Here is a 55,511-nt window from a genome sequence, read left to right as displayed (position 1 = left end):
GAGATCAGGAAGAAGCGCACGGCATCGCGGCCGCGGCGGATGGTCTCTTCGTCGAGCAGATCGGGCGCCGCTTCCTGGCCCGGCAGCGCGCCGCCCGACCATTCGATCAGATCGCGCACCGTCACGTAGCTGCCCGCGCGCTTCGAGATCTTCACTTCCTGGCCGTCGCGCATCACCGTGACCATCTTGTGCAGCACGTAGTCGGGATAGCCCTTCGGGATGCCGATGCCGAGCCCTTGCAGACCGGCGCGCACACGCGCGATCGTGCCGTGGTGATCCGAGCCCTGGATGTTGATGACCTTCGTGAAGCCGCGCTGCCATTTCGTCTCGTGATACGCGACGTCGGGCACGAAGTACGTGTACGTGCCGTCGGACTTGCGCATCACGCGGTCCTTGTCGTCGCCGTCGTCGGTGGTGCGCAGCCACAGCGCGCCGTCCTGCTCGTAGGTCTTGCCGGCGTCGATCAGCTCCTTCACCGTGTTCTCGACGCGGCCTTCCTTGTACAGCGACGATTCGAGGTAGTACTGGTCGAACTTTACGCCGAACGCCTGCAGGTCCATGTCCTGCTCGTGACGCAGATAGGCAACGGCGAAACGGCGGATCGCTTCGAGGTCCTCGACGTCGCCCGCGCCCTTGACGGGCTCGCCGTCGCTCGCCGATACGGTTTCGCCGTTCAGGTAGTCGCGCGCGATGTCGGCGATGTATTCGCCGTTGTACGCGCTTTCGGGCCAGCCCGCGTCGCCGGGCTTCAGGCCTCGGGCGCGCGCCTGCGTCGAGATCGCCAGGTTGCCGATCTGCACGCCCGCGTCGTTGTAGTAGAACTCGCGATGCACGGCATAGCCCTGCGACGCGAGCACGTTCGACATTGCGTCGCCGAGCGCGGCCTGGCGGCCGTGTCCGACGTGCAGCGGGCCCGTCGGGTTGGCCGACACGAACTCGACCAGCACGCGCTTGCCCGCGTCGCGCGTCGAGCGGCCGAACGTTTCGCGCTGCTCGAAGATCGCGGCGATCACGGCCTGCTTCGAAGCGGCCGACAGACGCAAGTTGATGAAGCCAGGACCGGCCACTTCGGCGCTGTCGACGAGGCCCTTGGCCTGCGGATGCGCGAGCAGCGCATCGACGATCAGTTGCGCGAGCTGGCGCGGGTTGCTGCGCAGCGGCTTGGCGATCTGCATCGCGACGTTGCACGCGACATCGCCGTGCGCGGCGACTTTCGGTCGTTCAAGCGTGATGGCCGGCGCGACGAACGCGGCTTCGGATTCACCTTGAGTGGCCTGGGCGACCTGCTTGACGACGTCGGTCAGCAGGGTTTCGAGAGTTTGTTTGTGTGCAGGCAGCATGCTTGTTGCGAGTCCAGTGAGGCAGTCCGATGAAGCGGGCAGCGCCGTATACGGCGCGGAACCAGGCCGTCGACGGCGTGGGAAGCGCTTGAGCGCCGGATGCGCGTCGCGAGCGTGACGCCGCGGCGGCGCGAAAAGGCGGTGATCGCTGCGCGGCGCGCGCCGTGCAGATAGCCGGACATGCGCGGCGGCGAAGCGGCACAGCATATGCAGCGTGCCCGGACGCACCGCGGCGAGCTTTTTCCGTCAAGCCGGATTTTAGCAGGTGCTAATATGTCCAATGAGATGCCCAGCAGGGGCCGTGGCCACCGGCAACACCCGAGCAAGCAGCCGGCGCGCCAACGGAACCCGTGGGGCCGACCGCTACGAGCATCATGCGGCCGGCCGTGGGAGAAGCCAACATAACGAAAAGGGAACAGTCATGCTGATTACTTTCAAGTGCCGCTCCGCCCCCGATGTGGTGATGTTGGAGAATCTCGCCCAATATCTGCTGGGAATCATCGGCAAGCGGCTCGGCCCACGCGGTGTAATCAACCACGACGAACTCGGCGTCGCGATCTCGAAGCTCGAAGCGGCGATCGTGACCGACAAGCAGGAACTCGCCGAGCATGAAGGCCACTTCCACGAAGGGGAGGAAGGCCACGACACGCACGAGATTCCGATCGGACTCGCACAACGCGCGTTCCCGTTCCTCGACATGCTGCGCGCTGCGCAGAAGGACAATACGGACATCGTCTGGGGGCTCTGAGCGGCTTTCGGTTGTGCCCGTGAGGCCGTGCGGAGGCGGCGTCGAGTGGTCCTGCTCGCTGTAGTGCGCGCTGTCGTGAACGTGGCGGCGCATACATGGAATCGATTCCGGCCGAGCGTGCATCTGCTGCATCCGGCCATGAAAAAGCCCATCTCGCGATGGGCTTTTTTGTCACGACGCCGCGCTCGCGCGTTACTGGCTTGCGCCTTCCGGCGCGGTCGCGGGAGCGGACGCGCCCTTCTTCATCTTGTTCTTTTTCGGCTTCTTCACGTGAGTGACGGTAGGCGGCGAATAGGAACTCACCGAGCTCGATCCGCCCGGGGCCTGAGGCTGGGCGCCGGCGAGCGGCGCGACGGCGGCGAGCGATAACGCGGTCAACATCAGCGTCAGCTTCTTCATACGATTTCTCTCCGTTGACTGTTGCAAGTCGTTGAGCCGACGCGTTTTTGCGGTCGCGTCTGGCGGGCAGGCAGGATGAAGCGTTTTCAGTCTACAAAGCCGAAAATATTCGCTGGGCCTTTCAACTGGAAATATTCAGCCTCTGGCCAGCGATATAGTCCTGCCGCCCGCGCGTACCCCTTTTACAACAATGGCGCGAGCGCGCGCTCCGCGTCTGCCTTCGACAGCGACATGCGTCGCGCGTAGTCCTCGAGTTGATCCTGGCCGATCTTGCCGACCGAGAAATAGGTGCTGTCGGGATGCGCGAGATAGAAGCCAGAGACGCTCGCGGCAGGCAGCATCGCAAGCGATTCGGTGACGCTCATGCCGATTTCGCCGGCTTGCAGCGCGGCGAACATGTCGCGCTTGACGAGGTGATCCGGGCATGCCGGATAGCCGGGCGCGGGACGGATGCCGCGATACTTCTCGCCGATCAGGTCGTCGTTCGACAGACTCTCATCTTGCGCATAGCCCCACAGGTCGCGGCGCACGCGCGCATGCATCGCTTCGGCGAACGCTTCCGCGAAGCGGTCGGCGAGCGCCTTCAGCATGATCGCGCTGTAGTCGTCGTGATCCTGCTCGAACTGCTTTTCCTTCACGTCGACGCCCAGGCCCGCCGTGACCGCGAACATGCCGATATAGTCGGCGACGCCCGAATCCTTCGGCGCGATGAAGTCGGCGAGCGAGCGGTTCGGCCGCATCACGCCGTCCACCACGGGGCGCACGCTTTGCTGGCGCAGGTTGCGCCACGTCAGCGCGACTTCGCTGCGCGATTCGTCCGTGTAGATTTCGATGTCGTCGTCGTTGACCGTGTTCGCCGGCAGCAGCGCGATCACGCCGTTCGCCGTGAGCCAGCGGCCCTGAATCAGGCGCGCGAGCATCGACTTCGCATCCGAGAAAACGCGCCGCGCCGATTCGCCGACGATCTCGTCGTTCAGGATCGCTGGGTACGGACCGGCGAGATCCCACGTCTGGAAGAACGGGCCCCAGTCGATGTAGTTCGCGAGCTCGTTCAGGTCGAAGTTCTTGAACACGCGCCGGCCGATGAACCTCGGCTTCACAGGCTGATATGCGTTCCAGTCGATCTTCGCCCTGTTCGCGCGGGCTTCTGCGAGCGTGACGAGCGGCTGGGCCTTTTTGTTTGCGTGCTGCTTGCGAATGCGGTCGTAGTCGGCCTTCAGCTCGTCGAGATATTTCGTGGCGCCTTCGTCGGACAGCAGGTTCGACGCCACCGACACCGAACGCGACGCATCCGGCACGTACACGACAGGGCCTTCGTAATTAGGTGCGATCTTCACGGCGGTATGCACGCGCGAAGTCGTCGCGCCGCCGATCAGCAGCGGAATCTTCTTCACGCGGAAGTAGTCGTCGCGCTGCATTTCCGATGCGACGTAGGCCATCTCTTCGAGCGACGGCGTGATCAGGCCCGACAGCCCGATGATGTCCGCGCCTTCGACTTTCGCCTTCGCGAGAATCTCGTTGCACGGGACCATCACGCCCATGTTGACCACTTCGAAGTTGTTGCACTGAAGCACGACGGAGACGATGTTCTTGCCGATATCGTGCACGTCGCCCTTCACGGTCGCGACGACGATCTTGCCTTTCGCGCGCACGTCGCCGCCCGCTTCGGCGAGCTGGCGCTTTTCTTCCTCGATGAACGGAATCAGGTGCGCGACCGCCTGCTTCATCACGCGCGCCGACTTCACGACTTGCGGCAGGAACATCTTGCCCTGGCCGAACAGGTCGCCGACGATGTTCATGCCGTCCATCAGCGGGCCTTCGATCACGTTGATCGGGCGGCCGCCGCCTTGCATGATCTTGACGCGCGCCTCTTCCGTGTCTTCGACGATGAAGTTCGTGATGCCGTGCACGAGCGCATGCGCGAGACGCTGCTCGACGCCCTGGTTGCGCCACTCGAGGTTCTCTTCTTTCTTCGCTGCGCCCGTCTTGAACTTGTCGGCGATTTCGAGCATGCGGTCGGTCGCGTCTTCGCGGCGGTTCAGCACCACGTCTTCGACACGCTCGCGCAATTCGGCGTCGAGGTCCGCGTACACGCCCAGCTGACCCGCGTTGACGATGCCCATGTCCATGCCCGCCTGAATCGCGTGGTAGAGGAACACGGTGTGGATCGCCTCGCGCACCGGATCGTTGCCGCGGAACGAGAACGACACGTTCGACACGCCGCCGCTCACCTTCGCATACGGCAGGTTCTGCTTGATCCAGCGCGTCGCTTCGATGAAGTCGACGGCGTAGTTGTTGTGCTCTTCGATGCCCGTCGCGATGGCGAAGATGTTCGGATCGAAGATGATGTCTTCCGGCGGGAAGCCCACTTCGTTGACGAGAATGTCGTACGAGCGCTTGCAGATTTCAGTCTTGCGCTTGAACGTGTCGGCCTGGCCCTGTTCGTCGAACGCCATCACGACGGCAGCCGCGCCGTAGCGGCGAATCAGCTTCGCCTGGCGGCGGAAGCTGTCTTCGCCTTCCTTCATCGAGATCGAGTTGACGATCGCCTTGCCCTGCACGCACTTCAGGCCCGCTTCGATCACCTCCCACTTCGACGAGTCGATCATGATCGGCACGCGCGCGATGTCCGGCTCCGACGCGATCAGATTCATGAAGCGCACCATCGCCGCTTTCGAATCGAGCATCGCTTCGTCCATGTTGACGTCGATGACCTGCGCGCCGTTTTCGACCTGCTGGCGCGCGACGGCCAGCGCTTCGTCGAACTGGCCGTTCAGGATCATCCGCGCGAATGCCTTCGAGCCCGTCACGTTGGTGCGTTCGCCGACGTTGATGAAGAGCGTCCCCGAAGTGACGTTGAACGGCTCGAGGCCGGAGAGACGCATCGTGTGATCGGTCATGGTCTGTGCGTGTTTCGTCGTTGCTTCAATGGGTTCTGCGGGCGGCCGTCCGTGCAGCGTTAATGTGCTTCAGGCGACGTCGCGATACTGGCTCGGCCACTTGCGCGGCTTCACTTCGTTCAGCGCCTTCGCGATCGCGGCGATATGTTCCGGCGTCGTGCCGCAGCAGCCGCCCGCGATGTTCACGAGACCCGCCTGCGCGAATTCCTTCAGGAGGCCCGACGTATCGGCGGGCAGTTCGTCGAAGCCCGTGTCGCTCATCGGATTCGGCAGGCCGGCATTCGGATAGCACGATACGTAGGTGTCGCAAAGCTTCGCCAGCTCCGCGATGTACGGACGCATCAGCGCGGCGCCCAGCGCGCAGTTCAGGCCGAACGTGAGCGGCTTCGCGTGACGCAGCGAATTCCAGAACGCTTCGACCGTTTGCCCCGACAGAATGCGGCCCGATGCGTCCGTCACCGTGCCCGAGATCATGATGGGCAGGCGCTCGCCGGTGTCGTCGAACAGCTCGTCGAGCGCGAAAAGCGCGGCCTTTGCGTTCAGCGTATCGAAGATCGTTTCGACGAGGAACAGGTCCGCGCCGCCTTCCATTAGCGCTTTCGCCTGCTCGTAGTACGCGGCGCGCAGTTCGTCGAAACTGACGTTGCGCGCGCCCGGATCGTTGACGTCGGGCGAGATGCTCGCCGTCTTCGGCGTCGGCCCGATCGCGCCGGCGACGAAGCGCGGCTTGTCGGGTGTCGAATACTTGTCGCACGCGGCGCGCGCGAGCTTCGCCGATTCGCGGTTCATCTCGACGGCGAGTTCTTCCATTCCGTAATCGGCCTGCGCGACGGTCGTTGCGCCGAACGTGTTCGTCTCGATGATGTCGGCGCCCGCCGCGAGATATTGCTCGTGAATCTCGCTGATGATCTGCGGCTGCGTGATCGACAGCAACTCGTTGTTGCCTTTGATGTCCCGCGCATAGTCCTTGAAGCGCTCGCCGCGATAGGCGGCTTCGTCGAGCTTGTAGCGCTGGATCATCGTGCCCATCGCGCCGTCCAGAATCAGGATGCGCGATTCGAGCAACGCGGGCAGGGCCGCGCCGCGCGTGTAGGCGGCGCCGGCGTTGGCGACTGATGGGGCTGACTTGGCGGGCTGGTTCATGGTCTGATCGCGCTCGTGCCGGCTGGCTCTGCCGACTTTTTCAGGAAACTCAATATTGTAGCCGGATGGCCGCGAACTCGCCGCGCGACGCGGCTTTGCGGTCCGTGCCTGCGCGCAGGGCCCGCCGGTTGCTGGTAATGGAGCGCGGGCAGTATATCTTTCGCCGTTTGCGCGAGGTGTACGCCTTGCGTGGCGCGGCGCGCCGCGAAACGGGCGGACCCGCCGATAAAAACGGCAAATCCATGAAAACGAAAAACCCCGCCGGGCAAGCCGGGCGGGGTCGATTAGGGACGTGTCGCCTGGAGTTGGCGTCAGCGGCGCCGATGGGTCAGTGAAGAATGACCGGCTGATTCATCAGGCTGTCGAATTGACCGAGAAACTCGTCCACTTCGTCTAGCGTCGGTTCGTCTTCGATGAGCTTTTGCACATGCTCGCGAAAACTGGCTGCCATCACGCCGTCGATATAAATCTCGCGCTGCGTGTTCTTGTCGACGATCTCATACCCACCGGACCTCATCGCGATATGCCCGTCCTGCGGCGGGAACTCGACGACACAATAGTTGGGGCTGTTGTAGATCATTTGCATGGCGACACTCCTTATTTCCGATGGCTCCGGGCCAGTGTTGCACCGTAGATGGAGCCCATGGTTTGGAATTCAAGGGGTGGGTCCGGCCTGACGCGTTGAAGATCCCGGACCTGTTTATTAGACCAGTTTCTGCAGAAACGATTCAAGCAAAGCCGTAAAACGTTGCGATTGCTCGACGGGTGCGAGGTGAGCCGCGTCTAGCAGTTCGAATCTCGCTCCCCGGATGGCATCCGCTATTGCCTGTGTAGCAGCAGGTGGCGTGCCTGCATCGTGGCGTCCAGCCACTGTGAGAGTGGGAAGGGCAATCTCCTTCAGTCTACTGCTCACGTCGAAATCGCGCAGTGCAAGGCACGCATGCGCATAACCCTCAGACGAAGTGTTCTCGAACACCTCGCAAATCTGTTCGACGACTTCGGGATGCGCATCGCGGAAGCCGGGCGTCAGCCAGCGTTCCATCGTCGCTTGCGCGAGCGCGCCGACACCTTCGTTGCGCACCATCGCCGCGCGCTGTTCCCAAAGAGCGCGGCTGTCGGATGGCGTGGCGGCGTGCGTGTCGGTGAGCGTCAGTGTCTCCACGCGATGCGGGTTATCGAGTGCGAACTGCTGCGCGATCATGCCGCCCATCGACATTCCGACAAGATGCGTCTTCTTTACGCCAAGCGCATCCAGCAGCGCGCGCAAATCCTGCGACAGATCCGCAACGCCGCCCTGCCTGTCTGATACGGCCGTTTGACCGTGACCGCGCACGTCGTAGCGCAAGACCGTGTACTCGTCACGGAAAAAACCGGCGAGCTGATCCCATATCGACAGATCGCCGCCTAGCTGATGGATGAACGTGAGCCAGGGGCCTCCGCCTTCATTGCTCAGGATGTAGCGCGTATCGATGCCATTCACATTGATTTGCATGCGGACTCCATAAGTGATGTCGCAATGAAAGAACGAGTGAATCAATCGTTCATGCGATCCGGGTCTTTCGATTCGCATCATGGGATGCGCATGAACCGTTCGCGCGATGAGCGCTGCTCGTCGTGCGATTCACGCACGCGACAGAAGTTTCTGAGGACGAGTACGGCCTCGATTGTTAAGTATCCCGCAGCGCCAAGGGCCTTCTTGCATCAGGGCTTTTCGGGCCCCGCGCCGGGATCGGTGACGGAGGGTTGGGCGCTGTCCGGCGAGGTGTCGTCGGAAGAAGACGACGAGGTGTCGTTGACATCCGGCGGCGCGAGCTTGCCGCGCCACACGAGTTCGATCTGCGTGCCGTTCGGTTCCGTCTGCACGAGGCGCGCCGGTAGCCAGCCGAGCGACGGCGCAAGCCACACGTCGATGCGACGGCGGTCGTTTTCGCGGCGCGGCAGCCGCATGAAATGCCGCGCATCGATCGATCCTTGCCCGGTGCGCACGGTTTCGTCGCCTATCGTCTCGATAGGCCAGATCTCGCCGCTATCGTTGTCCGTCACGTAGAACTGCCGCGTGACGCCCGGCTGATAGGCGTCCGGATCGCCGCGCACCAGACTGGCGAGCTGCATCACCATGCTGAAGCGGTCCTGCGCGCCGTCGGGCAGCGCCAATGTATCAGGCGTGCGCGTGAAGCCGATCTGCTTCGTGTCGTGATTGAACGTCGTCACGTCTTCGCCGCGACGGCCGCGCTTTTCGACGTACTGATCAGGGGCGAGACCGAACGCGTCGACGTGCCCGTGGCTCGAATAGCTGAACGTGCCGACAAACGGCAGAGGCACCGAAACGACCATATCGTACGAGTGGCCATCGCTCGTCCAGTGAATCGTGCCGGGCTGATTGCGAACGCCGTTGTAGAACGTGTCGTATTGCAGATCGCCCGATGGCGGCACGGAAAACTTCACGCCTGGCGTCGCTTGTGGCGCGTTGCCCTGGCCGATGCCGGGTCCTGAGTTTGCGGCGGGCCGGGCTGCCGCAGAGGACGCAACCGCTGAATCCGAAGCGGCCGAAGTGTCGACAGGCGCGCTAGCGGCTTCATTCGTCGCCGGCGCTTCCGACGGTCGCGGACGCGTCGCCGTCAGCGCGTGCTCACGCGGCTTCTGCGCACCATGTTTGGGCGCTGCGGGCTTCGCGACGGCGGGCGGCGGAGAGCCGGCCGCCTGTGTTTCGATGCGCTCCGGCTTGAGCAGCGCGACCTGCACGGGAACGTGCTCCGGCGCAACCGGCTTGAAAGTCTCGTGATGTCGTTCGAACCATAGCGCGGCGATCAGGTGCGCGCCGGCGACAGCCGCCAGCACGCCGGCCCACCGCAGCCGCGACGAGCGGCGCTGCGCTGCGGAGAGTTGCACATGCGAAACGGTGCGGACAGCGAACGGAGACGACATCGGAAGTAGTAGGTTGAACGCGGAACGCGGTTAAAGACGTTTCGACCGGGCGCCGCCGGCACGCGTTCATCGTGTGGTTAATCGTGCTGTTCGTCGTGCGGGTTATCGTATTGCCGAAGGCCTATCGGGGCGTCGGGCTATACCCGAGTTCGTAGGACAGCTTCTGCGCGCACTCGCGCAAAGCGGTATCGACTGCGCCGCCCCACGCGATGTCGAACGCGCCTTCGTGACCCAGCGCGATCAGTCCGAGCGCGAGATCGCCGTTCGAATCGAACACGGGCGTGCAGAACGCGTGTATGGTCGGCAGCAACATGCCTTCGACGCGCGCCGCGCCATGCGCGCGCACGTCTTCGAGCACGCGCTCGACGTCCTCCGGCGTGGACGGTGTGTTGGCCGAGGCCCAACGCTGCGTCTGTGCGAGCTCGCGTTCGATCATCGCGGCCGTCTTGCCGCGCGGCAGGTACGCGGCGAACAGCAGCCCCGTTGCGGAACTGAGCATCGGCATCACATCGCCGAGTTTCAGCGATGCCTTCGCGGGATAACTCGATTCCATCCAGTGCACGACAGTCGGCCCCTGGTTGCCCCACACGGCGATGCCCACCGTCATGTCGAGCCGGTCGCGCAGTTCGGCGAGGGCGACGCGCGCGAGCTTTACGCCGTCGACGCGCGCGAGCCGCGCGAGCCCCAGTTGCAACGCGAAGCCGCCGAGTTCGTAACGGCCCGTCAGCGGGTCCTGCGCGACGACGCCCAGGCGCTGGAAACTCACCAGATAGCGGTGCGCTTTCGCCGGGCTCATCGCCGCGCGCTGCGCGAGATCGCGCAGCATCATCGCGCGCGGCTCGTGCGTGAGCACCTCGAGCAGACGAAAGCCCACTTCGATCGACTGGATGCCCGAGCGCAGCTTTTCCTCGCCGGCTTCGTGCTGATCGACGGCATCGTCGTCGGCGGATTCGAGCGGTTCGGCGGATTCGAGCGGTTCGGCGGATTCGGAATCCTGGCGGATCGAACTGGAGCGGGCGGTCGGTGACATAGGCAACGGGTCGGACAGTGAACGTGAAAACGGCAGCGAACAAACGACGCAAACCGGGCGCGCCGTGATGTGCAATCGCCAGCATGAGGCGTCCGCTTGGGCCGCGCCGATTCACCATCGTAGAATACATTCCTCCTATCGTCATCCACACGCTTTCTCGCCATGAAACTTGCCACGCTGAAGGACGGCACGCGCGACGGTCAACTGATCGTCGTTTCCCGCGACCTGCATACGGCCGCCATCGCCGACACCATCGCGCCAACGATGCAGCGCGTCCTCGACGACTGGACCTTCTACGCGCCGCAACTGCGCGACCTGTACGACGAGCTGAACCAGGGCCGCGCGCGCAACACGTTTTCATTCGACGCGAAGGAATGCATGGCCCCGTTGCCGCGCGCGTTCCAGTGGGCCGACGGCTCCGCGTATGTGAACCACGTCGAGCTTGTGCGCCGCGCGCGCGGCGCCGAGATGCCGCCCGAGTTCTGGACCGATCCGTTGATGTACCAGGGCGGCAGCGACGACTTCATCGGCGCGAAGGACGACATCGTGTGCGCGTCGGAATCGTCCGGCATCGACTTCGAGGCGGAAGTGGCCGTCATCACGGGCGATGTGCCGATGGGCACGAAGCCCGAGCAGGCGTTGAAGAGCATCCGGCTCGTGACGCTCGTCAACGACGTGTCGCTGCGCAACCTGATTCCCGCCGAACTGGCGAAGGGCTTCGGCTTCTTCCAGAGCAAGCCGGCGACATCGTTCGCGCCCGTCGCCGTGACGCTCGACGAACTCGGCGAAGCCTGGCGCGAAGGCCGCGTGCATCGTCCGATGATCGTTCACTGGAACGGCAGGAAGGTCGGCCAGCCGGATGCGGGCACCGACATGGTCTTCAATTTCGGGCAGCTGATCGCGCATGCGGCGAAGACGCGTAACTTGCGCGCGGGCGCGATCGTCGGCTCGGGCACGGTCTCGAACAAGGACTCGAAGCGCGGCTACTGCTGCATCGCCGAGAAGCGCTGCCTCGAAACGATCGAGCACGGCGCGGCGCAGACCGAGTTCATGAAGTTCGGCGACACGGTCAAGATCGAGATGTTCGACGAAGCGGGCAAGTCGATTTTCGGTTCGATCGATCAGGCCGTTGCGCCGCTCGAAGGCGCGTAGTGAGAGGGGCATCGTGCATGACGTTTCATCAACGCGTCATGCATGCGCAATGCTGGCGGCGCATCGCGTCGAGCGAACCGAAAGGGTTTCGCCCGATGCCGATGGCGCCGCGCGCGCCGCTACACTGACGCTCGCGCGAGGCCATCGAGTCTCGCGGTCGCTGATCTTCCGATAGCGGGACAGCACAAGCCACGCAGCATCGCAGAACGCACAAAAAATGGAGACACGGCATGCCGCGATACGGGACGTTTGCATCTTCAACTTTGCAGGAGCGCGTTTCTAACCCCCGCGCCGCAGGCCGGCGCACGATGCTCGCCGCCACACTTTCTCTTTTGCCGGGGCTCGCCCTCGCGCAAGTGAAGATCGGCCTCGTGCTGTCGCTGACGGGACCGGCCGCATCGCTCGGCATTCCCGCGCGCGATACCTCGACGCTTTTTCCGAAAGAGGTCGCCGGGCAGAAGGTCGAGTACATCGTGCTCGACGATGCGTCCGATACCACGCAAGCCGTGCAGGACACGAAGAAGCTGATCTCCGAAAATCATGTCGATGCCATCATCGGCTCGTCGATCACGCCGAACTCGCTCGCGATGATCGACGTGATCGCCGAAGGTGAAACGCCCGCGATTTCATTGGCGTCGTCGGCGAAGATCATCGAGCCCGTCGATGCGAAACGGCACTGGATGTTCAAGACACCGCAAACGGACGCGATGATGGCGTCCGCGATTACCGAGCACGCGAGCCAGCATGGCGTGAAGACGCTCGCGTACATCGGCCAGGCGGATGCGCTCGGCGAGACGTTCTATGCGGAAGTCGCGAAGTTCGCCCAGATCCATCACATCAGCGTGGTCGCCAACGAGCGCTTCAACCGCACCGATCCGAGCGTCACCGGCCAGATCCTCAAGATCATGGCGGCGAACCCGGATGCCGTCGTCGTGGGCGCGGCGGGCACGCCGGCCGCGCTGCCGCCGAAGACGCTGATCTCGCGCGGCTACAAGGGCAAGATCTATCACAACCACGGCGTCGGCAATAACGACTTCCTGCGCGTGTGCGGCGCCGATTGCAACGGCACGTTCCTGCCCGCGAGTCCCGTGCTGGTCGCATCGCAGCTTCCCGCGGACTATGCTTCGAAGCGTCTCGCGCTCGATTACAACGCGCGCTTCGAGAAGCTGCGCGGGCCGGGCAGCGTATCGGCGTTCGGCTCGTATGCGTGGGACGCGAGCATGCTGCTGAACAATGCGATTCCCGTCGCGCTGAAAGCGGCCGCGCCCGGCACGGTCGAGTTTCGCCGCGCGTTGCGCGATGCGCTCGAAGCGACGCGCGGTCTCGCCGACACGAACGGCGTCGTCAACATGAGCACGACGGATCACCTCGGTCTCGATCAGCGCGCGCGCGTGATGGTCGAGATTCGCAGCGCGAAGTGGGTGTATCAGCCGCGCTAAAGCGCGGTGTGTTTGCGTGGCGCAGCGTCGGCTGCGCCGCGTGCGTGAAGTGTGTTCCGACGCCGACGCGTCGCTCTTACGGATGCTTGCCATGTCTCACGAATCGGAATCGCAATCGGTCGAACCCGCCTTTTACGCGCACTACAGGTCGCTGCGCGTGCGGCGTCATGCGCACGGCATCCTCGAAATCGTGATGAGTGGCGAGGGCGCGAACAAGAGCAATCTCGCGACGGCTGACGCGAACATGCATCGCGAGCTCGCCGACATCTGGCGTGACGTCGACCGCGATCCGGAGACGCGCGTCGCGGTGATTCGCGGCGAGGGCAAGGGCTTTTCGGCGGGCGGGGATCTGAGCCTCGTCGAGGACATGGCGAATGACTTCGACGTGCGCACGCGCGTCTGGCGCGAAGCGCGCGACCTCGTCTACAACGTGATCAACTGCAGCAAGCCGATCGTGTCGGCGATGCACGGACCGGCAGTCGGCGCGGGGCTCGTCGCGGGACTGCTCGCCGATATTTCGATCGCGACGAAATCCGCGCGCATCATCGACGGGCACACGCGTCTGGGTGTCGCGGCGGGCGATCACGCGGCGATCGTGTGGCCGCTTCTGTGCGGGATGGCGAAGGCGAAGTACTACCTGATGCTGTGCGAGCCGGTGAGCGGCGAGGAGGCCGAGCGGATCGGACTCGTATCGCTCGCCGTCGACGACAACGATCTGCTGCCGAAAACATTCGAAGTCGCGCGCAAACTCGCGCATGGTTCGCAGACGGCAATCCGCTGGACCAAGTACGCGTTGAACAACTGGCTGCGCTCCGCTGGGCCGGCGTTCGACACGTCGCTGGCACTGGAATTCATGGGCTTCGCGGGACCGGACGTGCAGGAGGGCGTGGCATCGCTGCGCGAGCGGCGCACGCCGGATTTTTCGGGCAAGGAGCCGTTCTGACAACGGCGCGGCGGCGCGTTGTCGAGGCGCCGGTGATGCTGGTGCGGGTGCGTTCCTTGCGGCCGCGAATCGGTGAATGCGGCTGCGGTGAACGCAAAACCGTCACCGGTAGAAGCGCACGATAAGCGCACCCAACCAGGACACAATCGGCAAGCAATTCGCGAGGCCAGCCGCAAACGGCGCGCGGTATGATCGAACAGCGCGTCTACGCAGCACGCTGGAACCGAAATCAGGAAATCAAGGAGAACCGCAATGACCGACACACCCGGCTCGACACCACCGTTTCCCGGCTTCCCCGGTTTTCCGCCCGCCGAAATGCTCGACCGCATGTGGGGCATGATGCGTCTCACACCGTTCGGCGCGGCGTTTCCGGGCACGCATCCGGGCGCGGCACAGGGGATCGTGCCGTCGCTGTCGATGATGTCCGACATGATGGCGCCGCTCACGAACGTCGAGGAACTCGACAAGCGCATCACCGACATGCGCGCCGTCGAGCAATGGCTCAAGCTCAACCTGAACATGCTGCAATCGGCGATTCAGGCGCTCGAAGTGCAGCGCGCGACGCTCACGACGCTGCGCGCGTTCGGCGCGTTTGCGCAGCAGGCGATGACGCAGCCCGCGGCCGAAGCGTCGCCGAGGCAACCGGAGCCGCAGCCTGCCGCAAGCGCGCAGGAAGCAGGCGAGTCGACGCCGCCGCCCGCATTCGACGCGTCGGGCTGGTGGAATCTGCTGCAGGCGCAGTTCAACCAGATCGCGCAGTTCGCGATGGCGCAGCCCGCTGCGACGACGGCGACGGGCGCAGCGGAAGCGGGCGCGGGACTCGAACCGAGCGATCTCGACCCGGACGAGGCGCCCGAGTCAGAAGCGAACGACGCAGCGCAAGCGAAATCCGGCGACGCCGCGCAGCGTCCGGCCGCGAAACGCCCTGCTGCGAAGCGCACGACGGGCGGATCGGCTGCGAAGAAAACTTCGTCCGCGTCCGAATGAGGTACTGGCGGTCGCGTCGCGGCGAAGCGACACGACCGCTTTAAAAAACGGGCGCTACGCGCTAGCACATTCAGTTCAATTCGTGTGGGTGGCGTGCGCTCGCGTTGCTTTACGTCAATTCAAAGCGTGTCCTGACGGCACGAAACCAAGGCCGTGCAGCCCCGCGTGCTATCATCGTGTAAGCTTTTTCTGGCCTGCGGAAGCGCGCGAGCAACGTCGCATCAATGACAGATTCGCCGCCCATGCCGGTGCCGATACGGTGCCGGAGCGTCCATCGCGGACCCCATACTGCCGTCCAGGCCGCAAGCTGGCACGACCTCAGGCACAGGTTTTCCCTCACCCACGGTTGGCCGCGCATTCGAGGCATGAAATTCGCGTGCGCATCACGAGCCGCAGTAGTTCTTTTGCCAAAGCCTGCATCCTGGCAGCCGATTACCGCGTAAAATTGAATGCTGCGCTGATGGCGGCGAAAGTTCCCGACGCTTCAGAATTTTCCGTTCATCCGCAGCAAAAGTAGCAACAGATAACAGACGTCGCCTTGCGCAGAACAGGGGTGGGATCATGAACACCATGCTTTATCCGGAACTTTACAAATCGCTCGAGTCTGTTCGATGGGACATGGAGAAGGACATTCCCTGGGACAAGTTCGACCCGTCGCTGCTCACCGACGAGCAGGCGGCGACCATCAAGATGAACGCGATCACCGAATGGTCGGCGCTGCCCGCCACGGAAATGTTCCTGCGCGACAATCACCACGATAGCGACTTCTCCGCATTCATGAGCGTGTGGTTCTTCGAAGAGCAGAAGCACTCGCTGGTGCTGATGGAATATCTGCGCCGCTTCAAGCCCGAGCTCGTGCCGACGGAAGAAGAACTGCACGCGGTCCGCTTCGAGTTCGACCCGGCGCCGCCGCTCGAAACGCTGATGCTGCACTTCTGCGGCGAAATCCGCCTGAACCACTGGTATCGCCGCGCGGCTGAATGGCATACCGAGCCCGTCATCAAGCACATCTACGAAACCATTTCGCGCGACGAAGCCCGTCATGGCGGCGCGTATCTGCGCTACATGAAAAAGGCGCTGACGAATTTTGGCGACGTCGCGCGCGCGGCGTTCGCGAAGATCGGCGTGCTGATGGCTTCCGCGCGTCGCACGGAAAAGCCGCTGCACCCCACGAACCTGCACGTGAACCAGGCGCTGTTTCCCCGCGACACGGTGCAGTCGCGTCTGCCCGATCCTGAGTGGCTCGAGCGCTGGCTCGACGAGCAGATCCGTTTCGACGACGGCTGGGAAAAGAAGGTGGTCGAACGCATTCTGCACAACCTGTCGATCCTGTTCGAGCGCTCGTTCGGCACGGCTCAGGAACTGAACCGCTATCGCAAGGAAGTGGTGACGCGCCTGCAGGCTGAACAGCCGGCGGCTGCGCATCAGCAACCGGCCTGACAGGGGCGGCGCGCCTGCGTCGCTGAACGCACGGCGCGCGGCACTCGAACGCCACGGCCCGGCAGGTGAAAACCCGCCGGGCCGTTTTCTTTCTGGCTTTGAATCCATGCGTTGCCGCCGTGCAGTTCTTCTGCGGCTATACCAACGCGGTTCAAATACACTCGATGCAAATTCGCTCAACGACTTCTCACATGGCCGCTACTTTCGAACGCAAGCTCACGACGCGTGATGCCCTCGCGCAACTTCGCCCTTCGCTGCCTGGCCCCGTGGTCTTCACGAACGGCGTGTTCGATATCCTGCATCGCGGGCACGTCACCTATCTCGCGGACGCGAAGGCGCTGGGCGCGACGCTGATCGTCGGTGTGAACAGCGATGCGTCGGTGCGGATGCTCGGCAAAGGCGACGACCGCCCGATCAACAACGAAGCCGACCGGATGGCGCTGCTGGCCGCGCTGGAAAGCGTCGACTGGGTGGTGCGTTTTGAGGAGCAGACGCCCGTCGCGCTGATCGAAGCGCTGCGTCCCGACGTGCTTGTCAAAGGTGGCGACTACGACATGGACAAGCTGCCGGAATCCGCGCTCGTGCGCGGCTGGGGCGGCAAGGCGCTGGCGATTCCGTTCGAACACGACCGTTCGACGACGGCGCTGCTGAAGAAGGTGCGCACGCCGGGTTGAGCGCGGTGTGGTGCGGCGACGGTCGGGCACGCGTTTTCGACCAGGCCGCTCTTACTGGTTCAGCGCGGAAGCGGCGACGGGCGTAATGGGCGCGGGGCCGCCGACGACGGCGAGGTCTGTCGCGTCGGCGGCCGACACCGGATACACGCGCAACTGATCGGGACGCACCTGCCGGCCCAGATGATTCGGTTCGCGTGGTCCTGCCGCGGGCGATGGGCCGAACAGCCCGCGCATCGTGACGAACGCGAGGATGTTGGCGAGCAAGAGCAGGGCGATTAGCCAGCGCAGCATCGTTGAGGTCTCCACCATTGTCTGTCCTGTGTTCGGTGCTCAGGCCGGGCGGGCGTCCGGTGGCGAATGCGCCGAAGCCTCCGCCGCGATCAACGCGAGTCCCGCGAGGACGAGCGAATCGTGACGCGTATGCGGCACGCTCAGCGCCTGCGCGAGCTCACCGGCGGCGCCGCCGCTGACGACGAGCCGCACGGGTGCTTTCCATTCGTCCTGCAGATCGCGCCACATCCGCTCGACGAAGCCGATCTGCGCCAATGCGCATCCCGACGACAGCGAGCGCGGCGTATCGACCGCGAACCACGCGGCGCGATTCGCATGTTCACTCAGGCTTGCGACGTCACCATCGTCGGCGAGCAAGCCGCGCGCGGCGATTGCGTCGAGTGTCGGCAACTGCGCCGTATGCTCGCCGAGCGAGCGCATCATCAACGACCAGCCCGGCGCAATCAATCCGCCGACGAACACGCCATCGGCGTTCAATGCTTCCAGCGTCGTCGCCGTGCCGAACGTCCCAATCAGCAGCGGTTCGCCCGGAAATGCCGCGCGAGCGCCGATCATGCCCGCCCAGCGATCGCTGCCGAGCTGCGACGGTGTCGTGTAGCGGTTCGTGACGCCGCACTGCTGCGCAGCCGAGCGGATCGTCGTGCGCGGCAGAGCGGGCCAGCATCGGTCGATGAATGCGTCGATGCGGCGTGCGACGGCGTCGCCAGCGACATTCGATAACCATGCAGAACCGGGCGCGGGCAGCGTCGACCAGTCCGGCTCATGCCTCGACTGCAAGGGATCGCCGGTTCCCTTGACCAGCTGGCCACCGTGCGCGAACGCGCCCGAGTGGGTCTGTGTACCATCGGCCTGAACGAGCGCCCACTTGACCCGGCTATTGCCGGCGTCGATCAGCAGATACGGTGCGCCACTCATGCGGCGCCGCTGCCTTCGTCCGCGAGACGCAGCGACACGTCGCCCGTCGCGATCGCCTGCCGACCGGACGGCGTATCGAGCAGCAACTGCCCGAGATCGTCGACGCCTGCCGCGACGCCGCGTCCGGTTTCGACGCCCTGCTCGAACAGCACGACATCGCGTCCCGCATAGGCGTGGCAGCCGTTCCAGCGTTGCCGGAACGGCGCGAAGCCTTCCGCGCCGAAGCGCCGCAAAGCCGGCTCGAGCGCATTGAGCTCGGCGGCGAGGGTATCGGTGAGATTCGCGTTCGGCAGCGCGCGAGAGAGGGCCGTGGGCGCTGCGCCGCGTGCCTGCGCGGGCACGTCCGCGTTGAGCGCGCCGACCTTCGCGGCCAGTTCGTCGGCGCCCCTCACGTTCGTACCGATACCGATCACGACGGCGCTCGCGTCCGGCGTGCTCCACGCTGTTTCGATCAGGATGCCGGCGAGCTTGTCGCCTTCGAGCAGCACGTCGTTCGGCCACTTCAGCGCGATCTGGCCAGGGCCCGCGACGGGCAGCGAACGCAAGCCGTCGACGAGCGCCACGCCCACGGCGAGGCTCAGCCCCGCCAGTCCTTCGAGCGGTCGCGGCAACACGCACGCGACCGAGAACAGCAGCGCGTTGCCGGGTTCCGCATACCAGGTGCGGCCGCGCCGGCCGCGTCCCGCCGTCTGCAGATAGGCGACCCGCACGACAGGCCGCGAGCGCGCGCCCGGTTCGCGTGGCAGCGCCTTCATGCGCGCCATCAGGTCGGCGTTGGTCGAGCCCGTCTCTTCGACGATCTCGATGGGCCAGTCGTGCGCGGCCGGTCCGAACAATGCAACGGCCCGCTGCCGGTCGATTCGCCAGTCGCCCGAGGCGCTGGATGAGTTAGGGGTATTCATGAGCCGTATTTTAGCCACTCAGTCTGTCATCGTGATCGGGTCGTGACCCATTCGGCTTTCCACGGGCTGCCCCGCCGGAACTCGCGCCGGAACGAGGCATACCACCAGGGCCCAATATCGATGGCTTCGCTACAATGCCCGTTAATCCGATAACGATATTCCAGCGATCCTTGAACTACGACACTCCTCCCGGACTCGAAGTCGCGGCAGGCAGCCAGGGCAAGATCGTCCGCCTGTCCGGCCAGTGGACCGCGCTCGCGCTGGCGCGTGACCGCGTGCACGAACGGGCGCTGCCGCGTCTGCGGGAATTGATCGCCAGCCGCGCGCATGTCGCGCAATGGGATCTGTCGCAGGTCGAACGGATGGATCATGTCGGTGGCCAGGCGCTGTGGCGCGTGTGGGGTTATAAGTTGCCCGCCGATCTCGTCGCGCTCAACGATACGCAGCGCGACATCTTCGAGCGCATCGCGCTGCTCGACACCGCGCGCGAGAACCCCGAGCCCGTGCGTCGCTTCGATCCGTTCACGCAGCTCGGCCTCGGCATCTTCGCGTTCTTCGAGCATCTGTACGGCGGCGTCGCGATGTTCGGGCGCGTGATAATCGATCTGCTGTCGATCGCGCGCAATCCGAAGCTTGCGCCATGGAAGGAGTTTTCGGCGAACGTCTATAGCGCGGGCACGCAGGCGCTGCCGATTACCGCGCTCGTCGCGTTCCTGATCGGTATCGTGCTCAGCTACCTGTCCGCGCAGCAGCTGCGGCTCTTCGGCGCGAACCAGTACATCGTGAACATTCTGGGGATGTCGGTGCTGCGCGAACTCGGCCCCGTGCTGTCGGCGATCCTGGTGGCGGGCCGCTCCGGCTCGGCGATCACCGCGCAGATCGGCGTGATGCGCGTGACGGAAGAACTCGACGCGATGCGCGTGATGGGCATTCCGCACGGCCTGCGTCTGATCCTGCCGCGCGTGCTCGCGCTGTCGCTCGCGATGCCGCTGCTCGTGATGTGGACCAACATCGTTTCGCTGACGGGCGGCGCGCTGGCCGCGAAGCTCGTGCTGCAGATCGACATGTCGTACTTCGCGCGCGCGCTGCCGGGCGTCGTGCCCGTCGCGAACCTGTGGATCGGGCTCGGCAAGGGCGTGGTGTTCGGCATGCTGATTGCGATCGTTGGCTGTCACTTCGGCTTTCGCATCAAGGCCAATTCGCAGAGTCTCGGCGAGGGCACGACGACATCCGTTGTCACGTCGATCACGGTCGTCATCCTCGCCGACGCCGTGTTCGCGATTCTCTTTCAGAACGTGGGGCTGTCATGATCGCGCCGCTCACCTCCGCCGTACGGGACCAGCCGCTGCCGCAGATCGCGGAAACCGTGATCGAGGTGCGCAATCTCACCAAGCGCTACGGCCGAAACATCGTCCATCAGCATCTGGACTTCGACGTGCGGCGCGGCGAGATCGTGTCGATCGTCGGCGGCTCGGGCTCGGGCAAGACGACGCTGATGCGCCAGATTCTCGGCCTCGAAAGGCCGACCTCGGGCACGATCAAAGTGTTCGGCGAGGACATCGTCCAGCTCGACGACGAAGAAGCGGCGCTGATGCGCGTGCGCTCCGGCATGCTGTTCCAGCATGGCGCGCTGTTCTCGTCGCTGTCGGTGTTCGACAACATCGCGCAGCCGCTGCGCGAGCTCGGCAAGGTGCCCGAAGACCTGTTGCGCGACATCGTGATGCTCAAGCTCGAAATGGTCGGGCTGCCGTGCAAGCATGCGTCGAAGATGCCGGCGGCGCTGTCGGGCGGGATGGTGAAGCGCGTGGGCATCGCGCGCGCCATCGCGCTCGAACCGGAGCTGCTGTTCCTCGACGAGCCGACGGCGGGTCTCGATCCGCAGGCATCCGACGAGTTCGTCGAGCTGATCAGCGCGTTGCATCGCGCGCTCGGCCTGACTGTGGTGATGGTGACGCACGATCTCGATACGATGGTCGCGCTGTCGACGCGCGTCGCCGTGATCGCGGACCGCAAGGTCGTTGTGGCGGCGCCCGTCGAGGAAGTCGCGGGCGTCGATCATCCGTTCATCCGCGAATATTTTCTCGGGCTGCGCGGGCGGCTCGCGTTGCAGGGATTGTCGCCGGAGCGGCGCGCGAAGCTGCCGCACGAGGCGCTGGAGCCCGCGGCGGAAGCGCTTCCGCTGCGCACCGCGCTGTGAGTCCGGCAACCACATGCGACCGTGAGAGCGCCCGCGTAGCCGGCCGCCAACACGCTGCGAACCAGGGAACCTGACAATGGAAAACAAATCACACGCCTTCTGGGCCGGGCTCTTCACAGTTGTGATGGCGATTACGATCGGCGTGGCGGCGTTTTTCTTCAACGTCGACAGATCGGTGCGCATACCTTTCGATCTGATTGCGCGGACCAATGTCACAGGTTTGTACCCAGATGCTGCGGTACGATATCGCGGCCTCGACGTCGGCAAGGTGCAGTCGATCAAATTCGATCGCGCACATCCGGGGCAGATCCTGATCCGCATCCTCGTCGACAAGAACGCGCCGATCACGCATTCGACGTTCGGCAGTCTCGGCCTGCAGGGCGTCACGGGCCTTGCGTTCATCCAGCTCGACGACACGGGAGGCGACACGACGCCGCTCGCGTCGTCGCCGAAGAACGTCGCGCAGATGCCGATGCGTCCTGGCCTGCTCGACCAGTTGCAGTCGCGCGGCGACGTGCTGCTGCGTGAGCTCGAAAAGACCGTGCGCGACGTCGACGAACTGCTCTCGCCGGAAATGCGTGCCCAACTGATGGCGACGGCGGCGAGCCTGCAGCATGCAGCCGATGGCGTCGCGACGCTCACGGCGCAAATGGGGCCGGCAGCGGGCAAGCTGCCGGGCACGTTGAACCAGCTGGACCAGACGCTCGTATCGACGAACCGGATGATCACGAGCCTCAATCGTGCGGACGGTCCGCTCAACGTCACGCTGAACAAGGTCGGCACGGCCGCGCAGCAGGCGGGCGATGCGCTCACGGCGATGAACGCGACGTTGCAGGACGTGTCGGCGCGCGTCGGTTACGACACGCTGCCGCGCGTCAACTCGCTGGCGGAAGACGTGCGCACGGCCGTGCGCTCCGTCGACCGCGCCGCCGATACCTTCAGCAGCACGCCGAACAGCGTGCTGTTCGGCGCGCCGCCTGCCGCGCCCGGCCCGGGTGAGGCGGGCTTCGTGTGGCCGGCGGCGCGCGCGGCAAAATGAATTTCAAAGGAATAAGCAATGTCACGTTCGAATCACCGACTCTTCATCACGCGCGGCGCGCTCGCCGCAGTGCTGCTCGCACTCGGCGTGCTGGCCGGCTGCGCGGGCAATCCGGCTGCGCTCGCCGATATCCGCTACGACCTCGGCCCGGCGCCGCTGCCGGGGAGCACGGGCACGATGCCGGCGATCAAGGTGCTCGATGTCACGGCGCCCGCCACGCTCGACACCGACAAGCTCGTCTATCGCCTCTCGTATGCGGACTCGCAGCAGACGGCCTCCTACGCGACCAGCCACTGGACGATGCCGCCCGCGCAACTGCTGACGCAGCGGCTGCGCAATGCGCTGTCGTCGCGCGGCACGGTGCTCACGGGCGGTGACGGCGGGCACGCTCCCGTGCTGAAGGTGGATCTCGACGAGTTCGAACAGGACTTCGACGGCCAGTCGGAAAGCCACGGCTCCGTCACCGCGCGCACGACGCTGTTCGTCGACGGCAAGGTGGTCGGGCAGCGCACGTTCCTTGCGCGCGCGCCGGCGAGCTCGGCCGACGCGGCGGGCGGCGCGCGCGCGCTCGCAGCCGCCAGCGACGATCTCGTCGCGCAGATTTCCGCGTGGCTCGGCGTGCAGGCGCTCGTCGCGCAGCAATGACGGACAGGCGCGCGGTCATGGGAGCGCCGGATGGCTGACAAGCCGTGGCAGCACCGGCCGTCGGCGTTTGCGAGGCAGGCGCTCGCGCTTTATGCGGCACTCATCGTCTATGGATCGTGGTATCCGTTCATGGGCTGGCGCTCGCTCGGCATCGGTCCGTTCGACTATCTGTTCGATCCCTTTCCGCAGTATCTGACGGCCTTCGATGTCGTGACGAACGTGCTCGGCTACATGCCGTTCGGTGCGCTTGTCGTGCTCGCTGTCTATCCGCGCTGGCGCGGCGCGCTGGCCGTGGCGATCGCGTTCGGGCTCGGCACGCTGCTGTCGGGCGTGATGGAGGCGGTGCAGACCTGGCTGCCGACACGCGTCGCGTCGAACCTCGATCTCGCCGCGAATGCGCTCGGCGCGCTGCTCGGCGCGACGCTGATGTCGCCGCTGACGGGCGCGCTGCTCGATCGCGGGATGCTGCGCCGAATCCGTTTTCTGTGGTTCGAGCGCGATCGCACGGCCGTGATTGGACTCGCGGGCCTGTGGCCGTTCGCGACGATGTATCCGTCGCCGCTGCTGTTCGGCCTCGGCGCGTGGCCGCGCGATCTTTGGCTGCGCTTCGATTCGACGATGCAGGACGCGCTGCTCGCATGGACGCCTGCAGCCTGGCACGTGCAGGCGTGGCCCGCGTTCGTCGCATCGTGGCTGCCCGACGATGGGTGGGAAGCCATCATCACCGCGCTCAATCTGCTGGCGGCGGGCGCGCTCGCGTCGCTGCCGATGCGCGAGCGGGCACCGCGCGCGCGGCTCCTGATCGCGTTCGTCGTGGCTACGCTCGTCGTCAAGGCGGGCGCGACGTTCCTGCAATCGCAATCGGGTCTCGCGTTCAACTGGGCGACGCCAGGCGCGCTGATCGGCCTCGCAAGCGGTTTCGTCGCGATGCTGCTGGCGCTGAAGCTGCCGCGCGGCTCGCGTGCCGCGCTCGCGGTGATGGCGCTCGCCGTTTCGCTGGTGTTCGTCAATCTGCTGCCCATCAATCCGTATTTCGATGTCGTGCTCGCCGACTGGCGGCAAGGGCGCTATCTGCACTTCAACGGACTCGCGCGCTGGCTCGCGTGGATGTGGCCGTATGCGGTGCTCGTGTGGGTCGGGCTGTCGGCGGAACACGCACTTCTGTCGAGAAGGCGAGGTTCGCGCGCATGACTCGCGCATCGCGGATCGCCGTGTCACGCGTATGGACATCGCCGTGCGATCTGCGGCGTTCGAGCCCCGTCGCTATAATCGACAGCACCTCGTCTCCTGCTGCCCGGCGCGCTGTCCGATCCGCGTGCGGCGCGCCGTCAACGGATTTCACTCACCTGTCATCATGGATTCTTTCTTCAAGTATCACGTCTTTTTCTGTCTGAACCAGCGCGAGCCGGGCGCGTCGCGTCCGTGCTGCGCGAACTGCAATGCGCAGGAAATGCAGGAGTACGCGAAGAAACGCGTGAAGCAACTCGGCCTCGCCGGTCCCGGCCAGGTGCGGATCAACAAGTCCGGCTGTCTCGATCGCTGCGAGGAAGGGCCGACCATCGTCGTGTATCCAGAAGGCGTCTGGTACACGTACGTCGATCAATCCGATATCGACGAGATCGTCGATTCGCACCTCGTGAACGGCAAGATCGTCGAGCGTCTGCTGATCGACCGTTGATGCACATCGCGAACCGATAGCGACAACCGCGACACCACAAGATGAATGCACAAACGAAGAAGTATCTGATCGACGGCCCGGTGGGCAAGATCGAAGTCGCGCTCGATGCACCCGACGCAACTCGCGATGCGAACGCCGCGCCGCGCGGCATTGCGCTCGTCGCGCATCCGCATCCGCTGTTCGGCGGCTCGATGGACAACAAGGTTGCGCAGACGCTCGCGCGCACGCTGGTCCAACTGAACTACGTCACGTACCGCACGAATTTTCGCGGCGTAGGTGAAACGCAAGGCACGCACGACGCCGGCATCGGCGAACGCGACGATCTGCTCGCCGTGCTCGACCATATGCGCGCGCAGCCTGGCCTCGCCGATCTACCGCTGGTGCTCGCGGGATTTTCGTTCGGCACGTTCGTGCTGTCGCACGTCGCCGCGCGGCTGCGCGAAGAGGGCAAGGAAATCGAGCGGATGGTGTTCGTCGGCACGGCGGCGAGCCGCTGGGACGTCGCGCCCGTGCCGGAAAACACGATCGTCATCCACGGCGAAACCGACGATACCGTGCCCATCCAGTCCGTTTTCGACTGGGCGCGTCCGCAAGAACTGCCCGTCATCGTGATTCCGGGCGCCGAGCATTTCCTGCATCGCAAGCTGCATATCCTCAAGCGCATCATCGTCGACGCGTGGCGCTGATTCGCGCGCGCTCACGCATCGGAAACAAGGGCGGCCGCGTGCCGCCCTTTGTCGTCATAAAACCCGCGCAATTGCGGGAAAAAACTCGCTGAGGCACCACAAACTCCAGGCAAATTGTCAGGCAGCCGCTTGTATAATGAGCGCTCTTTTTTTGGGCGCAGCGTTGCCCGTCTGGTGGATCGAATCGCCTGTCCGTAAGGTTTCGACGGCGGATTCGGCGCGAGATGCGAGGCGCGCTGCGCGAACCGATAGTCTGACGAGCAGTCAAATCGACGCCGCACCGCTTGCGCGCGGCGGCGCCTGCGAATCCGGCATCACGCGAACATCCGAACTGCGCTTCCCTTGCGCACCCAGAACATACTTCTGTCCGAACCGATCCTATGCGCTTTTCGAACCCCGGCCATTCCAGCTCCGCTTCTTTCATTCCGCAAACCGTCGCCAGCAAGCTGGCCTTGGGGCTCGTTCTGCCCGCTGCGCTCGTCGCGAGCAGCGCGTTCGCGCAGGTGCCGCCGCCGGGCGTGAACGCGCGCTCGTGGGTGCTCGTCGATGCAACCAGCAACCAGGTGCTCGCGTCGGGCAATCCGGATGAGCGCGTCGAGCCGGCATCGCTGACCAAGCTGATGACGGCGTATCTGGTGTTCGAGGCGCTGGCCACGAAGAAGATCACGATGGACCAGACGATCAATCCGAGCGAAGCGGTGCGCCGCGTGAAGACGGATGAATCGCGCATGTTCATCGAGGCGAACAAGCCCGTCACCGTGCACGACCTCGTCTACGGGATGATCGTGCAGTCGGGTAACGACGCGGCGATCGCGCTAGCGGAACTGGTCGGCGGCAGCGAATCGCAGTTCGTCAACTTGATGAACGCGGAAGCGCAAAAGCTCGGCATGACGCACACGCACTTCTCGGACGTGAACGGCATGCCCGATGCGCAGCACTACACGACGGCGGGCGACCTCGCGATCCTGTCCGCGCGACTGATCCGCGACTACCCGGATTACTACAACATCTTCTCGGTCAAGGAATTCACGTATAACAAGATCAAGCAGCCGAACCGCAACCGTCTGCTGTGGATCGACCCGACCGTCGACGGCCTGAAGACGGGCCACACGCAGGCGGCTGGCTACTGCCTGATCGCGACCGCGAAGCGTCCGCTGGCGGGCGTGCCCGATGCGTCGCGCCGTCTCGTCACGGTGATGATGGGCGAGCAGAAGGAGCACGACCGCGTGCAGGACAGCCTGAAGATGCTGAACTATGGCTACTCCGCGTACGACGCGGTGCGTCTGTACAAGGCCAGCCAGGTCATCGAGACGCCGCGCGTCTACAAGGGCTCGCAGGATACGGTGAAGCTCGGCGTGAAGTCCGATCAGTACATCACGCTGCCGAAGGGCTTGGGCGACAAGGTCAAGCCGCAGGTCGAGCATGCCGATCCGCTGATCGCGCCGATCACGGAAGGCCAGCAGGTGGGCAGCGTGAAATTCGTCGCCGACGGCAAGACGCTCGCGCAGGTTCCGCTGGTCGCGCTGCAGGCTGTGCCGCAGGCGGGCATTGTCGGCCGCGTGTGGGATTCGATGATGCTGATGTTCAACAAGAAGAAGTAAGCCGGCAACAAGAACAAGATCTGCGGCTTGCTTTTTCTCCGCGCGCAATCATATGTGGTGATTGCGTGCGGTGAGTGAAGGAGTCGAGGATGAGTCCCGTGAACGAATCATTGATAGATTTTCCCTGCGATTTCCCCATCAAGGTAATGGGCAAGTCGCACCCGGATTTCCAGACGACGATCGTCGAGGTGATCCGCCAGTTCGACGGCGGTTTCGACGCGACGCGTATCGAAGTGCGGCCGTCGAGCGGCGGCAACTACACCGGCCTGACGGTGACGGTGCGCGCGCTGAACCGCGAGCATCTTGACGACATCTACCGGGCGCTGACCGGGCACCCGATGGTAAAGGTCGTGCTGTAAAGCGTCTTGATGCACGGGCGGTGGCGCGCTAGCGCTCCGTCTGTGCCGCTGCTGGAAGCTGGACGTGCAATGCGTCCGGTGCGCTCTGCGTCACTTTATTCCCCTGCATCCCCTGCATCCCCTGCGTCGCCGAGCGCATCGCGTTTTCGGTGCATGCCTTTTCGAAAAGCTTCCTGAAGCGCGCCACTTCGTCGAACACCCAGTCGCGGAACGCCTTGACGCGCGCCGTTTGCAGCAACTGCGGCGTGCAGATGAAGAAGTATTGCCACGGGCTCGGGCCGTCGATATCGAAAAGCCGCACGAGCCGCCCCGCCGCGACTTCGTGCATCGCCAGCGAGCGGCGCGTCAGCGCGACGCCCTGGCCGTCGATGGCCGCCTGCAGCAGATTCGACGAATCCTGATACAGCACGCCGCGCTTCGGCTCGGACCAGTCGGTGAGCCCGGCCGCGTCGAACCACGGACGCCAGAGTTCGTCGTCGGAGCGCAGCAGCGTCACGTTGGCGAGATCGGCGGGCGTTTTCGGCAGATTGCCGCCGTTGAAGGTCGGCGAGCAGGCGGGGAAAAACACTTCCTCGAGCAGCAGCTCAGTGTGCAGCCCCGGATAGTTGCCGTAGCCGAAGCGGATCGCGGCATCGACGTCGTCGCGGGCGAAATCCGTCAGCGCGTTGGTCGACAGCAGTTCGAGATCCCACTGCGGATTCGCCTCGATGAAGCTGCCGATGCGCGGCGTCACCCAGCGCGCCGCGAACGACGACAGCATCGACACGACGAGCCGGCGGTCGCGGTCGCCGGCGCGAATCTCGCGCGTGGCTTCCGCAAGCGATATCAGCGCCGTGCGCACCTGCGCGGCATAACGGCGGCCGACATCGGTGAGCCGCACGCGCTTGCCGTCACGAACGAAGAGCTTCACGCCCAGCTCTTCTTCGAGCGCGCGGATCTGATGGCTCACGGCGCCGTGCGTGACGAACAGTTCGTCCGCCGCGCGCGAAAAGCTCTCGTGACGGGCGGCGGCCTCGAAGGCCTTGATCGCGTTCAGCGCCGGCAGTTGACGAAGATCCATCGCAATTTTTCTCACAAAGCCGTGAAAAATGATCGTTTGGCGTAAACCCTTGCCACGCCTACGATTGTAGCCATGAAGCGATTTTTGGCGAGGCCATCATGCGAGAAATTTCCTCTAGCATCACGTTTGAAATCGTAGCCGGCGAAACTGTTCCGATGAAGGTCACGCGCAGCACGCGGCTGGCCGTCTCGGGCGGCGCGGTGTGGGTGACGCGCAGCGACGATGTCGAAGATTACTGGCTCGAACCGGGCAAGACGCTGCGTCTGCGGCGCGGCGAGCGGCTGTGGCTGTCGGTCGAGCGGGGCACGCAGGCGCGCGTGGCCTTCCTCGTGCCGACGCGTGCCGACGAGAAGGCGCTCAACTGGTTTGCCCGCGTCAGCGAACGTTTCGGCGCGTGGCTTCGCTCGGGATGGCGCACCGTCTGATCGCACGGCTCTTCGATCCTGCTTATTGTCCTCCGGGCCGGCGAGGCGCGCAGGTTTTCGGTAAACTCCCGGAATCATGTGTGCCACGCCGGTTTCATCGTCCCCCGTATCTTCGAGTTCCAGTCAGCCTGACGCCGCTGCGCGAGCCTGGCCCGCGCAGTCGGTGACGGTGCGCTGGCGCGGTTCCGAGGACTATCAGGCCAGCTTCGACGCGATGCGCGCATTCACCGACGCTCGCACGCCCGAAACGTCAGACGAAATCTGGCTCGTCGAACATTCTCCCGTTTTCACGCTCGGCCAGGCCGGCGATCCCGCGCATCTGCTCGCTGCCGACAGCGGCATTCCGCTCGTCAAGGTCGATCGCGGCGGGCAGATCACGTATCACGGTCCCGGCCAGGTGGTCGCGTATCTGCTGCTGGACTTGCGTCGCCGCAAGCTGATGGTGCGCGAACTGGTGACGCGGATCGAGCAGGCCGTGATCGACACCCTCGCGGCGTATAATCTCGCCGGAGAACGCAAGGCAGGCGCGCCGGGTATCTACGTCGCGCCAGAGCAGCCGGATGCAGGGCTGCACGTCGGCGCGAAGATCGCCGCGCTGGGCCTGAAGATCCGCAACGGTTGCAGCTATCACGGTGTGAGTCTCAACGTGAAGATGGACCTGCAGCCGTTTCTCGCCATCAATCCGTGCGGTTACGCGGGGCTGGAAACAGTCGACATGGCGACGCTCGGCGTCGCCGCCGGCTGGGACGACGTAGCCCGGACCCTGGCAGCAAGCCTCATCGCCAACATCGACGGCCGTCCCGCAGCCGTCGGCCAACCGCAGGCGGGCGCCATCGCCGCCTGACTGGAACGAACGAATGACTGACGTTACCGCGAATCCCGCAGCTTCGAACGCCGCTCCGGCGCCTTACGACGCTACCGCGAAGCAGAAGGCGCAAGCCAAGACTGCGCGCATTCCGATCAAGATCGTTCCGATCGAAAAACTCAAGAAGCCCGACTGGATCCGCGTGAAGGCGGCGACGGGCAATTCGCGTTTCTACGAGATCAAGCAGATTCTGCGCGAGCACAATCTGCACACGGTGTGCGAGGAAGCGAGTTGTCCGAACATCGGCGAATGCTTCGGCAAGGGCACTGCGACGTTCATGATCATGGGCGACAAGTGCACGCGTCGCTGCCCGTTCTGCGACGTCGGCCACGGCCGTCCCGATCCGCTCGATCCCGAAGAGCCGGGCAACCTCGCGCGCACGATCGCCGCGCTGAAGCTGAAGTACGTGGTGATCACGAGCGTGGATCGCGACGATCTGCGTGACGGCGGCGCGGAGCACTTCGTCGAATGCATCCAGAAGACGCGCGAGCTGTCGCCGGAAACGCGCATCGAAATCCTGACGCCGGACTTCCGCGGCCGTCTCGATCGCGCGATCGGCATCCTGAACGCCGCGCCGCCCGATGTGATGAACCACAACCTCGAAACGGTGCCGCGCCTGTACAAGGAAGCGCGTCCGGGTTCGGACTACGCGCATTCGCTGAAGCTGCTGAAGGACTTCAAGGCGCTGCATCCGGACGTCGCAACCAAGTCGGGCCTGATGGTCGGTCTCGGCGAGACGGAAGAAGAAATCCTCCAGGTGATGCGCGATCTGCGCGAGCACAATGTCGACATGCTGACGATCGGCCAGTATCTGCAGCCGTCGGAGCATCACCTGCCCGTGCGCGCCTATGTGCATCCCGACACGTTCAAGATGTACGAGGAAGAAGCGTACAAGATGGGCTTCACGCACGCGGCCGTCGGCGCGATGGTGCGTTCGAGCTATCACGCCGATGTGCAGGCGCATGATGCTGGCGTGGTCTGAGCGCGTGCAGCAGTAGCACCAGGTTGAAGCAGAAAAGCCCGCTTAATAAAGCGGGCTTTTTTTCGTCTGCGATTTGAATAGCGACACAGCCCCACATGCTCCCCGCCGCCTGGGTGGGGTCATTCCGCAAATGGACCCGCGCGCGGCTTTTCGTGGCCCGCTATGCGCGCCGCATCATTGATGTCAAAGATTGTTGCAAATGAATTTGTTCTATTTGCAAGCCTGCGATAACGGCGTAGAAGCGAATTTCGCACACTGGGTTATGAGGTTCTGATATGGCAATTCCGCTTCACCTGTGGCTGAAAGATTCAAACGGAGCCGATATAGCAAAGTTTCAGGCGGTGATGGCAGTATCGAAGTCCTGAGCGTCGCGCACGGCATGAGCACACACGTCGATGGACATACCGGGCGACTGATGGGAGCGCGGGTGCATCGGCCACTCTGCATCGAAAAGGAAATCGATCGGCATCACCGATCCTCTACCGCGCCATCGCACGAAGCGAGCTATTGGGCGAGGCGATATTGCGCTGGTATCGGGTCGATGAAGCAGGCAACGAGGTTGATACTTCAGGATGACAATGACGGGCGTATGCATCTCTTCAATCTCTCCGCGCATGCTGACCTTCAAGGACCAAGCCAAGCAAACGCAAAACCATACTGAGCTCGTGGATCTTCGCTACTCCTCGATTACATGGCCCTACATCGACGGCAATCTGATCTTTAAATACGACTGGAACGAACTGTCGTTTTGACCCATGAAGGGAACGCACAACCATGCCTGTGTTTTGCACATACACACTCAACAGGAAAGAGACTTCGCCGCTTGTCTGCTCGGGCTTCGGTTCGGTAGACGCCTATTCGGGCCATGGAAAAGACACGAACAATCCCGACTTTGTAGCCGATGTGGGCGTGGGCGCGATACCGCCTGGCACTTACTACATCGTGGATAGAAGTTCAGGCCGCTGGTTCGGGTGGGTACTTGACGATTTCGGAGCCGTCATTGGCACCACCGACCGGCGTAAGTGGTTCATGCTCTGGAATACATATACGGGCGATGCGACGATGGTACACGGGGTAAAGCGCGGCCTTTTCCGCCTGCACCCTGATGGACCCCATCACAGGAGCGATGGTTGCATCACCATCAAGAACCCCGCCGATTTTGAAAGGCTTCGTAGTTACCTACTCGCCAGGGGCGCGACAATGCCCATACCGGGCACCGATATGAAAGCCTATGGCCGGGTAGATGTGCGATGAAACGCCTTGCGTTCTTCGGTTGGTGTGTTGCCACGTTTTGCGTGTGCATCCTCATGGTGATACCCATTGGCCGCTTCACCTTTGCCCACTACTTCGACACGCCGGAATGGTTCAAGGCGTCGATTAGGTGGATAGCCTACCGCTCCTTCGCTTCAGAAACCTACCATCGCGAATCTATGGATATAGAGGATGCTTGCGATCTAGTGCTTATCATCATAGACCTGATGCTGGCTGCGGTAATCGTTGTTCCAGCAAGCATATTCGCATGGCGACGCTTCGTGCGTTCACCGCAGCATTACTAACGAATTAGGGAATTCAATGTCGAACGACATTTCATCAAGATTCAAGGTATCGACGGGGAATCGCAAGACGCGATGCACCTGAATGCAATTGACGTGGTTGACTGGACGTGGAAGGTTGAGCAGCAATCAAACATGATGTCGGGATCAGGTGGCGGTGCGTCAAAGGCGAGCGTCAGCTATCTGGAATTCACGCACATGATGGACCGGGCAAGCCCGAACCTCGCGCGCCACTGTTTCACCGGAAAGCACATTCCGGAAGCGAAGCTGACGATGCGCAAGGCCGGTGGCGTCCCCCACGAGTTCATGCGAATTACCCTCTATGACGTTGTGATCTCACGCGTCCAACCGCTCGCAGGCGGACAGGCTTGCATTGAAAAGGTCGGGCTATCGTTCGCGCGAATGAAGAAGGAATACATTCTCCGGAACGCCATAGGCGGGAATGCCGGAACCGTAACCGCTCTCATCGACGTCAAAGAGAACGTCTCACGGTAGGCGCATGCTGGCAGGCACCGCCTGCTCACGATAAAATCGAACCGTCCGCAAAGCGCAAAGGCCCTCGACGCGGACTAGGCACTTTCGCCGCTCCCATCTCCCAGCGGGCTTTTTTGTTGCGGCACGGTTCATTGCGCTGCGTGCGTGAACCCATGCAAATGCGCGATCTTCGAAGCGCACAAAATACAACTGCGCAAAGACAAGCAACACAAGGCCATACGGGAGCACGTATAAGTTCAGGCGAGAATCACCTTGCCGACTTTGCGCTTCAATTGCGCAAATGCCGCGACGTCCGCTGCTTTCCGGTTGGTAATCAGCAGATCGATTTTTTCGGGCGCGCAGTACGCGATGCGGCTGCGCTGACCGATCTTGCTGTAGTCCGCTAGTATCACGACAGTGTCCGCGTTGCCGACCATCGCGCGCGCGACCTCCGTTTCCGCGCGGTCATAGTTGGTCGCACCATGCTTTGGGTCGACGCCGACGGGTGACAGCAGCGCGATGTCCGCTCGATAACGCTGGATGTCGAGAATGGTCGTATCGCCCGCCGTCGATAACGCGCGGTCGCTGATTGAACCGCCCAGCAGAATGACCTCGTTCGCCCACGATTCGCGCTGTTCGGGCGCGCCGCGCATCTTCAGCGCTACGTCGATCGAATTGGTGACGATGGTGAGGTTCGCGAGTTTCGCGAGTTCATCGGCGAGTGCCGCGGTCGTCGTGCCCGCGTCGATGAAGAGCGTCTGTCCGCTCGCAACGACACTCGTCGCGGCCTTTGCGATGGCCTTCTTGGATTTCACATGCGTCTGTGCGCGCTCTGCGATGGGCGCTTCGTCGGCGTGCTTGATCGCGCCGCCATGCACGCGCCGCAGTTCACCGAGCGCCTCGAGATCGAGCAGGTCGCGCCGCACCGTCTCGCGCGATACACCCAGGTCCGCCATGATGCGCTCCGTCGATACGCGATGGAGTGTCGATAACAGCGCGCGTATTCTCTGATGACGATCTTCCTGCCACATGCGTGATCTTCCTCGCCTGTTCTTTAACGTTGTGCGACCGTCGCGCTTCCATGCACGGGATGACTATCAATGCATTGTGTCGGAGCGATGTCAAAGCGCATAACGACGCCATACGTGTGTACTTTTGGGTTGTATTTTTTTGGGAGCTTGCAAGTTTGGGTATTTGAATTTAGCCTTCGCATTCTGAGGCAGTTCCACCCGATTTGAAACAAACCAAACATTCGCGATCCTCAGGATAAGATACACCGTCGCAATCGACGGGCGCACGACGCAGGCCGCAGTTCCATCAGATCATTGTGAAGGCATGCACGATGGGCAACGGGATCGATCAGGCACTATCCGCAGACTGGCCTTATCCACGGCTCGTCGCACATCGAATCGGCGGCAGGCTCGCGCCGGAGAATACGCTTGCAGGCTTCGACGCGTGCATCCGTTTCGGCTACAGGATGATCGAGTTCGACGCGAAGCTCTCCTCCGACAATCAAGTCTTTCTGCTGCACGACGACAATCTCAACCGCACGACCAATGGCCGCGGCCCCGCCGCGCAACACACGTGGCAACAACTCGCATCGCTGGATGCGGGCGCGTGGTTCGATGTGCGCTTCAAGGACGAACGTCTGCCCACCCTAGCGCAAGTGGCGGCGCGCTGCGAACGCGAAGCGATCGCTGCCAACATCGAAATCAAACCTTGTCCAGGCCGCGACGAGATCACCGGGCGTCTCGTCGCCCTCGCCGCGAAGGACTTGTGGCGCGCGCGAAAGCCACTGCTTTCTTCATTCTCGTTCGACGCGCTGAAAGCCGCGCGCGATGCCGTGCCATCGCTGCCGTGCGGCATGCTGTTCGATGCACTGCCACGCGACTGGCTGCGCATCGTGCGCGAACTCGCGTGCGCATCGCTGCATGCGAACCACCGGCATCTGACTCAACAGAACGTCCGCGCGATGCGCGACGCCGGGCTGCGCGTGCTTGCGTACACGGTGAACGATCCGGCGCGCGCACGCGAACTCGCGAAGTGGGGCGTCGACATGATTTGTACCGATCGCCTCGATATGATCGGCGAGGACGTCGTCAGCTAAGTGTGCAGAGACACAGACGGCGATAACCAGTTTTCCTAACGTAGCAATTTTCGGCAGAGGATGAGAAGACCATGAAACCGACCACGTTACGTTGTTTGCTTTCGATGTCGGCGCTGGCCGGCGTGACCGCCGCGAGCAATGCGGTAGCGGCGCCTTCCGATGCGCTCGTTGCCGCCGCGAAGCAGGAAGGGCAACTCACTGTGATCGCGCTGCCGCACGACTGGTGCGGCTACGGCCCGATGATCGCAGCCTTCCAGAAGAAGTACGGCATCAAGATCAACGAGCTGAATCCGGATGCGGGGTCCGGCGACGAGATCGAAGCGATCAAGGCGAACAAGGGCAACAAGGGTCCGCAAGCGCCCGACGTGATCGACGTCGGTCTTTCGTTCGGTCCCGCTGCAAAGGCGCAAGGTCTGTTGCAGCCGTACAAGGTGTCGACGTGGAAAGCGATTCCGGACGATTCGAAAGACGCTGAAGGCTACTGGTACGGCGACTACTACGGCGTGCTCGCGTTCGAAGTGAACGCGGACATGATCGACAAGGTCCCGGCCGACTGGAGCGATCTGCAAAAGGCCGACTACAAGAACGCCGTGTCGCTCGCGGGCGATCCGCGCTCGGCGAACCAGGCGATCCAGGGCGTGTACGCAGCGGGCCTCTCCATCGCGAAGGGCGACGCGAACAAGGCCAGCCAGGCCGGCCTCAAGTACTTCGCCGATCTCAACAAGAGCGGCAACTTCGTGCCCGTGATCGGCAAGGCGGCCTCGCTCGCGCAAGGCACGACGCCCATCATCGTGCGCTGGGACTACAACGCGCTCGCCGACCGCGACACGCTGAAGGGCAACCCGAAGGTACACGTGGTCGTGCCGAAGACGGGTGTCGTCGCGGGCGTCTACGTGCAGGCGATCAGCGCGTACGCGCCGCATCCGAACGCAGCGAAGCTGTGGATGGAATACCTGTATTCGGACGAAGGCCAGATCGGCTGGTTGACGGGCTATTGTCATCCGATCCGCTACAACGAGCTGGTCTCGCAGAAGAAGGTGCCGCAGGCGCTGCTCGACAAGCTGCCGCCCGCGTCCGCATACAAGAGCGCTGTGTTCCCGACCTTGCAGCAACAGGACGCGACGAAGGATGTCGTGACGAAGCAGTGGGACCAGGTCGTTGGCGCGAACGTCAAGTAAGCGCAGTATGGCGTTGCGATGCGGGCCGCGCTGCGTCGCCCGCATCGCCTGCCGGACGGCGATGATGCCACGCGAGGCAGGGCAGGCGTGTCTGTTCGAGGGTGAGCGAGGGTGAGTTGATGAGCGCTTCATCGGAAGCCGGGCCGGGCGGTCAGGCGGACCTGATGGTTCCGTCCGTGCCGGCGCCCGCGCCGAAGGTCGACGGTCCGGGCCGGTCGTCGCCGCTGTGGACGTGGATCGGCGTGATGCCGTTCTTTGTCTTTGCGTTGCTGTTCCTGATCCTGCCAACAGGCTTCCTGATGGTCGGCGCGTTTCAGGACGCGCAAGGCCACTTCACGCTCGCCAACATGCGCGACCTGTTCCAGGAGGGCACGCTCGACGCGTACTGGATCAGCTTCAAGGTGAGCGCGGCATCGGCGTTCGGCGGCGCGGTGCTCGGCTCGCTGCTCGCATGGGCGGCCGTGCATGGCAAGCTGCCGGGCTGGATTAGGCCGACGCTGCTCACGTTCTCGGGCGTCGCATCGAATTTCGCGGGCGTGCCGCTCGCGTTCGCATTCATCTGCACGCTGGGGCGCGTCGGCCTCGTGACGGTGCTGCTCAAGAAGTACACGGGCATCAATCTCTACTCGACGGGCTTCAGCATCTTGAGCTTCTGGGGCCTGACGATCACCTACCTGTATTTCCAGATTCCGTTGATGGTGCTGATCATCACGCCCGCGCTCGACGGCCTCAAGCGCGAGTGGCGCGAAGCGTGCGATTGCCTCGGCGGCACCGCGTATCAGTACTGGCGCCATGTGGCGTTGCCTGTGCTGTGGCCGAGCGTGTTGGGTGCGACGCTGCTGCTGTTCGCGAACTCGTTTGGCGCGGTCGCGACGGCGTATGCGTTGACGGGCAGCTCGTTGAACATCGTGACGATCCTGCTCTACGCGCAGATTCGCGGCGACGTGCTGCACAACCAGAACCTCGGCTATGCGCTCGCGCTCGGCATGATTCTCGTGACGGGGCTGTCGAACGGCGGCTATATCTGGCTGCGCTCGCGCGTCGAAAGGGGGCGCAGATGAGCACGCAATCGAACAGCCAGACGAACACGCAGTCGCACGCGCAACCGAACACGCAATCGCGCGTGGGCGCATGGACCGCGATGATCGTCGGTTCCCTGTACTTTCTGATTCCGCTGATCGCGACTTTCGAATTCAGTCTGCGCATGCGCCGCGGCATGTACAGCTTCGATGCGTACCAGGTCGTGCTCTCCGACTCGCATTTTCAGGCGTCGTTCGGCTATTCGATTCTGATGGCGTTGCTGACGATCGTCGTCGGCGTGCTGCTCGTTGTGCCGACGGCTTACTGGGTGCAATTGCGTTTGCCGAAGCTGCGCGGCATCGTCGAGTTCATCACGCTGCTGCCGCTCGTCGTGCCCGCGATCGTGATCGTGTTCGGCTATCTGCGCATCTACAACAGCAGCTCGATTCTGCCGCTGACGTCGAACGAACGCGCGACCGATCTGCTGCTCGTGTTCGGCTACGTGACGCTGTCGCTGCCGTACATGTATCGCGCCGTCGATGCCGGTCTGCGCGCCGTCGATATCCGCTCGCTGACGGAAGCAGCCGAATGTCTCGGCGCGAACTGGCCGACCATTCTCTTCAAGGTGATCTTCCCGAATATCCGCTCGGGCATTCTGTCCGGCGCGTTTCTCACCTTCGCGGTCGTGATCGGCGAATTCACGATTGCTAGCCTACTCGACCGCCCGGCGTTCGGTCCGTATCTGCAACTGATCGGCGCAAACCGCGCCTACGAGCCGTCCGCGCTCGCGATCATCGCGTTTGCCGTCACATGGGCGTCGATGGGGCTGATCCAGGTGTTCGGCTCCGTGCGCACGCTCGCTGCGCACAAGCCCTAAATCGAGGCAACGTCATGGCGTTTCTTGAAATCGACAGCCTGCACAAGACATTCGGCGCGAACACGGCGCTGCATCACTTCGACATGAAGATCGAGCGCGGCGAATTCATCACGTTTCTCGGGCCGTCGGGATGCGGCAAGACGACGGTGCTGCGCATGATCGCCGGCTTCGAGGCGCCGACGCGCGGCACGATCCGCCTCGACGGCCGCGACGTCACGCATCTGCGCACACGGCAGCGTAAGGTCGGCATGGTGTTCCAGGCGTATGCGCTCTTTCCGAACATGACGGTCGCCGAGAACATCGGCTTCGGGCTCAAGGTCGCGCATCGTCCGCAGAGCGAAATCAAACAGCGCGTCGACGAGATGCTGCAATTGATCAAGCTGCCGCATCTCGGCGAGCGGTATCCGTGGCAACTGTCGGGCGGGCAGCAGCAGCGCGTCGCGCTGGCACGCGCGCTCGCGGGCAAGCCGCAAGTGCTGTTGCTCGACGAGCCGCTATCGGCGCTCGACGCGAAGATCCGCATTTCGCTGCGCCAGGACATTCGCGCGCTGCAACGCGAGCTCGGCATCACATCGATCTTCGTCACGCACGATCAGGAAGAGGCGCTGTCGATTTCCGACCGCATCGTGGTGATGAACGAAGGGCGCGTCGAGCAGATCGGCACGCCGCTCGAGATCTACAACTATCCGCGCACACGTTTCGTCGCGTCGTTCGTCGGCACTCTGAACATTCTGTCCGGGCATGTGATCGATCCGTCGACGGGCCGCATGGCCGTCGACGGCCAGGAACTGCGCACGGCGCAAACGCTGCCTGTCGGCGATGCGGGCAAGAAGCGCATGCTCGCGCTGCGTCCCGAGGCGATCGTGCTCGAAGCGCCTGCCGCGGGCCGCAATACGCTGACAGCGACCGTCGAAGAAGTGAGCTTTCTCGGCGCAATTGTGCGCATCCGGACTCGCGTGAAAGACGAAGTGATCTCGCTCGACATCTTCAACGATCCGAACCGCCGATTGCCCGAACGCGGCCAGCCTGTTGCGCTCGGTTTCTCGCACGAGAATCTGCTCGTGCTCGAAGAAGGAGTTCAGGGTTAGCCCTGGGTTCTGCCGACAAGGGGCGTTCGGGATTCCGGACGCCCTGATTCCGGATTTCCGGAAACCCGGAAGCATCGTTTCGTCATCCAGCCGAATTGGCCTTGTAAATCAACGCGCTACGTCTGTTATGCGCGCTGGCATCGACCTTGCGAAGAAGACATGCGGCCGCAATGGCCCACCCACTACAAAGCAGAGTAACGCGCTACAGCGCCAGCTCTGGTCGATAGGAGACAACGATGCCCGAGTTCCTGTTCTGGTCCCTCTGATTTCGTCGTCTTGTCGCGGGCTTGCTCACCGCGCATGACGCACGTCTGACCGTACCTCATGCGCGACGTGGCCGGCCTTCGGTCCACCCTGGTTTTACTCCATTGCAGGAACACCATCGTGAAGAAACCTTTTTATAAAGTCCTCTACGTCCAGGTGATCGTCGCGATCATCATCGGCATTGCGCTGGGGCACTTCTATCCGTCGCTCGCCACCGACATGAAGCCGCTCGGCGACGGCTTCATCAAGCTGATCAAAATGGTGATCGGGCCGATCATCTTCTGTACCGTCGTGACGGGTATCGCCGGCATGGAAGACATGAAGAAGGTCGGGCGCGTGGGCGGCAAGGCGCTGCTGTACTTCGAAATCGTCTCGACGTTCGCGCTGATTCTCGGCTTGGCCGCGACGCACCTGCTGCGGCCGGGCGTCGGCTTCAACGTCGATCCCGCCTCGCTCAACGGCAAGGAAGTCGCGTCGTATGCCGCGAAGGCGCATGGCCAGACGACGGTCGACTTCCTGATGCACATCATTCCGGACACGCTCGCGTCGGCGTTCTCGCAAGGTGAAATCCTGCAGATCCTGCTGGTCGCGCTGCTGTTCGGCGCAGTGCTCGCGCATATCGGCGAACGCGGCAAACCGGTGACGAGCTTCATCGAAAGCCTGTCGAGCATCCTGTTCGGCATGGTCGGCATCATCACGAAGCTCGCGCCGATTGGTGCGTTCGGCGCGATGGCGTTCACCATCGGCAAGTACGGCATCGGCTCGCTGCTGCCGATGTTGAAGCTGATCGGCACGTTCTATCTGACGTCGATCGTGTTCGTCGTCGTCGTGCTCGGCATCATCGCGCGGATGGTGGGCTTCAACATCCTGCGCTTCGTCGCGTACATCAAGGAAGAAATGCTGATCGTGCTGGGCACGAGCTCGTCGGAAGCGGCACTGCCGCAACTGATGCTGAAGCTCGAAAAGCTCGGCTGCTCGCGCTCGGTGGTGGGTCTCGTCGTGCCGACGGGCTATTCGTTCAACCTCGACGGCACCAACATCTACATGACGATGGCCGTGCTCTTCATCGCCCAGGCGACCAACATCGACCTCACGTGGGGCCAGCAACTGACGCTGCTCGCGGTGACGATGCTGACGTCGAAGGGCGCAAGCGGCGTGACGGGCGCAGGCTTCATCACGCTTGCCGCGACGCTCGCCGTCGTGCCGACGATTCCGCTGTCGGGCATGGTGCTGATTCTCGGCATCGACCGCTTCATGAGCGAATGCCGCGCGCTGACGAACATCGTCGGCAACGGCGTGGCGACGGTTGTGGTGTCGGCATGGGAAAAGGAACTGGACCGCTCGAAGCTGCGCGCCGCATTGCGCCGCGATGTGTCGGTCAACGAAACGGCCGAGGTCTGAGCCATGAAGGCGGCGCCGCGGCAACATGGCGCGGCGCCGCTCGCAACGAATGCGGCGGGGTCCGACGGATCGCCGCCTGATGCATCCGATGGTCACGCGGGCGCCGAGGCGCCCGACGGCTTCGACGCGTGCGATGGGCTCGACGAACGCGGCGTACCCGACGATGCGGCGCGATATGCCACAATAGGCGATCCCCATCGAACGACTTCTGCCATCGTGACGCGCCGCCTGCTGATCCTGTTCGCGCTCGTCGCCGGGCTCGTGGCAGCCTGCGGGCTCACGTGGAGCATCACGTGGCAGCACGGCATCGATACGCTGCGGCGCAACGCCGCCGTGCGCGCCGATCGCACGACGAACGCGCTCAGAAGCACGCTCGAGCGCTACGAGTCGCTTCCTTATCTGCTCGGCGAGCATCCCCTCGTTCAGGACGTACTCGTGGCGCCCGACGCGGACAACGTCGCGCGTGCCAATCAATACCTCGAAGACCTCAATCGCCGCGCCCGCGCGAACGTCGCGTACATCATCACGGCGGCGGGCCGCTGCGTGGCGGCGAGCAACTGGAATCAGCGCGACAGCTTCATCGGCCAGGAGTATCGGTTCAGGCCGTATTTCGTCGAGGCCGAGAAGGGCAAGGTCGGTCGCTTCTTCGGCATCGGCACGACGTCGCTCGATCCGGGCTACTACATTTCGCAGCCGGTGCGACGCGATAACAAGATTGTCGGCGTAGCCGTCATCAAGCTGAATCTCGAATGGTTTCAGGGCGCCGACGCATCCGAGCCGTTGATCGTCACTGACGATCACGGCGTGATCTTTCTGTCGTCGGTGCCCGCGTGGAAATATCACACCGTCAAGCCGCTATCGAGCGACGTGATCGCGTCGATCTACGACACGCGCCAGTACGCGCGCCAGCCGATCGCGCCGCTGCCGATGACGGTCGTGGGCACGCTCGAAGGGAGCGCGCAGATCGTGCGCATCGGCGGCGGACGCTATGCGCCGCGTTTTCTCGCGTCGACGCGCGCGCTCGGCGAGCCGGACTGGCGGCTCATCACGATGGCGCCCATCGATCCCGTCAATGCGGACGCGCGTTACGCGACGATCGTGACAGGCTTCGGCTATGTGTCGCTGTGCCTGTTGCTGTTCTACTGGCGCATGCGACGCGCGCGCGTGCGCGAAGTGATGCGCAGCCGCGCGCTGTTGCAGAAGGCCTACGCCGAGCTGAACCAGCGCGTTGCCGAACGCACCGCCGATCTGTCGCAAGCAAACGAGCAATTGAAGAAGGAAGTGAGCGAGCGCACGCGTGCGGAACAGGAGTTGCGCGCCGCGCACGACGAACTGATTCAGGCGAGCAAGCTCGCGGCGCTCGGTCAGATGGCGGCGGGCATCACGCATGAGCTGAATCAGCCGCTCGCCGCGTTGCGCGGCTTCTCCGACAACACGCGCGTGTTTCTCGAACGCGGCGATCATGCCTCGGCGAAAGACAACCTCGAAGCGATTGCCGCGCTGACCGAGCGCATGGGCAAGATCACGAATCAGTTGAAGCTCTTCGTCGGCCGCGCGCGGCCGCGCAATGCGCGCGCGGGCGTCGCGCGGGCGCTGCGCAACGTGCTGACGCTGTTGCAGAAACGCTTGCAAGGCGTGACGGTCGATATATCGTTGATCGACGAGGGCGCGGCGCCCGTGCGGCTCGACGTCGAGAGCGACGATCCGAAACTGGTCGCGCATTGCGACGATTTGCGGCTCGAACAGGTGCTGATCAATCTGCTCGGCAATGCGCTCGACGCCGTGGCGGGCACGCCTGCGCCGCGCATTGCGATCGACGTGGAGACGGCTCAGGCGCTGCTCAAGATCACCGTGAGCGACAATGGTCCCGGCATTCCCGACGACGTGCTTCCGCAGCTCTTCGAGCCGTTCTTCACGACGAAGGAAATGGGCCAGGGACTGGGACTGGGGCTTGCGATCTGCTCGTCGATTGCGCGCGATTGCGGCGGCTCGCTCGTCGCGCGCAACAACGCACAGGGCGGCGCCGCGTTCGTACTGACGCTGCGCCGCGCGGGCGCGCAGGCAACGGATATCGCGGACTCCGTCACGACGGGCTCGTGACTGGGCGCAGATTCAACGCATGGATAGATTGGCAGGGAACATCGTGAACAAGGGCTTGCAGGTCCTCTATATCGAAGACGACGAACTCGTGCGGCGTGCGAGCGTGCAAAGCCTGCAGCTCGCGGGGTTCGAAGTGGTGGGGCATGCGTCGGTGGAATCGGCGGCGCGGCTGATCAACGCGGACTTTTCGGGCGTGATCGTGAGCGACATCCGCTTGCCTGGTGCGAGCGGTCTCGACCTGCTCGCGCAATGCCGCGAGCGCGCGCCCGATGTGCCTGTGATTCTCGTCACAGGGCACGGCGATATTTCGATGGCCGTCCAGGCGATGCGCGACGGCGCGTATGACTTCATCGAAAAGCCGTTCGCGTCGGAACGGCTGATCGAGACCGTGCGCCGCGCACTGGAGCGTCGCACGCTGGTGCTCGAAAACCTCGCGCTGCGCCGCGAACTCGCGGAGCAGGGTACGCTTGCGCCGCGCATCATCGGACGCAGTCCTGCCATCGAGCAGGTGCGCAAGCTGATCGCGAACGTCGCGCCAACGGACGCCTCCGTGCTGATCAACGGCGACACGGGCGCGGGCAAGGAGTTGATCGCGCGCAGCCTGCACGAGCTGTCGCCGCGCCGCGACAAGCCGTTTCTTGCCGTCAACTGCGGCGCGCTGCCAGAGCCGATGTTCGAATCGGAGATGTTCGGCTACGAGCCGGGCGCGTTCACGGGCGCAGCGAAGCGGCGCATCGGCAAGCTCGAGCACGCGTCGGGTGGCACGCTCTTTCTCGACGAAATCGAAAGCATGCCCCTCGCGTTGCAGGTCAAGCTGCTGCGCGTGCTGCAAGACGGCGTGCTGGAACGGCTCGGGTCGAACCAGCCGATACGCGTCGATTGCCGCATCGTCGCGGCGGCGAAGGGCGATATGACTGGGCACGTCGCGGCGGGCACGTTCCGGCAGGATCTGCTGTATCGGCTCAACGTCGTGACGATTGCGCTGCCGCCGCTGTCGGAGCGGCGCGAGGACATCGTCCCGCTCTTCGAGCATTTTCTGCTCGACGCGGCCGTGCGTTATCAACGGCCCGCGCCGATTCTCACTGACCGGCAGCGCACGAATCTGATGCAGCGCGAATGGCCCGGCAACGTGCGCGAGCTGCGCAACGCGGCGGATCGCTTTGTGCTGGGCGTCGGCGACGATACGGCGACGACTGCCGACGATGCCCTCACGTCCGTTACGCAGCCGTTGAAGGAGCGAGTCGAGCAATTCGAGCGCGCCGTCATCGCCGAGGCGCTGGAGCAGACGGGCGGCGCCGTCGCGGTGGCGGCGGACAGATTGCAGGTCGGCAAGGCGACGCTCTACGAGAAGATCAAGCGTTATGGCCTGGCTGCGCGTGGGGAAGGGGAGCGGTGAAGCGGGAGGTGCTGCTGACGGCGGGTGCGCTGCGACGATTCAGCGCGAGGCCCGCCGTCGAGGGAGATAGTTTCGGGCGATCAGGTTGTGCCCAGCGCCTTTTGCAGCAACTGATCGAGTTCCGCGAACTGCGGCTCGCCGACATAGCGCTTCAGCACCTTGCCATTGCGGTCGATAACGAACGTGGTCGGCGTCAGCTGCACATTGCCGAACTGCTTCGCGGCCGAGCCGTCGTCCATCGCAACCTTGAACGGCAGGCGGCGCGTTTCCGTGTAGTTGGTCACGTACATCGGCGCGTCGTAGCTCATCGCGACGGCGACGAATTCGAGACCCTTGTCCTTGAAGCGGTTGTACGTCTGGATCATCTGCGGCATTTCCTTCATGCAGGTGTCGCAGCTCGTCGCCCAGAAGTTGACGAGGTAGACCTTGCCTTTCAGATCGGCGGTCGACACTTTCTGGCCGGACAGCAGCGTGAACGTCGCGTCGGGCACATGCTGCTGGCTGCCGAACGCAAAGTAGCCCGCGACTGCGATCGCGCCTGCAACGACAGCCGCGGCGATATAGCGAATCGGGCTCGAGCGCCGGGAGACGTTGTTTGGGATGGTTTGGCTCATGAACGGGACCTCGGGAAGCGCGCGGAAGGCACGCCGGAACAACACCTTGCGGAGCCGGCACGCGGCAGGAGCAGCAGCGGACGCGGGCAGCCGGGATTTTGTCTCATATTGTAGCGGCAATCCTGCGACGTGGCTGGCGGCGCAGTTAAGCGGTGGATAACGGGTTTGTATGGGACTCGAGTAAGGCGTCGAAGCGCTAGCTCTGGCCGACGAGCCTTGCGTGGGACCGGAGTAAGGCGCTACAGCGCCAACTCTGGTCGACCGCCTTGCATGGGACCGGAGTAAAGCGCCAACTCTCGTCGGCCGCCTTGCATGGGACTCGAGTAAGGCGCCGAAGCGCTAACCCTCGTCGACAGCGGATAATGATGCTTTCCGTCGTGTAATCTCCGCTCGCCGCCTCATGCTCAGTTCCGTTCTCCGCGCATTTGCCCGCCACTTCGTTCGTTCCATTCGTCCGTCCGCTTCCTCATGCGCTTTGGGTTCGCTGCTGGCGGCGGTCGTCGCCGTGCTGTCGGCCGGCTGGCTGCTTGCCGCGTGCTCGCCGACCTACGACTGGCGCACGATCATGAACAACGACAACGGCTACACGGTCGATTTGCCCGCGAAACCGACGTCGGATGAGCGGCAAATCGACATCGACGGCACGCCGATGAAAATGGCGATGCAAATCGCCGAGGCTGGCGACGCCGTGTTCGCCGTGGGCACCGTGATGCTGCCCAGCGACGACCCTCAGGTGCAACGCATGGCGCTCGACTATCTGCGCTCGGGACTCGCGCGCAATCTCGGCACCGCTCCCAACGCGCACGTGACCGCGATTCCGCTTGCAGCGGGCGGCCAGGTGCAAGGACTCGAGATGACGTTCAGCGGCAAGGCGGGCCCGAAACAGGAAACACGGACGATGCACGCTCGCCTCGTCGCCAAGGGACTGCATGTGTATCAGGCAGCCGTGATCGCAAGCAAGGAACCGCCGCCAGAACAGGTCGAGCAATTCTTCGAATCGTTCAAACTTTACTGATCTGGGGCCTGATGATGGCTCGCGAGCGCGTGTGCAAGTGAAAGTTCCTTCGCAGAAAAGACCGCTAATCTCGCGTTTACATGGGACTTTTTCGGTTACTCACAGGATCTGTGGATAACTTTGTTGGTAAGTCTGTGCGGTAGGCCGCAAATGCCCATCGGACGGGCAGGTTGTCACTTTGCCCTGAATCTTGGCATTTTGAAAAATCCAATAAAATCAAAGGCATCTTCGACGCGCCTCACAATGGCCTTTCAGATGTATCGAAATTTATCAGGGAGCGGAAAGTGTGCATAAGTCAAGTCTTGACATGCGCTTTTTTGTCTTCCGAAGCTTTTACTGAGTACCGAACGCCCGGCGATATTGCACCGCTTCGGAGATTTGCGCGGCGTTCGGGACGTCGTTGGCCGCGAGATCCGCGATCGTTCTCGCGACCTTGAGCACGCGATAGTAAGCGCGCGCTGACCAGCCGAAGCGCTCGCCCGCTTCGCGCAAGAGCCGCTCGCCGTCGCTGTCGGGCCGGCAGACTTCATCCACTTCGCGGCCGGTCAGCTCGCGGTTCATCTTGCCTTGCCGCCGGAGCTGGCGTTCGCGCGCCGCCTCCACCCGTTGCGCAATCGACGCGCTCACCTCGCCTTGCGTCGTCGAGCGCGCGGATAGTTCGGCGGGCGAGAGCGCTGGAATCTCGATCTGGATATCAATGCGGTCGAGCAGCGGCCCCGACAGTTTGCGCAAATAGCGCGCGGCGACCTCGTGGGTGCATCGGCAGCGGCCGCCCGGGTCGCCGCGCCAGCCACATGGACAGGGATTCATCGCCGCGATCAGCTGACACGCGGCGGGAAAGTCGGCCTGCAGCGCCGCCCGGGAAATCGTGATGCGGCCGTTTTCCAGCGGCTCGCGCAGGGTTTCGAGCACATGCCTGTCGAATTCGGGCAGCTCATCGAGGAATAGCACGCCCAGATGGGCAAGCGTTATCTCGCCCGGTTGCGGTGGATTGCGTCCCCCGACCAGCGCTGCCGCGCTCGACGAATGGTGTGGCGCGCGAAACGGCCGCTGACGCCACTGCGCGGGCGTGAAGCCAGCGGCGCTGGCTGACAGCAGGGCGGCGGACGTGAGCGCTTCGTCGTCGGTCATCGGCGGCAAGAGGCTCGGCAGGCGCGCGGCGAGCATCGACTTGCCCGCGCCGGGCGGACCGATCATCAGCATGTGATGCCCGCCCGCCGCCGCCACTTCGAGCGCGCGCCGGGCGCCGCGCTGGCCGATGACGTCGGCCATGTCGGGTGGCGTTGCGGCTGCGTCGCGGGGCAGCGTGGGCGCCGCGACGGGCGACAGGCGCGCATCGGCTTCACCAGCAAGGTGCGCGCAGAGCGACGGCAAATCCGCCGCGCCATAAACAGCCACGCCGGGCACGAGCGCCGCCTCTTTTGCGCTGGCAAGCGGCAGATACAGCTCGGGTGTGCGATCTTCGTCCCGATCGGATTGCGCGTCGGCGGAAGCATCGGCAGACGGCAGACGACCGCGCGCCGTGCCGCATGCCATCGCGAACGCGCCGCGCGTCGGCCGCAATGCGCCCGTCAGCGACAACTCGCCCGCAAACTCACGATGCGCGAGCGATTCGGCGGGAATCTGCCCGCTTGCCGCCAGGATGCCGAGCGCAATCGGCAGATCGAAACGTCCGGATTCCTTGGGAAGATCGGCGGGCGCGAGATTGACGGTGATGCGCCGGACGGGAAAATCCAGCCCGCAATTGAGCAGCGCCGCGCGCACGCGTTCGCGGCTTTCGCGCACTTCGAGATCGGGCAGCCCGACTATGGAAAAAGAAGGAAGCCCGTTGGCGAGATGAACCTCGACGGTAACTTCGGGCGCGCGGCCAGCGGCCGGCGCGCGACTGCGCACCACGGCAAGCGACATGTTTTCTCCCGTCCAGACGCGCCTCGCGGGCGCGTTCACCTTAAAGCGCTGATGACGTCACGGGCCGCTTGCCTGTGATGTGCAGATCAGATGGGCGTGCTCAGGAAGATTGCGTCACGGGCAGCTTCTGTTCGAGTTCGGCCACGCGCCGCTCGAGCTCCTCGAGACGCGCACGGGTGCGCACGAGCACCTGAGTCTGCGTATCGAATTCTTCGCGCGTCACCAGATCGAGCTTCGAGAAGCCCTGCGACAGCATCGCGCGCACATTGCGCTCGACATCTTTGGCCGGCGAGTTCTTGAACAGCTCGCTCACGCGCGCCTGAAAGTCGTTGAAGACGTCGTTCGGTTGTTTCATTTCATTCCCCTTGTTGCACAAAAAATGTGCATATGTCGTTACGTGCGTGCCTCGTAACACTGAATGATCGTTTCTGGTGCAGACATGCAGCCGCCACGTTCCGGCGTGGACGGCTTTGGTGCGCACGCCCGTGGCCCAAGCCTGCAAACACTCTAGCAACGATCCCGAGGGCGCGCTACCGCTCGCGAACGGAACTGGCCATCCGGACAAGTAAACGCGCAAACCCTTGTGCCGTAAGGGCCGGCGGGAGTTTGCCACAAACATGGCATGGACGTTGCTGTTACTGCCGCGCGCACCGGCGGGACGCCGTCTGGAGATGCGCCGTTGCTGCGGTTCCGGGGGCCGTGACCGAAAGCAGGGCGCAAGGCAAATGCAAGTCACGCAACGGGTTGAGTCACTACAGCGAGGATTTCATGAAACTCATTACCGCAATCATCAAGCCGTTCAAGCTCGATGAGGCGCGCGAAGCCCTGTCGGCCATCGGCGTCTCGGGCATTACGGTGACGGAAGTAAAAGGGTTCGGACGTCAGAAGGGCCACACGGAGTTGTATCGGGGAGCGGAATACGTCGTCGACTTTCTGCCGAAGGTGAAGATCGAAGCGGCGGTCTCGGACGACATCGTCGAGCAGGCGATCGAAGCCATCGAGCGCGCGGCGCGGACGGGCAAGATCGGTGACGGGAAGATTTTCGTCACGCCGGTCGAACAGGTGATTCGTATTCGTACCGGCGAGACCGGCGCGGACGCACTGTAAAAAAACAGCGACAAGAGGAAACTGAAGATGCGTAAATTATTGATGTCCCTGCTGATGGCCGGCTCGCTGCTGTCGGTCGGCATCGGCGCCGCCCTCGCGGACGACGCGTCGGCGCCTGCCGCGGCTTCCGCCCCGGACACGACGGCGAGCGCGCCGGCTTCGTCGGACGCTGCCGCACCTGCTGCGAGCGCGCCCGCCGCGGACGCTTCGGCGGCGCCCGCCGCCAGCGCACCGGCTGACGCATCGGCAGCGGCGGCGGCTTCGGAAGCGGCGCCCGCTGCGCCGACGGCACCGTTCTCGGTCGATTCGTCGAAGCTCAACTCCGGCGACACCGCCTGGATGCTGACCTCGACGGCGCTCGTGCTGTTCATGACGATCCCCGGTCTCGCGCTCTTCTACGCCGGCATGGTCCGCAAGAAGAACGTGCTCGCCACCGTCATGCAGAGCTTCGCGATCACCTGTCTCGTGACGGTGATCTGGACGGTGATCGGCTACAGCCTCGCGTTTACGCCGGGCGGCTCGTTCCTCGGCGGCTTCTCGCGCGTGATGCTGCACGGCATGGCCTACATCAAGGGCGACAAGGCGACGACGCTCACCGTCAGCCACCTCGCGCCGACCATTCCGGAATCCGTCTATTTCGTCTACCAGATGACGTTCGCGATCATCACGCCGGCGCTGATCACGGGCGCATTCGCGGACCGCATGAAGTTCTCCGCGATGCTGATCTTCATGACGCTGTGGTCGATCATCGTCTACTCGCCGATCGCTCACATGGTCTGGGAACCGACGGGCTGGCTGGCTAGCGCGGGCATCCTCGACTTCGCGGGCGGCACGGTGGTGCACATCAACGCGGGTGTCGCGGGCCTGATCTGCTGTCTCGTGCTCGGCAAGCGCACGGGCTACGGCAAGGACTCGATGGCGCCGCACAACCTCGTGCTGACGATGATCGGTGGCTCGATGTTGTGGGTGGGCTGGTTCGGCTTCAATGCGGGTTCGGCAGTGGCGGCGGACGGCCGTGCCGGTTTCGCGATGCTGACCACGCAGGTTGCAACGGCCATGGCCGCGCTCGGCTGGATGTTCGCCGAGTGGATCGCGAAGGGTAAGCCGTCGGTGCTCGGCATCGTGTCGGGCGCAGTGGCGGGCCTGGTGGCGATCACGCCGGCGTCGGGTTTCGTCGGCGTGGGCGGCGCGCTCGCCATCGGCCTGATCGCGGGCGTGGTCTGCTTCTGGTCGGCCACGTGGCTCAAGCACAAGATGGGCTACGACGACTCGCTCGACGCATTCGGCGTGCACTGCATCGGCGGTATCGTCGGAGCGATCCTGACGGGCGTGTTCGCCGTCAAGGACATCGGCGGCTTCGACGGCAGCGTCATTCTTCAGCTGAAGGGCGTCCTGACGACGCTCGTCTACAGCGGCGTGATCAGCTTCATTCTGCTGAAGATCATCGACGCGACGATCGGCCTGCGCGTGACAGAGGAAGAAGAGCGCGAAGGTCTGGACGTGATCCTGCACGGCGAGCACGTCGAGTAAGGCAAGCGCTTCCCGGCATCGAGTAAGGCAAGCGCTTCCCGGCAACAAGATGTACGAAAGATTCACGTACTGCGACTTTGGCCCGCCTTCATGGCGGGCTTTTTCATGCTGCAGCAGTTCGTCCCAGCCTCACGGCGTTTGGGCGGCAAAGCCGCAACAGCCCCGCAGACCGCGCCGCAATCTTGTCTCACAAACAGCAGATTTTCCGGCTATCGTTGATATAGGGAGAATGCATCCAGCCATAACTTGCGAATGGAGAAAGCGTCCCCAAATGGGCAGAGCAATTGCTCTACAATCTTTTTTCTCCAGTATGCGAGTGATCAATGGTTCCGCATTTAGTTACGGCGTTAAACGGTCCGCTGCTCGACCTCGAGCGGAAGATCCTCGACGCGACGCCCGCCATCGAACGCTGGTTCCGCCTCGAATGGCAGGAGCACACGCCGCCGTTCTATTGCTCGGTCGATCTGCGTAACGCTGGCTTTAAGCTCGCGCCCGTCGACACGAACCTCTTTCCCGGCGCGTTCAACAACCTGCCGCAGGAAACGCTGCCGCTCGCCGTGCAGGCGGCGATGGCGTCGATCGAAAAGATCTGCCCGGACGCGAAGAATCTGCTCGTCATCCCCGAGCGTCACACGCGCAACGCGTTTTATCTGGAAAACGTCGCGCGGCTCGCGACGATCATGCGTCAGGCTGGCTTGAACGTCCGCTTCGGCACGCTCGATGAAAACATCGTCGGTCCCGTCACCATTTCGCTGTCGGACGGGCAGAAGATCGTGCTGGAGCCGCTGGAGCGCTCGGCGCGCCGGATCGGTCTGAAGAACTTCGATCCGTGCTCGATCCTGCTGAACAACGACCTGTCGGGCGGCATTCCGCCGATTCTCGAAAACCTGCACGAGCAGTACGTGCTGCCGCCGCTGCACGCCGGCTGGGCCGTGCGCCGCAAGTCGACGCACTTCTCGTGCTACGACGACGTCGCGAAGAAGTTCGCGAAGATGGTCGAGATCGATCCGTGGATGATCAATCCGTACTTCGCGCACGTCGAAGGCGTCGATTTCGAGGCGCGCACGGGTGAGGAAGCGCTCACCGACGCGATCGACGGCGTGCTGAAGAAGATCGCGAAGAAGTACCGCGAGTACGGTATTTCCGAAAAGCCGTATGTCGTCATCAAGTCGGATGCGGGCACGTACGGCATGGGCGTGATGACAGTGCACGACGCGTCGGAAGTGGCCGCGCTCACGAAGCGCGAGCGCACCAAGATGGCGACCACGAAGGAAGGGCTCGAAGTGCACGACATGATCGTGCAGGAAGGCGTCTATACGTTCGAGCGCATCGGCGAGGAAGTGGCCGAGCCCGTCGTGTACATGATCGACCGGTATGTGGTCGGAGGTTTCTATCGCGTGCACGGCAGCCGCGACCGCGACCAGAACCTGAACGCGCCGGGCATGCACTTCGTGCCGCTCGGCTTCGAGCATACGGCGCTCCCCGATGCCCATGCGAAGCCGGGTGCCGCGCCGCCGAACCGCTTCTACATGTATGGCGTGGTCGGGCGGCTGGGGCTGCTGGCGGCGTCGGTCGAGCTGGAAAAGACCGATCCCGAGGCGATCCAGGTCTGACGGCGGGCGCGCCTGTTGCTGCCGGCAAGGCGCGCAAGCCCGTCGCCGGAGCGTGAATGCGAGCGGGCATGCGGCAAGCACGTTGGGCGTACTCACGGTAGGCTGTTGCCCCGGCGGGATCGAATGCCGCCGGACGGGCACGCAGACGCACGGCTTCGGCGCGTTTGCCGTACGCTATAACGAACAACGCGCGGCCCGCGAGGGCGCATCAGGAACTCCATGGATATTCTCTTCATCGCCGACCCGCTTTCCCGCTTCAAGATCTACAAGGATTCGACCTACGCGATGATGGCGGAGGCCGCGAAGCGCGGCCACACGCTCTACGCGTGCGAGCCGCAGCATCTGGCGTGGATGGGCTCCGGCGTCGAGGCGAACGTGTACCGCTTTGAGATCGTCGGCGATCAGTCGGACGGCCATCGCGACATCTGGTACGAAGCGCGGCCGGTCGAAGCGCGCGCGCTGGCGGGTTTCGGCGCGGTGCTGATGCGCAAGGACCCGCCGTTCGACATGGAATACGTGACGTCGACGTGGCTGCTCGAACTCGCGGAACGCGCGGGCGGGCGCATCTTCAACAAGCCGCAGGCGATTCGCGACCATTCGGAAAAGATGGCGATCGGCGAGTTTCCGCAGTTCGTCGCGCCGACGCTCGTCACGCGCGATCCGGCCCGTCTTCGCGCCTTCCATGCGGAGCACGGCGACGTGATCCTGAAGCCGCTCGACGGCATGGGCGGCATGGGCGTGTTCCGCGTGAAGGCGGACGGCATGAACTTAGGCTCGATCGTCGAGATGTTGAGCCACGACGGCGCGCGTTCGGTGATGGCGCAGAAGTTCATCCCCGAGATCAAGGCGGGCGACAAGCGCATTCTGCTGATCGGCGGCGAGCCGGTGCCGTATTCGCTTGCGCGCATTCCGCAGGGCAGCGAGGTGCGCGGCAATCTCGCGGCGGGCGGTCTGGGCGTCGCACAGCCGCTCACGGCGCGCGATCGGGAGATCGCCGAAGCGCTCGGGCCGGTGCTGAACGCGCGCGGGCTGCTGCTCGTCGGGCTCGACGCGATCGGCGACTGGCTGACGGAAGTGAATGTCACGAGTCCGACGTGCTTCCGCGAGATCATGGATCAGACGGGGTTCGACGTCGCGGCAATGTTCATCGATGCACTAGAGAAGGCCGTCGGTTGAAGCGGCGCGCGTGCGCCGCCATGTTCTGCAATGAAGGCAATGAAGGTTCGCGGCTGTCGGCTAGCCAGGCGTGAAAAGGCCGAAAGCGCGAAAATGAGGCTGTTACAATGCCCGCTCGTCCGATAGCGGCCCGCGAGGGGCCGCATGATCCGGCCCCTTGGCGGCCCGATCTCAGGCGAGTTCGATGGGCCTCGTTTCCCGCTTGCCGCGCCCGGCTTTCCATCTGACGCGCGGCGCACGGGAAGCAGGGCAGCGATTTCCGGGCGGTTTTCTGCAGCAAGGCTGACATGGCAGGCATTCTGATCATTGCGCACGCTCCCTTCGCCACAGCGCTACGCGAGTGTGTCGCGCACATTTACGGCGGCTTGCCCGCCCGCATCGGCGTCATCGACGTGTCGCCCGATTGCGATCCCGTACAGGTCGTTTCGTTCGCGTATGCGGAGATCGACAGGCTCAAGGAAGAAAACGGCACGCTTGTGTTGACCGACATGTTCGGCGCGACGCCGGCGAACATTGCCGGCCGGCTCGCGTCCCTCCCCGATGTGCGCGTGCTGGCGGGCGTGAATCTGCCGATGCTGGTGCGCGCCGTCTGTTATCGCGCGACGCCGCTCGACGTGCTCGTCGACAAGGCACTGGCGGGCGCGACCAAAGGCATTCAAGCCGTCGGACCGGCGACGCCGCCGCCTGCCGTTCCCGTCGCGAGCACCGCTGATTGCATTCCCGCATTGCCGCCGGACGAGGCGCTAGCCGAATCCTGCAAGGCCGGCAGCGGGTCCGGCTGCAATTCAAACGACGCGTGAGCGTTGCATCATCTGCGACACGGCAAGCGCGCCGCGTGTGGCGGGTTTTTGCGTGCACCTCGATAACTTCAACACCAGCGCATCGGAACAACACATGCTGCAACAAGAAACGACCATCGTGAACAAGCTGGGGCTGCACGCTCGCGCATCGGCCAAGCTGACGCAACTTGCCGCCAACTTCCAGGCGGAAATCTGGATGAGCCGCAACGGCCGGCGCATTAACGCGAAGAGCATCATGGGCGTGATGATGCTTGCAGCGGGCATCGGCAGTACGGTGTTGATCGAGACGGAAGGCGAGGACGAGAAAGAAGCGATGGATGCGCTGCTTAAACTGATCGCCGATAAATTCGGCGAAGGCCAATAAGAAATCTGCCGTTAAAAATCCGCTCCTGCTTTCGTTTTGAATGAGACGCCGCGCGATGTCGCGGCGTTTTCTTTTTGACGGTCGCGTTTGTCCGTCGAAGGCGGCTTGCTGCCGGCTTGCTGCTCCATCGTGCCGCCGCGCATTTTCGAAGACCGATGTTCCGCCGACGTATTCCCAACGCAAGCACATGGCAAGCAGGGCGACAGCATAGAGCGCGAAGGCCATGCCTCGTGATGCTGCGCTGCACAGCACCTTGGCGCGCTACGGAATTTATAATGATCGGCGGGGTCTGAGAGCACTGCAGCGGTTTGCCGCGGCATTACACAACTAGAGGAGGTGCGCGTGTCATTCACGCTGCATGGAATTCCCGTGTCACGCGGTATCGCCATCGGGCGGGCATATCTGATCGCCCCGGCCGCGCTGGACGTCGACCACTATCTGATCGAGCCCACCCAGATCGAGGACGAGGTGGAGCGCTTTCGCGCGGCCCAGCAGGTCGTGCATCAGGAGCTCGACGAACTGCGCGCCGATCTGGCTGCCGATGCGCCCACCGAAATGGGCGCGTTCCTCGACGTACATTCAATGATCCTGAACGATGCGATGCTCGTTCAGGAAACGATCGACCTCATCCGCACCCGCCGCTACAACGTCGAATGGGCGTTGACGGAACAGCTCGAACGCCTCACGCGCCACTTCGACGAAGTGGAAGACGAGTATCTGCGCGAGCGCAAAGCCGATATCGAACAGGTGGTCGAGCGCGTGCTGAAAGCGCTCGCCGGCGCGACGGGCTCGCTCGTCAGCATCCACGGCCGCTGCGACGAAATGATCGTGGTCGCGCACGACATCGCGCCCGCCGACATGATGCAGTTTAAGACGCAGACCTTCCAGGGCTTCGTCACGGACCTGGGCGGCCGCACGTCGCATACGGCGATCGTCGCGCGCAGCCTCGGCATTCCCGCGACGGTCGGCGTGCAGCACGCGAGCGCGCTGATCCGCCAGGACGATCTGATCATCGTCGATGGCGACCATGGCATCGTGATCGTCGATCCGGCGCCGATCGTGCTCGAAGAATATTCGTACCGGCAGAGCGAGAAGGTTCTCGAGGCGCGCAAGCTGCAGCGTCTGAAGTTTTCGCCGACGCAGACGGTGTGCGGCACACGC

Annotated in this window: 57 protein-coding genes (2 of these 57 running past the window's edge); 40 read left to right on the top strand and 17 right to left on the bottom strand. The window is 63.7% G+C overall.

Translation table 11 applies throughout. The annotated features are described in order from the left end of the window. On the bottom strand, window positions 1-1,340 hold the 5' portion of the coding sequence (argS, locus tag BN2476_RS11340; RefSeq protein WP_087734333.1) for an arginine--tRNA ligase. 445 nt of this gene lie to the left of the window's left edge; the window shows 1,340 of its 1,785 coding nt (coding positions 1-1,340); it begins with the start codon at window positions 1,338-1,340; its stop codon lies off the left edge, out of view. A 421-nt stretch (window positions 1,341-1,761) separates the two neighbouring features. Here argS and BN2476_RS11335 point away from each other — a divergent pair, with 421 nt between their 5' ends. After that, window positions 1,762-2,088, top strand: a complete 327-nt coding sequence (locus BN2476_RS11335) for a DUF1840 domain-containing protein (RefSeq protein WP_087734235.1) — start codon at window positions 1,762-1,764, stop codon at window positions 2,086-2,088. A 192-nt stretch (window positions 2,089-2,280) separates the two neighbouring features. On the opposite strand, the gene BN2476_RS11330 is transcribed toward BN2476_RS11335, so the two are convergent. The 7 genes from BN2476_RS11330 to BN2476_RS11295 form a co-directional block, all read right to left on the bottom strand. After that, window positions 2,281-2,487 carry an acid-shock protein gene (locus BN2476_RS11330; protein WP_087734234.1) on the bottom strand — a complete coding sequence of 69 codons (207 nt, stop codon included), beginning with the start codon at window positions 2,485-2,487 and terminating at the stop codon, window positions 2,281-2,283. A gap of 182 nt (window positions 2,488-2,669) precedes the next feature. Beyond that, the gene (metH, locus tag BN2476_RS11325; RefSeq protein WP_162497872.1) at window positions 2,670-5,417 is read right to left on the bottom strand and encodes a methionine synthase; all 2,748 of its coding nucleotides are present in this window, start codon (window positions 5,415-5,417) and stop codon (window positions 2,670-2,672) included. Window positions 5,418-5,456: 39 nt separating this feature from the next. Beyond that, the gene (locus BN2476_RS11320) at window positions 5,457-6,530 is read right to left on the bottom strand and encodes a homocysteine S-methyltransferase family protein (protein WP_087734233.1); all 1,074 of its coding nucleotides are present in this window, start codon (window positions 6,528-6,530) and stop codon (window positions 5,457-5,459) included. 328 nt (window positions 6,531-6,858) lie between these two features. Then, window positions 6,859-7,116 carry a BTH_I0359 family protein gene (locus tag BN2476_RS11310; protein WP_087734231.1) on the bottom strand — a complete coding sequence of 86 codons (258 nt, stop codon included), beginning with the start codon at window positions 7,114-7,116 and terminating at the stop codon, window positions 6,859-6,861. Between the two features lie 117 nt (window positions 7,117-7,233). Further along, complete coding sequence (gene pcaD / locus BN2476_RS11305) at window positions 7,234-8,022, bottom strand: 3-oxoadipate enol-lactonase (RefSeq protein ID WP_087734230.1); 789 nt, start codon at window positions 8,020-8,022, stop codon at window positions 7,234-7,236. A gap of 209 nt (window positions 8,023-8,231) precedes the next feature. Next, on the bottom strand, window positions 8,232-9,455 hold the full coding sequence (locus tag BN2476_RS11300) for a DUF3108 domain-containing protein (RefSeq protein WP_087734229.1): 1,224 nt from the start codon (window positions 9,453-9,455) through the stop codon (window positions 8,232-8,234). A gap of 121 nt (window positions 9,456-9,576) precedes the next feature. Beyond that, on the bottom strand, window positions 9,577-10,485 hold the full coding sequence (locus tag BN2476_RS11295) for an IclR family transcriptional regulator (RefSeq protein ID WP_087734228.1): 909 nt from the start codon (window positions 10,483-10,485) through the stop codon (window positions 9,577-9,579). A 162-nt stretch (window positions 10,486-10,647) separates the two neighbouring features. Between BN2476_RS11295 and BN2476_RS11290 the strand changes: the two genes are divergently transcribed. The 7 genes from BN2476_RS11290 to rfaE2 all read left to right on the top strand — a co-directional run bounded on the left by BN2476_RS11290 (window position 10,648) and on the right by rfaE2 (window position 17,120). Then, window positions 10,648-11,637 carry a fumarylacetoacetate hydrolase family protein gene (locus BN2476_RS11290; protein ID WP_087734227.1) on the top strand — a complete coding sequence of 330 codons (990 nt, stop codon included), beginning with the start codon at window positions 10,648-10,650 and terminating at the stop codon, window positions 11,635-11,637. Between the two features lie 230 nt (window positions 11,638-11,867). Continuing rightward, the gene (locus BN2476_RS11285; protein ID WP_087734226.1) at window positions 11,868-13,076 is read left to right on the top strand and encodes an ABC transporter substrate-binding protein; all 1,209 of its coding nucleotides are present in this window, start codon (window positions 11,868-11,870) and stop codon (window positions 13,074-13,076) included. A 91-nt stretch (window positions 13,077-13,167) separates the two neighbouring features. Then, window positions 13,168-14,019: an enoyl-CoA hydratase/isomerase family protein gene (locus BN2476_RS11280; RefSeq protein WP_087734331.1), complete on the top strand. Its 852-nt coding sequence runs from the start codon at window positions 13,168-13,170 to the stop codon at window positions 14,017-14,019. A gap of 252 nt (window positions 14,020-14,271) precedes the next feature. Next, window positions 14,272-15,006 (top strand): PhaM family polyhydroxyalkanoate granule multifunctional regulatory protein, encoded by a 735-nt coding sequence (locus BN2476_RS11275; RefSeq protein ID WP_087734225.1) that lies wholly within the window; start codon window positions 14,272-14,274, stop codon window positions 15,004-15,006. 376 nt (window positions 15,007-15,382) lie between these two features. Next, window positions 15,383-15,523, top strand: coding sequence for a hypothetical protein (locus BN2476_RS46430; protein WP_160111697.1), 141 nt, complete (start codon window positions 15,383-15,385; stop codon window positions 15,521-15,523). A gap of 44 nt (window positions 15,524-15,567) precedes the next feature. Next, window positions 15,568-16,446, top strand: coding sequence for a ferritin family protein (locus BN2476_RS11270; protein ID WP_087734224.1), 879 nt, complete (start codon window positions 15,568-15,570; stop codon window positions 16,444-16,446). 191 nt (window positions 16,447-16,637) lie between these two features. Beyond that, the gene (gene rfaE2 / locus BN2476_RS11265) at window positions 16,638-17,120 is read left to right on the top strand and encodes a D-glycero-beta-D-manno-heptose 1-phosphate adenylyltransferase (RefSeq protein WP_087734223.1); all 483 of its coding nucleotides are present in this window, start codon (window positions 16,638-16,640) and stop codon (window positions 17,118-17,120) included. A 51-nt stretch (window positions 17,121-17,171) separates the two neighbouring features. On the opposite strand, the gene BN2476_RS11260 is transcribed toward rfaE2, so the two are convergent. From BN2476_RS11260 to BN2476_RS11250, 3 genes are read right to left on the bottom strand one after another with little or no spacing between them, the layout of a single operon-like run. Then, entirely contained in the window at window positions 17,172-17,411 is a 240-nt protein-coding gene (locus BN2476_RS11260; protein WP_087734222.1) for a hypothetical protein, read from the bottom strand. 39 nt (window positions 17,412-17,450) lie between these two features. Then, on the bottom strand, window positions 17,451-18,326 hold the full coding sequence (locus BN2476_RS11255) for a type III pantothenate kinase (protein WP_087734221.1): 876 nt from the start codon (window positions 18,324-18,326) through the stop codon (window positions 17,451-17,453). Then, window positions 18,323-19,228: a biotin--[acetyl-CoA-carboxylase] ligase gene (locus BN2476_RS11250; protein WP_087734220.1), complete on the bottom strand. Its 906-nt coding sequence runs from the start codon at window positions 19,226-19,228 to the stop codon at window positions 18,323-18,325. Before BN2476_RS11250 ends, BN2476_RS11255 begins: the two co-directional genes overlap by 4 nt. Before the next feature lie 170 nt (window positions 19,229-19,398). On the opposite strand from BN2476_RS11250, the gene BN2476_RS11245 reads away from it, so the two are divergent. The 9 genes from BN2476_RS11245 (at window position 19,399) to BN2476_RS11205 (ending at window position 27,433) form a co-directional block, all read left to right on the top strand. Next, window positions 19,399-20,538, top strand: a complete 1,140-nt coding sequence (locus tag BN2476_RS11245; RefSeq protein ID WP_087734219.1) for an MlaE family ABC transporter permease — start codon at window positions 19,399-19,401, stop codon at window positions 20,536-20,538. Further along, window positions 20,535-21,425 (top strand): ABC transporter ATP-binding protein, encoded by an 891-nt coding sequence (locus BN2476_RS11240; RefSeq protein ID WP_087734218.1) that lies wholly within the window; start codon window positions 20,535-20,537, stop codon window positions 21,423-21,425. Before BN2476_RS11245 ends, BN2476_RS11240 begins: the two co-directional genes overlap by 4 nt. Window positions 21,426-21,501: 76 nt before the next feature. Beyond that, window positions 21,502-22,464, top strand: a complete 963-nt coding sequence (locus BN2476_RS11235) for an MlaD family protein (protein WP_087734217.1) — start codon at window positions 21,502-21,504, stop codon at window positions 22,462-22,464. Window positions 22,465-22,482: 18 nt separating this feature from the next. Next, window positions 22,483-23,109, top strand: coding sequence for an ABC-type transport auxiliary lipoprotein family protein (locus BN2476_RS11230; protein WP_087734216.1), 627 nt, complete (start codon window positions 22,483-22,485; stop codon window positions 23,107-23,109). 30 nt (window positions 23,110-23,139) lie between these two features. Beyond that, window positions 23,140-24,300, top strand: coding sequence for a VanZ family protein (locus tag BN2476_RS11225; RefSeq protein WP_087734215.1), 1,161 nt, complete (start codon window positions 23,140-23,142; stop codon window positions 24,298-24,300). 163 nt (window positions 24,301-24,463) lie between these two features. Next, a complete protein-coding gene (locus tag BN2476_RS11220; RefSeq protein ID WP_087734330.1) occupies window positions 24,464-24,787 on the top strand; it encodes a (2Fe-2S) ferredoxin domain-containing protein in 324 nt (107 codons plus the stop codon). A 41-nt stretch (window positions 24,788-24,828) separates the two neighbouring features. Then, window positions 24,829-25,473, top strand: coding sequence for an alpha/beta hydrolase (locus BN2476_RS11215; protein ID WP_087734214.1), 645 nt, complete (start codon window positions 24,829-24,831; stop codon window positions 25,471-25,473). Window positions 25,474-25,853: 380 nt separating this feature from the next. Continuing rightward, window positions 25,854-27,074: a D-alanyl-D-alanine carboxypeptidase family protein gene (locus BN2476_RS11210; RefSeq protein WP_087734213.1), complete on the top strand. Its 1,221-nt coding sequence runs from the start codon at window positions 25,854-25,856 to the stop codon at window positions 27,072-27,074. 89 nt (window positions 27,075-27,163) lie between these two features. Next, complete coding sequence (locus BN2476_RS11205) at window positions 27,164-27,433, top strand: DUF493 family protein (protein WP_087734212.1); 270 nt, start codon at window positions 27,164-27,166, stop codon at window positions 27,431-27,433. 28 nt (window positions 27,434-27,461) lie between these two features. On the opposite strand, the gene BN2476_RS11200 is transcribed toward BN2476_RS11205, so the two are convergent. Next, entirely contained in the window at window positions 27,462-28,493 is a 1,032-nt protein-coding gene (locus BN2476_RS11200) for a transcriptional regulator GcvA (protein ID WP_087734211.1), read from the bottom strand. 98 nt (window positions 28,494-28,591) lie between these two features. Between BN2476_RS11200 and BN2476_RS11195 the strand changes: the two genes are divergently transcribed. From BN2476_RS11195 to lipA, 3 genes are all read left to right on the top strand, one after another. Continuing rightward, window positions 28,592-28,918 carry a DUF2917 domain-containing protein gene (locus tag BN2476_RS11195; protein ID WP_087734210.1) on the top strand — a complete coding sequence of 109 codons (327 nt, stop codon included), beginning with the start codon at window positions 28,592-28,594 and terminating at the stop codon, window positions 28,916-28,918. A gap of 76 nt (window positions 28,919-28,994) precedes the next feature. Then, window positions 28,995-29,762: a lipoyl(octanoyl) transferase LipB gene (lipB, locus tag BN2476_RS11190; protein ID WP_087734209.1), complete on the top strand. Its 768-nt coding sequence runs from the start codon at window positions 28,995-28,997 to the stop codon at window positions 29,760-29,762. Between the two features lie 13 nt (window positions 29,763-29,775). Further along, window positions 29,776-30,765, top strand: coding sequence for a lipoyl synthase (gene lipA / locus BN2476_RS11185; protein WP_087734208.1), 990 nt, complete (start codon window positions 29,776-29,778; stop codon window positions 30,763-30,765). 334 nt (window positions 30,766-31,099) lie between these two features. Here the strand turns inward: lipA and BN2476_RS50095 are convergent, their stop codons facing one another. After that, window positions 31,100-31,234, bottom strand: coding sequence for a hypothetical protein (locus BN2476_RS50095; RefSeq protein WP_268957893.1), 135 nt, complete (start codon window positions 31,232-31,234; stop codon window positions 31,100-31,102). 103 nt (window positions 31,235-31,337) lie between these two features. On the opposite strand from BN2476_RS50095, the gene BN2476_RS49685 reads away from it, so the two are divergent. From BN2476_RS49685 to BN2476_RS11165, 4 genes are read left to right on the top strand one after another with little or no spacing between them, the layout of a single operon-like run. Continuing rightward, on the top strand, window positions 31,338-31,517 hold the full coding sequence (locus tag BN2476_RS49685; RefSeq protein WP_369122647.1) for an Hcp family type VI secretion system effector: 180 nt from the start codon (window positions 31,338-31,340) through the stop codon (window positions 31,515-31,517). A gap of 22 nt (window positions 31,518-31,539) precedes the next feature. After that, complete coding sequence (locus BN2476_RS11175) at window positions 31,540-32,019, top strand: DUF2778 domain-containing protein (protein WP_087734207.1); 480 nt, start codon at window positions 31,540-31,542, stop codon at window positions 32,017-32,019. Next, window positions 32,016-32,321, top strand: coding sequence for a hypothetical protein (locus BN2476_RS11170; protein WP_087734206.1), 306 nt, complete (start codon window positions 32,016-32,018; stop codon window positions 32,319-32,321). The genes BN2476_RS11175 and BN2476_RS11170 overlap by 4 nt, the downstream gene beginning before the upstream one ends. A 3-nt stretch (window positions 32,322-32,324) precedes the next feature. Next, window positions 32,325-32,813: an Hcp family type VI secretion system effector gene (locus tag BN2476_RS11165; RefSeq protein ID WP_268957894.1), complete on the top strand. Its 489-nt coding sequence runs from the start codon at window positions 32,325-32,327 to the stop codon at window positions 32,811-32,813. A gap of 236 nt (window positions 32,814-33,049) precedes the next feature. Here BN2476_RS11165 and BN2476_RS11160 read toward each other — a convergent pair whose 3' ends face one another. Then, complete coding sequence (locus BN2476_RS11160; protein WP_087734204.1) at window positions 33,050-33,823, bottom strand: DeoR/GlpR family DNA-binding transcription regulator; 774 nt, start codon at window positions 33,821-33,823, stop codon at window positions 33,050-33,052. Between the two features lie 311 nt (window positions 33,824-34,134). Between BN2476_RS11160 and ugpQ the strand changes: the two genes are divergently transcribed. The 8 genes from ugpQ to BN2476_RS11120 all read left to right on the top strand — a co-directional run bounded on the left by ugpQ (window position 34,135) and on the right by BN2476_RS11120 (window position 44,223). Then, window positions 34,135-34,899: a glycerophosphodiester phosphodiesterase gene (gene ugpQ, locus BN2476_RS11155; RefSeq protein WP_087734203.1), complete on the top strand. Its 765-nt coding sequence runs from the start codon at window positions 34,135-34,137 to the stop codon at window positions 34,897-34,899. A gap of 71 nt (window positions 34,900-34,970) precedes the next feature. Then, complete coding sequence (locus BN2476_RS11150) at window positions 34,971-36,077, top strand: ABC transporter substrate-binding protein (RefSeq protein WP_087734202.1); 1,107 nt, start codon at window positions 34,971-34,973, stop codon at window positions 36,075-36,077. A gap of 119 nt (window positions 36,078-36,196) precedes the next feature. After that, complete coding sequence (locus BN2476_RS11145) at window positions 36,197-37,138, top strand: ABC transporter permease (protein WP_087734201.1); 942 nt, start codon at window positions 36,197-36,199, stop codon at window positions 37,136-37,138. After that, on the top strand, window positions 37,135-37,974 hold the full coding sequence (locus BN2476_RS11140) for an ABC transporter permease (protein WP_087734200.1): 840 nt from the start codon (window positions 37,135-37,137) through the stop codon (window positions 37,972-37,974). The genes BN2476_RS11145 and BN2476_RS11140 overlap by 4 nt, the downstream gene beginning before the upstream one ends. A gap of 14 nt (window positions 37,975-37,988) precedes the next feature. Further along, window positions 37,989-39,062 carry an ABC transporter ATP-binding protein gene (locus BN2476_RS11135; protein WP_087734199.1) on the top strand — a complete coding sequence of 358 codons (1,074 nt, stop codon included), beginning with the start codon at window positions 37,989-37,991 and terminating at the stop codon, window positions 39,060-39,062. 384 nt (window positions 39,063-39,446) lie between these two features. Next, a complete protein-coding gene (locus BN2476_RS11130; RefSeq protein WP_087734198.1) occupies window positions 39,447-40,727 on the top strand; it encodes a dicarboxylate/amino acid:cation symporter in 1,281 nt (426 codons plus the stop codon). A 3-nt stretch (window positions 40,728-40,730) separates the two neighbouring features. After that, complete coding sequence (locus BN2476_RS11125) at window positions 40,731-42,827, top strand: sensor histidine kinase (RefSeq protein WP_087734197.1); 2,097 nt, start codon at window positions 40,731-40,733, stop codon at window positions 42,825-42,827. Window positions 42,828-42,870: 43 nt separating this feature from the next. After that, window positions 42,871-44,223, top strand: a complete 1,353-nt coding sequence (locus BN2476_RS11120; RefSeq protein WP_087734329.1) for a sigma-54-dependent transcriptional regulator — start codon at window positions 42,871-42,873, stop codon at window positions 44,221-44,223. An 80-nt stretch (window positions 44,224-44,303) separates the two neighbouring features. Here BN2476_RS11120 and BN2476_RS11115 read toward each other — a convergent pair whose 3' ends face one another. Then, window positions 44,304-44,837, bottom strand: coding sequence for a TlpA disulfide reductase family protein (locus BN2476_RS11115; protein WP_087734196.1), 534 nt, complete (start codon window positions 44,835-44,837; stop codon window positions 44,304-44,306). 400 nt (window positions 44,838-45,237) lie between these two features. Here BN2476_RS11115 and BN2476_RS11110 point away from each other — a divergent pair, with 400 nt between their 5' ends. Then, on the top strand, window positions 45,238-45,852 hold the full coding sequence (locus tag BN2476_RS11110; RefSeq protein WP_087734195.1) for a hypothetical protein: 615 nt from the start codon (window positions 45,238-45,240) through the stop codon (window positions 45,850-45,852). Window positions 45,853-46,185: 333 nt separating this feature from the next. Here BN2476_RS11110 and BN2476_RS11105 read toward each other — a convergent pair whose 3' ends face one another. Further along, complete coding sequence (locus BN2476_RS11105; protein ID WP_087734328.1) at window positions 46,186-47,760, bottom strand: YifB family Mg chelatase-like AAA ATPase; 1,575 nt, start codon at window positions 47,758-47,760, stop codon at window positions 46,186-46,188. Between the two features lie 100 nt (window positions 47,761-47,860). Continuing rightward, window positions 47,861-48,115, bottom strand: a complete 255-nt coding sequence (locus tag BN2476_RS11100; RefSeq protein WP_087734194.1) for an accessory factor UbiK family protein — start codon at window positions 48,113-48,115, stop codon at window positions 47,861-47,863. A gap of 413 nt (window positions 48,116-48,528) precedes the next feature. On the opposite strand from BN2476_RS11100, the gene BN2476_RS11095 reads away from it, so the two are divergent. From BN2476_RS11095 to ptsP, 7 genes are all read left to right on the top strand, one after another. Further along, a complete protein-coding gene (locus BN2476_RS11095; RefSeq protein ID WP_087734193.1) occupies window positions 48,529-48,867 on the top strand; it encodes a P-II family nitrogen regulator in 339 nt (112 codons plus the stop codon). Between the two features lie 27 nt (window positions 48,868-48,894). Further along, on the top strand, window positions 48,895-50,397 hold the full coding sequence (locus BN2476_RS11090; protein WP_087734192.1) for an ammonium transporter: 1,503 nt from the start codon (window positions 48,895-48,897) through the stop codon (window positions 50,395-50,397). A gap of 323 nt (window positions 50,398-50,720) precedes the next feature. Then, entirely contained in the window at window positions 50,721-52,010 is a 1,290-nt protein-coding gene (gshA, locus tag BN2476_RS11085; RefSeq protein ID WP_087734191.1) for a glutamate--cysteine ligase, read from the top strand. A 219-nt stretch (window positions 52,011-52,229) separates the two neighbouring features. Then, a complete protein-coding gene (gene gshB, locus BN2476_RS11080) occupies window positions 52,230-53,186 on the top strand; it encodes a glutathione synthase (RefSeq protein ID WP_087734190.1) in 957 nt (318 codons plus the stop codon). 287 nt (window positions 53,187-53,473) lie between these two features. Then, entirely contained in the window at window positions 53,474-53,986 is a 513-nt protein-coding gene (locus BN2476_RS11075; RefSeq protein ID WP_087734189.1) for a PTS sugar transporter subunit IIA, read from the top strand. A gap of 94 nt (window positions 53,987-54,080) precedes the next feature. Beyond that, window positions 54,081-54,350 (top strand): HPr family phosphocarrier protein, encoded by a 270-nt coding sequence (locus BN2476_RS11070; protein ID WP_087734327.1) that lies wholly within the window; start codon window positions 54,081-54,083, stop codon window positions 54,348-54,350. Between the two features lie 342 nt (window positions 54,351-54,692). After that, window positions 54,693-55,511, top strand: the 5' end (the start) of a protein-coding gene (gene ptsP, locus BN2476_RS11065) for a phosphoenolpyruvate--protein phosphotransferase (RefSeq protein WP_087734326.1). It continues 921 nt past the right edge of the window; the window shows 819 of its 1,740 coding nt (coding positions 1-819); it begins with the start codon at window positions 54,693-54,695; its stop codon lies off the right edge, out of view.

The organism is Paraburkholderia piptadeniae (genome assembly GCF_900007165.1).
Classification (GTDB): Bacteria; Pseudomonadota; Gammaproteobacteria; order Burkholderiales; family Burkholderiaceae; genus Paraburkholderia; species Paraburkholderia piptadeniae.
The sequence above is the reverse complement of the archived record's forward strand: the minus strand, read 5'-3'. Positions and strand labels throughout refer to the sequence as shown.

Bases quoted from the DNA above. Each gene is read 5' to 3' on its own strand.
- BN2476_RS11225 (WP_087734215.1), top strand. From the start codon at position 23,140: ATGGCTGACAAGCCGTGGCAGCACCGGCCGTCGGCGTTTGCGAGGCAG.
- BN2476_RS11235 (WP_087734217.1), top strand. From the start codon at position 21,502: ATGGAAAACAAATCACACGCCTTCTGGGCCGGGCTCTTCACAGTTGTG.
- BN2476_RS11335 (WP_087734235.1), top strand. From the start codon at position 1,762: ATGCTGATTACTTTCAAGTGCCGCTCCGCCCCCGATGTGGTGATGTTG.
- BN2476_RS11070 (WP_087734327.1), top strand. From the start codon at position 54,081: ATGCTGCAACAAGAAACGACCATCGTGAACAAGCTGGGGCTGCACGCT.
- BN2476_RS11285 (WP_087734226.1), top strand. From the start codon at position 11,868: ATGCCGCGATACGGGACGTTTGCATCTTCAACTTTGCAGGAGCGCGTT.
- BN2476_RS11330 (WP_087734234.1), bottom strand. From the start codon at position 2,487: ATGAAGAAGCTGACGCTGATGTTGACCGCGTTATCGCTCGCCGCCGTC.
- BN2476_RS11280 (WP_087734331.1), top strand. From the start codon at position 13,168: ATGTCTCACGAATCGGAATCGCAATCGGTCGAACCCGCCTTTTACGCG.
- BN2476_RS11175 (WP_087734207.1), top strand. From the start codon at position 31,540: ATGCCTGTGTTTTGCACATACACACTCAACAGGAAAGAGACTTCGCCG.
- BN2476_RS11135 (WP_087734199.1), top strand. From the start codon at position 37,989: ATGGCGTTTCTTGAAATCGACAGCCTGCACAAGACATTCGGCGCGAAC.
- BN2476_RS11140 (WP_087734200.1), top strand. From the start codon at position 37,135: ATGAGCACGCAATCGAACAGCCAGACGAACACGCAGTCGCACGCGCAA.
- BN2476_RS11230 (WP_087734216.1), top strand. From the start codon at position 22,483: ATGTCACGTTCGAATCACCGACTCTTCATCACGCGCGGCGCGCTCGCC.
- BN2476_RS11110 (WP_087734195.1), top strand. From the start codon at position 45,238: ATGCTCAGTTCCGTTCTCCGCGCATTTGCCCGCCACTTCGTTCGTTCC.
- BN2476_RS11290 (WP_087734227.1), top strand. From the start codon at position 10,648: ATGAAACTTGCCACGCTGAAGGACGGCACGCGCGACGGTCAACTGATC.
- BN2476_RS11105 (WP_087734328.1), bottom strand. From the start codon at position 47,760: ATGTCGCTTGCCGTGGTGCGCAGTCGCGCGCCGGCCGCTGGCCGCGCG.
- BN2476_RS11115 (WP_087734196.1), bottom strand. From the start codon at position 44,837: ATGAGCCAAACCATCCCAAACAACGTCTCCCGGCGCTCGAGCCCGATT.
- BN2476_RS11255 (WP_087734221.1), bottom strand. From the start codon at position 18,326: ATGAGTGGCGCACCGTATCTGCTGATCGACGCCGGCAATAGCCGGGTC.
- BN2476_RS11260 (WP_087734222.1), bottom strand. From the start codon at position 17,411: ATGCTGCGCTGGCTAATCGCCCTGCTCTTGCTCGCCAACATCCTCGCG.
- BN2476_RS11160 (WP_087734204.1), bottom strand. From the start codon at position 33,823: ATGTGGCAGGAAGATCGTCATCAGAGAATACGCGCGCTGTTATCGACA.
- BN2476_RS11295 (WP_087734228.1), bottom strand. From the start codon at position 10,485: ATGTCACCGACCGCCCGCTCCAGTTCGATCCGCCAGGATTCCGAATCC.
- BN2476_RS11090 (WP_087734192.1), top strand. From the start codon at position 48,895: ATGCGTAAATTATTGATGTCCCTGCTGATGGCCGGCTCGCTGCTGTCG.
- BN2476_RS11100 (WP_087734194.1), bottom strand. From the start codon at position 48,115: ATGAAACAACCGAACGACGTCTTCAACGACTTTCAGGCGCGCGTGAGC.
- BN2476_RS11075 (WP_087734189.1), top strand. From the start codon at position 53,474: ATGGCAGGCATTCTGATCATTGCGCACGCTCCCTTCGCCACAGCGCTA.
- BN2476_RS11250 (WP_087734220.1), bottom strand. From the start codon at position 19,228: ATGAATACCCCTAACTCATCCAGCGCCTCGGGCGACTGGCGAATCGAC.
- BN2476_RS11300 (WP_087734229.1), bottom strand. From the start codon at position 9,455: ATGTCGTCTCCGTTCGCTGTCCGCACCGTTTCGCATGTGCAACTCTCC.
- BN2476_RS11195 (WP_087734210.1), top strand. From the start codon at position 28,592: ATGCGAGAAATTTCCTCTAGCATCACGTTTGAAATCGTAGCCGGCGAA.
- BN2476_RS11220 (WP_087734330.1), top strand. From the start codon at position 24,464: ATGGATTCTTTCTTCAAGTATCACGTCTTTTTCTGTCTGAACCAGCGC.
- gshB (WP_087734190.1), top strand. From the start codon at position 52,230: ATGGATATTCTCTTCATCGCCGACCCGCTTTCCCGCTTCAAGATCTAC.
- lipA (WP_087734208.1), top strand. From the start codon at position 29,776: ATGACTGACGTTACCGCGAATCCCGCAGCTTCGAACGCCGCTCCGGCG.
- lipB (WP_087734209.1), top strand. From the start codon at position 28,995: ATGTGTGCCACGCCGGTTTCATCGTCCCCCGTATCTTCGAGTTCCAGT.
- BN2476_RS11205 (WP_087734212.1), top strand. From the start codon at position 27,164: ATGAGTCCCGTGAACGAATCATTGATAGATTTTCCCTGCGATTTCCCC.
- BN2476_RS49685 (WP_369122647.1), top strand. From the start codon at position 31,338: ATGACAATGACGGGCGTATGCATCTCTTCAATCTCTCCGCGCATGCTG.
- BN2476_RS11145 (WP_087734201.1), top strand. From the start codon at position 36,197: ATGAGCGCTTCATCGGAAGCCGGGCCGGGCGGTCAGGCGGACCTGATG.
- gshA (WP_087734191.1), top strand. From the start codon at position 50,721: ATGGTTCCGCATTTAGTTACGGCGTTAAACGGTCCGCTGCTCGACCTC.
- rfaE2 (WP_087734223.1), top strand. From the start codon at position 16,638: ATGGCCGCTACTTTCGAACGCAAGCTCACGACGCGTGATGCCCTCGCG.
- BN2476_RS11310 (WP_087734231.1), bottom strand. From the start codon at position 7,116: ATGCAAATGATCTACAACAGCCCCAACTATTGTGTCGTCGAGTTCCCG.
- BN2476_RS11275 (WP_087734225.1), top strand. From the start codon at position 14,272: ATGACCGACACACCCGGCTCGACACCACCGTTTCCCGGCTTCCCCGGT.
- BN2476_RS11215 (WP_087734214.1), top strand. From the start codon at position 24,829: ATGAATGCACAAACGAAGAAGTATCTGATCGACGGCCCGGTGGGCAAG.
- BN2476_RS11270 (WP_087734224.1), top strand. From the start codon at position 15,568: ATGAACACCATGCTTTATCCGGAACTTTACAAATCGCTCGAGTCTGTT.
- BN2476_RS11095 (WP_087734193.1), top strand. From the start codon at position 48,529: ATGAAACTCATTACCGCAATCATCAAGCCGTTCAAGCTCGATGAGGCG.
- BN2476_RS11210 (WP_087734213.1), top strand. From the start codon at position 25,854: ATGCGCTTTTCGAACCCCGGCCATTCCAGCTCCGCTTCTTTCATTCCG.
- BN2476_RS11125 (WP_087734197.1), top strand. From the start codon at position 40,731: ATGAAGGCGGCGCCGCGGCAACATGGCGCGGCGCCGCTCGCAACGAAT.
- BN2476_RS11320 (WP_087734233.1), bottom strand. From the start codon at position 6,530: ATGAACCAGCCCGCCAAGTCAGCCCCATCAGTCGCCAACGCCGGCGCC.
- BN2476_RS50095 (WP_268957893.1), bottom strand. From the start codon at position 31,234: ATGCCGATCGATTTCCTTTTCGATGCAGAGTGGCCGATGCACCCGCGC.
- pcaD (WP_087734230.1), bottom strand. From the start codon at position 8,022: ATGCAAATCAATGTGAATGGCATCGATACGCGCTACATCCTGAGCAAT.
- BN2476_RS11170 (WP_087734206.1), top strand. From the start codon at position 32,016: ATGAAACGCCTTGCGTTCTTCGGTTGGTGTGTTGCCACGTTTTGCGTG.
- BN2476_RS11200 (WP_087734211.1), bottom strand. From the start codon at position 28,493: ATGGATCTTCGTCAACTGCCGGCGCTGAACGCGATCAAGGCCTTCGAG.
- BN2476_RS11240 (WP_087734218.1), top strand. From the start codon at position 20,535: ATGATCGCGCCGCTCACCTCCGCCGTACGGGACCAGCCGCTGCCGCAG.
- ugpQ (WP_087734203.1), top strand. From the start codon at position 34,135: ATGGGCAACGGGATCGATCAGGCACTATCCGCAGACTGGCCTTATCCA.
- BN2476_RS11150 (WP_087734202.1), top strand. From the start codon at position 34,971: ATGAAACCGACCACGTTACGTTGTTTGCTTTCGATGTCGGCGCTGGCC.